This is a genomic window from Sphingopyxis sp. USTB-05 (assembly GCF_023822045.1).
Taxonomy (GTDB): Bacteria; Pseudomonadota; Alphaproteobacteria; order Sphingomonadales; family Sphingomonadaceae; genus Sphingopyxis.
Window position 1 is genome coordinate 1712377 of sequence record NZ_CP084712.1, and the last position, 54599, is coordinate 1766975.

At 63.4% G+C, this 54599-nt stretch carries 58 protein-coding genes and 1 tRNA gene (1 of these 59 running past the window's edge); 29 read left to right on the top strand and 30 right to left on the bottom strand.

Features of this window, described 5'->3' with window-relative positions; all coding sequences use genetic code 11:
• Positions 1–84: 84 nt before the first annotated feature.
• Complete coding sequence (locus tag KEC45_RS07665; RefSeq protein WP_252171858.1) at positions 85–1398, bottom strand: MFS transporter; 1314 nt, start codon at positions 1396–1398, stop codon at positions 85–87.
• Positions 1399–1525: 127 nt separating this feature from the next.
• Here KEC45_RS07665 and KEC45_RS07670 point away from each other — a divergent pair, with 127 nt between their 5' ends.
• Positions 1526–3247 carry a DUF885 domain-containing protein gene (locus KEC45_RS07670; protein WP_252171859.1) on the top strand — a complete coding sequence of 574 codons (1722 nt, stop codon included), beginning with the start codon at positions 1526–1528 and terminating at the stop codon, positions 3245–3247.
• Positions 3248–3308: 61 nt separating this feature from the next.
• Here the strand turns inward: KEC45_RS07670 and KEC45_RS07675 are convergent, their stop codons facing one another.
• A complete protein-coding gene (locus tag KEC45_RS07675) occupies positions 3309–4610 on the bottom strand; it encodes an RsmB/NOP family class I SAM-dependent RNA methyltransferase (RefSeq protein ID WP_252171860.1) in 1302 nt (433 codons plus the stop codon).
• Between KEC45_RS07675 and KEC45_RS07680 the strand changes: the two genes are divergently transcribed.
• A complete protein-coding gene (locus tag KEC45_RS07680; RefSeq protein ID WP_252171861.1) occupies positions 4519–4875 on the top strand; it encodes a DUF1674 domain-containing protein in 357 nt (118 codons plus the stop codon). The genes KEC45_RS07675 and KEC45_RS07680 overlap by 92 nt on opposite strands.
• 87 nt (positions 4876–4962) lie before the next feature.
• Here KEC45_RS07680 and KEC45_RS07685 read toward each other — a convergent pair whose 3' ends face one another.
• Together KEC45_RS07685 and KEC45_RS07690 are read right to left on the bottom strand one after the other, a co-directional pair.
• Positions 4963–5742 carry a SapC family protein gene (locus KEC45_RS07685; protein ID WP_062183946.1) on the bottom strand — a complete coding sequence of 260 codons (780 nt, stop codon included), beginning with the start codon at positions 5740–5742 and terminating at the stop codon, positions 4963–4965.
• A 126-nt stretch (positions 5743–5868) separates the two neighbouring features.
• Complete coding sequence (locus KEC45_RS07690; RefSeq protein WP_252171862.1) at positions 5869–7293, bottom strand: FAD-binding oxidoreductase; 1425 nt, start codon at positions 7291–7293, stop codon at positions 5869–5871.
• Between the two features lie 188 nt (positions 7294–7481).
• On the opposite strand from KEC45_RS07690, the gene KEC45_RS07695 reads away from it, so the two are divergent.
• Positions 7482–8006: a hypothetical protein gene (locus tag KEC45_RS07695; protein WP_252171863.1), complete on the top strand. Its 525-nt coding sequence runs from the start codon at positions 7482–7484 to the stop codon at positions 8004–8006.
• Positions 8007–8121: 115 nt separating this feature from the next.
• Positions 8122–9507, top strand: a complete 1386-nt coding sequence (locus KEC45_RS07700) for a DEAD/DEAH box helicase (RefSeq protein ID WP_252171864.1) — start codon at positions 8122–8124, stop codon at positions 9505–9507.
• A 24-nt stretch (positions 9508–9531) separates the two neighbouring features.
• Here KEC45_RS07700 and KEC45_RS07705 read toward each other — a convergent pair whose 3' ends face one another.
• Positions 9532–10548 (bottom strand): NADP-dependent oxidoreductase, encoded by a 1017-nt coding sequence (locus KEC45_RS07705; protein WP_252171865.1) that lies wholly within the window; start codon positions 10546–10548, stop codon positions 9532–9534.
• A 96-nt stretch (positions 10549–10644) separates the two neighbouring features.
• Here KEC45_RS07705 and KEC45_RS07710 point away from each other — a divergent pair.
• Positions 10645–10720, top strand: a tRNA-Ala gene (locus KEC45_RS07710).
• Between the two features lie 117 nt (positions 10721–10837).
• On the opposite strand, the gene KEC45_RS07715 is transcribed toward KEC45_RS07710, so the two are convergent.
• The 4 genes from KEC45_RS07715 to KEC45_RS07730 form a co-directional block, all read right to left on the bottom strand.
• Positions 10838–11887: an aspartyl/asparaginyl beta-hydroxylase domain-containing protein gene (locus KEC45_RS07715; RefSeq protein ID WP_252171866.1), complete on the bottom strand. Its 1050-nt coding sequence runs from the start codon at positions 11885–11887 to the stop codon at positions 10838–10840.
• A gap of 52 nt (positions 11888–11939) precedes the next feature.
• Positions 11940–12848, bottom strand: coding sequence for a DUF4349 domain-containing protein (locus KEC45_RS07720; RefSeq protein ID WP_252171867.1), 909 nt, complete (start codon positions 12846–12848; stop codon positions 11940–11942).
• A 75-nt stretch (positions 12849–12923) separates the two neighbouring features.
• Entirely contained in the window at positions 12924–15236 is a 2313-nt protein-coding gene (locus KEC45_RS07725; RefSeq protein ID WP_252171868.1) for an ATP-dependent helicase, read from the bottom strand.
• Positions 15237–15246: 10 nt separating this feature from the next.
• Positions 15247–16128, bottom strand: coding sequence for a Rossmann-like and DUF2520 domain-containing protein (locus KEC45_RS07730; protein WP_252171869.1), 882 nt, complete (start codon positions 16126–16128; stop codon positions 15247–15249).
• Positions 16129–16380: 252 nt separating this feature from the next.
• On the opposite strand from KEC45_RS07730, the gene KEC45_RS07735 reads away from it, so the two are divergent.
• From KEC45_RS07735 to KEC45_RS07745, 3 genes are all read left to right on the top strand, one after another.
• Positions 16381–16830 carry a hypothetical protein gene (locus tag KEC45_RS07735; RefSeq protein ID WP_252171870.1) on the top strand — a complete coding sequence of 150 codons (450 nt, stop codon included), beginning with the start codon at positions 16381–16383 and terminating at the stop codon, positions 16828–16830.
• A 363-nt stretch (positions 16831–17193) separates the two neighbouring features.
• Positions 17194–17760, top strand: a complete 567-nt coding sequence (locus KEC45_RS07740; RefSeq protein ID WP_252171871.1) for a septal ring lytic transglycosylase RlpA family protein — start codon at positions 17194–17196, stop codon at positions 17758–17760.
• A gap of 84 nt (positions 17761–17844) precedes the next feature.
• Positions 17845–19110: an MFS transporter gene (locus tag KEC45_RS07745; RefSeq protein ID WP_252172026.1), complete on the top strand. Its 1266-nt coding sequence runs from the start codon at positions 17845–17847 to the stop codon at positions 19108–19110.
• On the opposite strand, the gene rsmD is transcribed toward KEC45_RS07745, so the two are convergent.
• Together rsmD and KEC45_RS07755 are read right to left on the bottom strand one after the other, a co-directional pair.
• On the bottom strand, positions 19097–19639 hold the full coding sequence (gene rsmD, locus KEC45_RS07750) for a 16S rRNA (guanine(966)-N(2))-methyltransferase RsmD (RefSeq protein WP_062181114.1): 543 nt from the start codon (positions 19637–19639) through the stop codon (positions 19097–19099). The genes KEC45_RS07745 and rsmD overlap by 14 nt on opposite strands.
• The gene (locus tag KEC45_RS07755; protein ID WP_252171872.1) at positions 19639–20499 is read right to left on the bottom strand and encodes a pseudouridine synthase; all 861 of its coding nucleotides are present in this window, start codon (positions 20497–20499) and stop codon (positions 19639–19641) included. Before KEC45_RS07755 ends, rsmD begins: the two co-directional genes overlap by 1 nt.
• 131 nt (positions 20500–20630) lie before the next feature.
• Here KEC45_RS07755 and KEC45_RS07760 point away from each other — a divergent pair, with 131 nt between their 5' ends.
• Both KEC45_RS07760 and KEC45_RS07765 read left to right on the top strand, forming a co-directional pair.
• Positions 20631–21092, top strand: a complete 462-nt coding sequence (locus KEC45_RS07760; RefSeq protein WP_252171873.1) for a response regulator — start codon at positions 20631–20633, stop codon at positions 21090–21092.
• 101 nt (positions 21093–21193) lie between these two features.
• Positions 21194–22753: an MFS transporter gene (locus tag KEC45_RS07765; protein WP_252171874.1), complete on the top strand. Its 1560-nt coding sequence runs from the start codon at positions 21194–21196 to the stop codon at positions 22751–22753.
• A 40-nt stretch (positions 22754–22793) separates the two neighbouring features.
• Here the strand turns inward: KEC45_RS07765 and KEC45_RS07770 are convergent, their stop codons facing one another.
• The 9 genes from KEC45_RS07770 to purB form a co-directional block, all read right to left on the bottom strand.
• Positions 22794–24134: a folylpolyglutamate synthase/dihydrofolate synthase family protein gene (locus KEC45_RS07770; protein WP_252171875.1), complete on the bottom strand. Its 1341-nt coding sequence runs from the start codon at positions 24132–24134 to the stop codon at positions 22794–22796.
• Positions 24135–24265: 131 nt separating this feature from the next.
• Positions 24266–25117, bottom strand: a complete 852-nt coding sequence (accD, locus tag KEC45_RS07775; RefSeq protein WP_062181101.1) for an acetyl-CoA carboxylase, carboxyltransferase subunit beta — start codon at positions 25115–25117, stop codon at positions 24266–24268.
• Positions 25114–25905: a tryptophan synthase subunit alpha gene (trpA, locus tag KEC45_RS07780; RefSeq protein ID WP_252171876.1), complete on the bottom strand. Its 792-nt coding sequence runs from the start codon at positions 25903–25905 to the stop codon at positions 25114–25116. The genes accD and trpA overlap by 4 nt, the downstream gene beginning before the upstream one ends.
• Positions 25902–26099, bottom strand: coding sequence for a hypothetical protein (locus tag KEC45_RS07785; protein ID WP_062181095.1), 198 nt, complete (start codon positions 26097–26099; stop codon positions 25902–25904). Before KEC45_RS07785 ends, trpA begins: the two co-directional genes overlap by 4 nt.
• A complete protein-coding gene (gene trpB, locus KEC45_RS07790) occupies positions 26096–27307 on the bottom strand; it encodes a tryptophan synthase subunit beta (RefSeq protein ID WP_062181092.1) in 1212 nt (403 codons plus the stop codon). The genes KEC45_RS07785 and trpB overlap by 4 nt, the downstream gene beginning before the upstream one ends.
• On the bottom strand, positions 27304–27936 hold the full coding sequence (locus tag KEC45_RS07795; RefSeq protein ID WP_252172027.1) for a phosphoribosylanthranilate isomerase: 633 nt from the start codon (positions 27934–27936) through the stop codon (positions 27304–27306). The genes trpB and KEC45_RS07795 overlap by 4 nt, the downstream gene beginning before the upstream one ends.
• Before the next feature lie 106 nt (positions 27937–28042).
• Entirely contained in the window at positions 28043–28717 is a 675-nt protein-coding gene (gene pyrF, locus KEC45_RS07800) for an orotidine-5'-phosphate decarboxylase (protein ID WP_252171877.1), read from the bottom strand.
• Positions 28714–29055: a lipopolysaccharide assembly protein LapA domain-containing protein gene (locus tag KEC45_RS07805; RefSeq protein WP_252171878.1), complete on the bottom strand. Its 342-nt coding sequence runs from the start codon at positions 29053–29055 to the stop codon at positions 28714–28716. Before KEC45_RS07805 ends, pyrF begins: the two co-directional genes overlap by 4 nt.
• Before the next feature lie 199 nt (positions 29056–29254).
• Complete coding sequence (purB, locus tag KEC45_RS07810) at positions 29255–30565, bottom strand: adenylosuccinate lyase (protein WP_252171879.1); 1311 nt, start codon at positions 30563–30565, stop codon at positions 29255–29257.
• A gap of 199 nt (positions 30566–30764) precedes the next feature.
• Between purB and KEC45_RS07815 the strand changes: the two genes are divergently transcribed.
• Positions 30765–31055 (top strand): hypothetical protein, encoded by a 291-nt coding sequence (locus KEC45_RS07815; RefSeq protein WP_062181079.1) that lies wholly within the window; start codon positions 30765–30767, stop codon positions 31053–31055.
• A 27-nt stretch (positions 31056–31082) separates the two neighbouring features.
• Positions 31083–31565, top strand: a complete 483-nt coding sequence (locus KEC45_RS07820) for a calcium-binding protein (RefSeq protein WP_062181076.1) — start codon at positions 31083–31085, stop codon at positions 31563–31565.
• Between the two features lie 61 nt (positions 31566–31626).
• Here the strand turns inward: KEC45_RS07820 and rnk are convergent, their stop codons facing one another.
• Complete coding sequence (rnk, locus tag KEC45_RS07825; protein ID WP_252171880.1) at positions 31627–32034, bottom strand: nucleoside diphosphate kinase regulator; 408 nt, start codon at positions 32032–32034, stop codon at positions 31627–31629.
• A 205-nt stretch (positions 32035–32239) separates the two neighbouring features.
• Positions 32240–32917: a DNA repair protein RadC gene (gene radC, locus KEC45_RS07830; RefSeq protein ID WP_252171881.1), complete on the bottom strand. Its 678-nt coding sequence runs from the start codon at positions 32915–32917 to the stop codon at positions 32240–32242.
• Positions 32918–33086: 169 nt separating this feature from the next.
• Here radC and KEC45_RS07835 point away from each other — a divergent pair, with 169 nt between their 5' ends.
• The 8 genes from KEC45_RS07835 to KEC45_RS07870 all read left to right on the top strand — a co-directional run bounded on the left by KEC45_RS07835 (position 33087) and on the right by KEC45_RS07870 (position 39645).
• Positions 33087–36254 (top strand): YdbH domain-containing protein, encoded by a 3168-nt coding sequence (locus tag KEC45_RS07835; RefSeq protein WP_252171882.1) that lies wholly within the window; start codon positions 33087–33089, stop codon positions 36252–36254.
• Between the two features lie 53 nt (positions 36255–36307).
• Positions 36308–36466: a YnbE family lipoprotein gene (locus KEC45_RS07840; protein ID WP_252171883.1), complete on the top strand. Its 159-nt coding sequence runs from the start codon at positions 36308–36310 to the stop codon at positions 36464–36466.
• 14 nt (positions 36467–36480) lie between these two features.
• Entirely contained in the window at positions 36481–36882 is a 402-nt protein-coding gene (locus KEC45_RS07845; RefSeq protein WP_252171884.1) for a YdbL family protein, read from the top strand.
• Positions 36883–37117: 235 nt separating this feature from the next.
• On the top strand, positions 37118–37462 hold the full coding sequence (locus tag KEC45_RS07850; protein WP_252171885.1) for an AtpZ/AtpI family protein: 345 nt from the start codon (positions 37118–37120) through the stop codon (positions 37460–37462).
• A 50-nt stretch (positions 37463–37512) separates the two neighbouring features.
• On the top strand, positions 37513–38265 hold the full coding sequence (locus KEC45_RS07855) for a F0F1 ATP synthase subunit A (RefSeq protein WP_062181062.1): 753 nt from the start codon (positions 37513–37515) through the stop codon (positions 38263–38265).
• A 42-nt stretch (positions 38266–38307) separates the two neighbouring features.
• Positions 38308–38538: a F0F1 ATP synthase subunit C gene (locus KEC45_RS07860; RefSeq protein WP_037515205.1), complete on the top strand. Its 231-nt coding sequence runs from the start codon at positions 38308–38310 to the stop codon at positions 38536–38538.
• Between the two features lie 71 nt (positions 38539–38609).
• Complete coding sequence (locus KEC45_RS07865; protein WP_252171886.1) at positions 38610–39107, top strand: ATPase; 498 nt, start codon at positions 38610–38612, stop codon at positions 39105–39107.
• Positions 39100–39645 (top strand): ATP synthase subunit B, encoded by a 546-nt coding sequence (locus KEC45_RS07870; protein WP_062181056.1) that lies wholly within the window; start codon positions 39100–39102, stop codon positions 39643–39645. The genes KEC45_RS07865 and KEC45_RS07870 overlap by 8 nt, the downstream gene beginning before the upstream one ends.
• 62 nt (positions 39646–39707) lie before the next feature.
• Here KEC45_RS07870 and KEC45_RS07875 read toward each other — a convergent pair whose 3' ends face one another.
• Complete coding sequence (locus KEC45_RS07875) at positions 39708–40355, bottom strand: glutathione S-transferase family protein (RefSeq protein WP_252171887.1); 648 nt, start codon at positions 40353–40355, stop codon at positions 39708–39710.
• 11 nt (positions 40356–40366) lie between these two features.
• A complete protein-coding gene (locus KEC45_RS07880; protein WP_252171888.1) occupies positions 40367–41086 on the bottom strand; it encodes an SDR family oxidoreductase in 720 nt (239 codons plus the stop codon).
• Between the two features lie 68 nt (positions 41087–41154).
• On the opposite strand from KEC45_RS07880, the gene uvrC reads away from it, so the two are divergent.
• The 8 genes from uvrC to KEC45_RS07920 all read left to right on the top strand — a co-directional run bounded on the left by uvrC (position 41155) and on the right by KEC45_RS07920 (position 48263).
• Positions 41155–43089: an excinuclease ABC subunit UvrC gene (uvrC, locus tag KEC45_RS07885; protein ID WP_252171889.1), complete on the top strand. Its 1935-nt coding sequence runs from the start codon at positions 41155–41157 to the stop codon at positions 43087–43089.
• An 11-nt stretch (positions 43090–43100) separates the two neighbouring features.
• A complete protein-coding gene (locus tag KEC45_RS07890; protein ID WP_252171890.1) occupies positions 43101–43493 on the top strand; it encodes a PaaI family thioesterase in 393 nt (130 codons plus the stop codon).
• Entirely contained in the window at positions 43481–44218 is a 738-nt protein-coding gene (recO, locus tag KEC45_RS07895) for a DNA repair protein RecO (protein ID WP_252171891.1), read from the top strand. Before KEC45_RS07890 ends, recO begins: the two co-directional genes overlap by 13 nt.
• 93 nt (positions 44219–44311) lie before the next feature.
• Positions 44312–45313 (top strand): 3-isopropylmalate dehydrogenase, encoded by a 1002-nt coding sequence (gene leuB, locus KEC45_RS07900; protein ID WP_238586725.1) that lies wholly within the window; start codon positions 44312–44314, stop codon positions 45311–45313.
• 4 nt (positions 45314–45317) lie between these two features.
• Positions 45318–46526, top strand: coding sequence for a PLP-dependent aspartate aminotransferase family protein (locus tag KEC45_RS07905; RefSeq protein ID WP_062181033.1), 1209 nt, complete (start codon positions 45318–45320; stop codon positions 46524–46526).
• A 17-nt stretch (positions 46527–46543) separates the two neighbouring features.
• Complete coding sequence (apaG, locus tag KEC45_RS07910; protein ID WP_252172028.1) at positions 46544–46945, top strand: Co2+/Mg2+ efflux protein ApaG; 402 nt, start codon at positions 46544–46546, stop codon at positions 46943–46945.
• The gene (locus tag KEC45_RS07915; RefSeq protein WP_252171892.1) at positions 46942–47736 is read left to right on the top strand and encodes a LysR family transcriptional regulator; all 795 of its coding nucleotides are present in this window, start codon (positions 46942–46944) and stop codon (positions 47734–47736) included. The genes apaG and KEC45_RS07915 overlap by 4 nt, the downstream gene beginning before the upstream one ends.
• A gap of 56 nt (positions 47737–47792) precedes the next feature.
• The gene (locus KEC45_RS07920) at positions 47793–48263 is read left to right on the top strand and encodes a DUF417 family protein (RefSeq protein ID WP_252171893.1); all 471 of its coding nucleotides are present in this window, start codon (positions 47793–47795) and stop codon (positions 48261–48263) included.
• On the opposite strand, the gene KEC45_RS07925 is transcribed toward KEC45_RS07920, so the two are convergent.
• The 4 genes from KEC45_RS07925 to parE all read right to left on the bottom strand — a co-directional run bounded on the left by KEC45_RS07925 (position 48181) and on the right by parE (position 52722).
• Positions 48181–49551 (bottom strand): serine hydrolase, encoded by a 1371-nt coding sequence (locus KEC45_RS07925; protein ID WP_252171894.1) that lies wholly within the window; start codon positions 49549–49551, stop codon positions 48181–48183. The genes KEC45_RS07920 and KEC45_RS07925 overlap by 83 nt on opposite strands.
• A complete protein-coding gene (locus tag KEC45_RS07930; protein WP_252171895.1) occupies positions 49548–50138 on the bottom strand; it encodes a hypothetical protein in 591 nt (196 codons plus the stop codon). The genes KEC45_RS07925 and KEC45_RS07930 overlap by 4 nt, the downstream gene beginning before the upstream one ends.
• On the bottom strand, positions 50135–50659 hold the full coding sequence (locus KEC45_RS07935; RefSeq protein WP_252171896.1) for an RNA polymerase sigma factor: 525 nt from the start codon (positions 50657–50659) through the stop codon (positions 50135–50137). The genes KEC45_RS07930 and KEC45_RS07935 overlap by 4 nt, the downstream gene beginning before the upstream one ends.
• A gap of 83 nt (positions 50660–50742) precedes the next feature.
• Positions 50743–52722, bottom strand: coding sequence for a DNA topoisomerase IV subunit B (gene parE / locus KEC45_RS07940; protein ID WP_252171897.1), 1980 nt, complete (start codon positions 52720–52722; stop codon positions 50743–50745).
• A 171-nt stretch (positions 52723–52893) separates the two neighbouring features.
• Between parE and KEC45_RS07945 the strand changes: the two genes are divergently transcribed.
• Positions 52894–53724, top strand: coding sequence for an outer membrane protein (locus tag KEC45_RS07945; protein WP_252171898.1), 831 nt, complete (start codon positions 52894–52896; stop codon positions 53722–53724).
• A 50-nt stretch (positions 53725–53774) separates the two neighbouring features.
• On the opposite strand, the gene KEC45_RS07950 is transcribed toward KEC45_RS07945, so the two are convergent.
• Positions 53775–54179: a PaaI family thioesterase gene (locus KEC45_RS07950; RefSeq protein ID WP_252171899.1), complete on the bottom strand. Its 405-nt coding sequence runs from the start codon at positions 54177–54179 to the stop codon at positions 53775–53777.
• Positions 54180–54189: 10 nt separating this feature from the next.
• Positions 54190–54599 carry the 3' portion of a GcrA family cell cycle regulator gene (locus KEC45_RS07955; RefSeq protein ID WP_062181006.1) on the bottom strand. Its footprint extends 280 nt past the window's final position, so 410 of the gene's 690 nt are visible here — the last part of the coding sequence; its start codon lies beyond the right edge, outside the window — the gene reads right to left on this strand; the stop codon is at positions 54190–54192.

Sequence of the window (54599 nt, forward strand, 5' to 3'; positions counted from 1 at the left end):
GGTGACACCTAAATAACTCAACTAAATAAATTGACAATAGCCTTTGGGCAGAATGTTTGCTGGGCGCGGCAAATGGTTTCGGCGCTAGTCGGTGGTTTTCCTGAACTGCGGTTCGAAGGTTTTGGCCCACCGCAGTTCGGGGAAGATCCAGGCCCAGAGCGCGGTCACGCCGACCGCAGCAGCGCCGCCGACGACGACGGCGCTGACCGGGCCGAGCGCGGCCGCCATGGCACCGGCGCGCATCTCGCCAAGCTCGTTCGAGGCCGAAATCGCGAGCCCCGACGCGGCGCTGACGCGGCCGCGCATTTGATCGGGGGTGTTGAGTTGGATCAGCGTACCGCGCACGAAGACCGAGAACATGTCGGCCGCGCCCATGATCACGAGCACGCCGAGCGACAAGATCAGGTTGGTCGAGAGTCCGAACACGACCGTTCCGACCCCGAACGCCGCGACTGCCCACAGCATCTTCACACCGACGTTGCGCTCGATCGGTCGGATCGCCAGGCCGACGGCTACGCCGACCGACCCGAACGCGACCGCGGCACGCATCAATCCCGCGCCCTCTGGTCCGGCGTGCAATATGTCGCGGGCAAAGACAGGGAACATCGCGGTTGCGCCTGCGAGCAGGACCGCGAACAGATCGAGCGTGATCGTCCCCAGCAGGAATCGCTCGACCCACACGAAGCGCAAGCCGTCGACCATCTCTCGCAGCGGATGGCGGCGGACTTCGGCGGGCGGGGGCAGGACGGGCCGCACACGGCTGAGCGTGAAGGCCGACGCGGCGAGGAGAAGCGCGGAGAAAACATATACCGCGCCTGGATGCGCAGCATAGATGAGGCCGCCCGCAGCGGGACCGATCACCGATGCGGATTGCCACGCGATGCTGCTCATCGCGATGGCGCGCGGCAGGACGGCGGACGGAACAATATTGGGCGCGATCGCGCTCATTGCCGGGCCGGAAAAAACGCGAGCGACCCCGTGCAGCGCGGCGAGGCTGAAGAGCAGGGGCAGCGTGAGCCCGTCCACCCAGGTGAACCAGCCGAGCGTGGCGGCGATGAGGAGGTCGATCAGGTTTGAAAAGATTGCGACGCGCCGCCGTTCGAACCGGTCGGCGGCCCAACCCGCGACGGGTGTCAGGATGGCAAGCGGTACGAACTGAAAGAGCCCGAGCAGGCCGAGCTGGAAAGACGCTTCCTTGATCGACATGCCATAGTCGGTCCGGGCGGTGTCATAGAGCTGGTAACCGATCACCACGACCATCGCGATGGTCGCCATCACTGCAGTAAAGCGTGCTACCCAAAAATAGCGGAAGTCGGGAAAGCTGAGCGGTGAGGGGGCTTTTGGCGTCGCGTCCGGCATGACCGGTTCTTCGCCTTCGGGTGGTGGGATCGTTGCCATCGCCGTCCGCCCTATCGTCCTTTTCGTTGCTGTCCAGTCAACCTTACGTATGCCGTTCGTCGATTAGGGGATGCCATTGGTAGGACGCAGTGGCAGAAACGCGCCATCGATTGAGGGAGACTATCGAATGACAAGCAAATTTGCCCGCTTTGGCGGCGCGGCGATGGCCGCGACGCTGCTGGTCCTGACCGCTTGCAACGCGTCGGACAACAAGTCGGCGACCGCGTCGGGCGCGAAGAACTGGACCGAATTCCGCGACAATTTCCTGAAGGGCTATTTCCCCCTCAATCCGAATTTCGCGGTCTATCAGGGCAAGCATGAGTTCGACGGTCAGCTTCCCGACTGGTCGCCGGAGGGGCTCGAGAAGCAGGCCGCCTATCTGGAAAAAGCCATCGCGGATGCCAAGGCCTTTGATGGCGAGATGACCGACGCCGAAAAGTTCGAGCGCGACTATCTGGTCCATGTTGCGCAAGGCCAGCTCTTCTTCCTTCGCGATACCGATTTCGCGCAGAAGAACCCGGCCTTCTATACCGGCGCCCTGGACCCCAATGTCTATATCGCGCGGCCCTATGCCGATGCGACGACGCGGATGAAGGCGTTCATCGGCTATGCCGAAAAGGTCCCCGCCGCCGCGGCGCAGATCAAAGCCAATCTGAAGCTGCCGCTGCCTGCGACCTTCGTCAAATATGGCACCGCGGGCTTCGGTGGCTTTGCCGATTATTACAAGGGCGATGCCAAGGCAGCCTTCGCCTCGGTCAAGGATGAGGCGCTGCAGAAGCAGTTCGACGAAGCCGCTGCGAAGGCGGGTGCGGCAATGACCGACCTTGCCAAATATGTCGGATCGCAGCCGGGCACGCCCGACGGCTATGCGCTTGGGGCGGCGAAATTCTCGAAGATGATCCTGACCAACGAGGGCGTCGATACGTCGCTCGACGAACTGGAGCGGATCGGCCAGGCCGACCTCAAGCGCAACCAGGATGCGCTGAAAGCCGCCTGTGCGACTTACGCCGCCGGCATGACGATTGCCGACTGCATGAAGAAGATGAATTCGGACAAACCCGCCGACGGCCCGGTCGCAGAGGCGCGCCGCCAGTTGCCGACGCTCCGCGCGTTCCTGATCGAAAAGGACATTGTGACGATCCCGGGCACCGAACAGGCGCAGGTCGAGGAATCGCCGCCGTACAACCGGCAGAACAGCGCCTATATCGACATTCCGGGGCCGTATGAAAAAGGCCTGCCGTCGGTCTATTATATCTCACCGCCCGACCCGACTTGGGACAAGCAAACGCAAGCCGACTTCGTACCGGGGCGCAAGGATTTGCTCTTCACCTCGGTCCATGAAGTGTGGCCGGGCCACTTCCTGAACTTCCTCCACTCGAACCGTGCCGAAAGCATCTTTGGCAAGCTGTTCGTCGGCTATGCCTTTGCGGAGGGCTGGGCCCATTATACCGAGGAAATGATGTGGGATGCGGGACTGGGCGAGGGCGATCCCGAAACGCATATCGGCCAGTTGTCGAACGCCTTGCTGCGCGATTGCCGCTATCTTTCGGCCATCGGACTCCACACCAAAGGCATGACCGTTGCCGACAGCGAAAAGCTGTTCAAGGAGCAATGCTATCAGGACGAAGGCAATGCTCGGCAACAGGCTGCACGCGGTACCTATGATCCCGCCTATCTGAACTACACGATGGGCAAGCTGATGATCCGCAAGCTTCGCGAGGACTGGACGAAGGGCGACAAGACGAAGTGGAAGGCATTCCACGACGAGTTCCTGTCATATGGCGGTCCGCCGATCCCCATGGTCCGTGCGGCGATGATGAAGGAAGAGACAGCGAAAGCCGTCTTCTAAAGGCGCCGAGGGGCGGCTTGCCATCAATCGTGGCTGCCGCCCCGCGCTATTGGCGCGCCGTTCAGTCTGACGGTGCGCGGAGGCGTGCGACGAAAAATCCGTCAAGGCCGCCTGCTTCGCCGAGCATGTCAGGGAGCGTACGGACCAGGCCGTTACCGTCGGCGGCAATCGCCTCGGGAAGCTCTTCGGCGCGCGCGGGATCAACAGCCCATCCGGCGTGACGATCGAGGAAGGTCGACACCTGATCCTCGCCCTCTGCCTGCTCGAGCGAACAGGTCGCATAGACCAGCGTTCCGCCCGGTTTGACCCACCGCGCTGCGCGTGCGAGCAGTTCGGTTTGAAGCGCCGCCATTTCCTCTATCTGCCGGGGTTCGATGCGGTGGAGCACGTCGGGATGGCGGCGAAAGATGCCGGTGGCCGAGCAGGGGGCATCGAGCAGCACCGCATCGGCCTGACCCTCGGGCGCCCACGAACGGATATCGCCCTGGACGATTTCGGCGGACAGCCCCGTGCGTTCCATATTGGCGCGTAGCCGTTCGAGCCGCTTGGCGCTCGAATCGACGGCAACCACGTTCCAGCCGGCCGCGGCAAGCTGCATCGTCTTGCCGCCCGGCGCTGCGCAAAGGTCGAGCACGGTCCGCCCCTCGCCGACGCCGAGCAGGCGTGCGGGAATGCTTGCCGCCAGATCCTGCACCCACCAGCCGCCCTCGCCATAGCCGGGCATCGTTTCGACGGCCTGACCGCGGGGCAGGCGGCGATGGCGCGGTGCGAGCGAAATAGCGTCGGGCCATTCGTCGGGGCCGGGTTCGGCGGCGAAGCTGAGATCGATCGGCGGCGGTGCGCTCCACGCCGCTTCGGCCGCCTCGACCATTGCGAGATTCCATTGCTCGGCCCAGCGTTCGGCGGTGGGCAGGGGAAGCGTGGCGCGGCCAGGCAGTTCCCATTCTTCCTGCTGCGCGCGCGAGAGGATCGCGTGGACGAGCCGTCGCGGTCCACCATCGACGAGCGGCAGCGCCGTCGACACGACCGCATGACCAGGGGTCTTGAGGATCAGAAGCTGCGTCAGCGCAATCCGCAGGACCGCGCGCGATTTGACGTCGTCAGGGAGAATCTGCGCCGTCGCGCCGTCGATCAGCGCGTCGAGGTCGACCATCCAGCGCAGCGTTTCAGACACGATCGCCACGGCGAAGGCGCGGTCGGCACCGGTCAGCCCCTGGGTCGCGGCATGCATGGCGACATCCAGCGGGTCGCCCCGTCGCAGGATTGCGTCGATGAGCCGTAGCGCGGCGCGGCGCGTCGCTGTGCCAGCGGGATCGGCTCCGCCGGACGAACGCGCGCGCCGGGGCGGGCGGCGATCAGCCATGACGAGTGAAGGCGTGGTTGGCGTGACGCATGAAAAATCCTATAAGGCGGGTATCATGACCGACAGCAGCCAAAATGGGACCATCGGCGGAACGCCGCGCGCTGTAAAGCGCCCCGCGAATGTAAAAGCCCCCGAAGGCTGGGCGGACAGCCCTTTGCCGACGCCGGCGCCGATCCGGGAGGACAAGGCCGAGGACCAGCCGGGCGGGCGCAATCCGGTGCGCTACGGCGATTGGGAGTTGAAGGGCGTCGCGGTCGATTTCTGAGGGCCTCGCCCCCGCGCGAGCCGCTATATAGATATTGGCCCATTTGGCCGGCGCTGCGCGATGCAACGGCGGCCAAATTCATGCGATTCAGACGGTCGGAAGTTCGGTGTTGAGGGGCATCTTGCCGCTCTTCACCTGTTCGGCGAAGATTTCGCGCATCAACTGCAGCGAGAAGAGGTGCGCGAAGATCAGGCCGAGAATGCCGTTCTGCATCAGCTTGCGCAGCACGTCGCCGCGCAGTTCGCGCAGCTTGTTCTCGTCGACCATCTGGAAGCCGCGATAGACGTAAGGCTTGTCATTGCCTTCCTGCTGGATGGCGACTTCACCGTCCATAAGGAGGTCGGCCTTCTTCAGCTCTTCCATGAACATGCCGGTGCGCTGACCGGCTTCTTCGAAATTCTTGCAGAATTCGAGCACGGCCTGAACCTGTTCCGACGGCTGACCGTCGATAAAGAGGGCGTCGCCCTCGTCGAACTTGCCGAGCGCGCCCGACGTCGGGTCGAAGCACAGCGACAAATCTTCCGAATCGGGCTGAAGACGCGCGAGAAGGAAGGGGTAACGGCGGATATAGGCCGGGACATAAACCGGATTGTTGAGTTTGCCCGCGTCGTCGACGAAGGTGTTGACGCCCTCGTTCAGGCCCATCAGCGCGAGCGGAACCGGATTTTCACCCGCCGAGAAGACGATCGGAAAAAAGCGGCAGGCCGACACGAATTCGTCCGACGTCAGCGGGATGGCGTGCTGGCCCACGAGGAATTCGGCGCTTTCGAGAGGGCGGGCGTGGAAATCGGCATGCTCGACGCTCGAAAGCGGAACGAGGTCGTTGTAGAACAGCGGCAGATTGGCAGGTGCGGGCGCGGTGGCCATGTTTGAACTCCGGTAAAGGTCCCGAAGCTCGGGACGAAAAGGATAAAGCGCCTTATTGACCCGCGTCGCGCGGCGCAAGAGGGCGATGACAGGGGGCGATCTGCGGCCCGCCTTGCTGCGCGATGATCAGGCGACGAGTTTGCCGGGATTAAGGAGGCCCGCCGGATCAAGCCCGGCCTTTACCCCGCGCAGCGCGGACAGGCGCGCCGGGCTGTCCAGTTCGGCCAGGATATCGCGCTTCATCTGGCCAATGCCATGTTCGGCCGAGATCGAGCCCCCGAGTTCGAGGACGTGCGAATAGACCAGCCGGCTGACTGCGGCGCCATGTTCGGCAAGCCAGGTCGCGCCGTCGACGCCGATGGGCGGCTGGACATGATGATGGACATTGCCGTCGCCAAGATGCCCGAACGACAGGGCGCGCACGCCGGGAAAGGCCGCGGCCAGTCGTGCCGGATTGTCGGCGATGAAAGCTGGCATCAGGTCGACGGGCACGCTGATGTCATGCTGCAACGCCGGGCCTTCGGCGCGCTCGGCTTCGGAGATGGAATCGCGCAGACGCCAGAAATCCTCGCTCTCGCGATCGCTCTTGGCAATCACGACATCGCGGATCAGCCCGGTGTCGAGCGCCGCCGCGAGTTGCGCTTCAAGGGCTTCGCCCAAGGCCCGCTCGTCTTCCCCCGCGAGTTCGAGCAGGACATACCATGGCTGCGCGGCAGCAAGCGGCGCGCGCGTCTGGGGGATATGGCGCAGCACCGCGTCGAGACAGCTATGCGGGATCAGCTCAAACCCCTCCAGCTCGCGCCCGATCGCCGCATCGACGCGGCGCAGCAGCAGCAGCGCGCTTTCGGGCGAATCGATCCCGATCCACGCCGTCCGCCGCGCGGCAGCCGCGGGGACGAGGCGCAGCGACGCGGCAGTCACAATGCCCAGCGTTCCTTCGGCGCCGCAGAGCAGGTGCCGCAGGTCATAGCCGCGATTGTCCTTTTTGAGCGGGGCCAGGCCGTCGAAGATACTGCCGTCGGGCAGAACCGCTTCGACACCAAGCGTCAGCGCGCGCATCGATCCGTGACGCAGTACCTGCGTGCCGCCGGCGTTGGTCGACACCAGCCCGCCGATCGTCGCCGAGCCCTTTCCGCCAAGAGTGAGCGGGAAGCGGAGCCCGTGCGCCAGGACCGCGTTATGGAAGTTCTCCAGAATTACGCCCGCTTCGGCGATGGCGAGCTGCGCCGCTTCGTCGATGTGGCGTATCCGGTTCATGCGCCGCAGACTGAGCAGCAACTGGTCGCCGCTGGCGTCGGGGGTGGCGCCGCCGACCATACCGCTGTTGCCGCCCTGGGGAACCAGCGCGACCTTCGCCTCGGCGCACAGGCGCACGATGGCGGCGACTTCGCCAGTGGTGGCGGGCGAGAGCATTGCGGCGGCGCGGCCATGATATTTGCCGCGCCAGTCAGTCAGCCAGGGCGCCATCGCATCGGGGTCGACGCTATAGCCCTTTGGGCCGAGCAGCGTTGCGAAGGCGTCGAGCAGCGATGCAGATGGCGGGCGCGTCATGCCGGTCCACTCCGGAAATTCCCCGGTCCATAAGCTGACGCGGGTTGGCAACAGTTCATTTGATGTTCAATCATCCTTGTTAAAAGGGGCGATGGACGAATAGTGTCATTTCGTCCAGCGGGATGGACGCGGGAGCCACGGGTGAGCGAAATCTTCGGTCATGATGCCAAAGGAGCGGCGGCGGAGCTGTGCTGACGGCGGCATTCCTGTGGTTCGTGGCCGCTGCGCCCGCGGCAGACGCGGCAGTGCCTGCCGGCGCGCCGGAGCCTTTGGTCGCGATTTCCCCGCCGACCGCCGATCAGGCGTCTTCTTTTTGGCAGGTGGTGATCGAGCAGCAGCTTATCATTCGCGTCCCGGCCCAGCGTTCGCAGCTCAACAATTTCGCCGCGGGACCCTCGATGTCCAAGCGCGCGACCGAAATGCCGATCGTCTGGAAAGAGAAAAAAGCGCCCAAATGCGTTGCCATGCGTAACATATTGGGGATGCAGGCGGTGCAGCGCGACAGCATCGACATCATCACGCGGCAGAAGCAGCGGCTGCGAGCGCAGCTCAACCGTGGTTGCCGCGCACTCGACTTCTATGCCGGTTTCTACATGCAGGGCAGCAAGGACGGAAAGCTCTGCGAGGATCGCGATCAAATCCACGCGCGGACCGGCGCAAAGTGCGAGATCGACAAATTCCGCTTGATGGTTCCGGTCCGCGAAGACGATTAATTGGGTCTATAGCGGCCTTTCCTTGACTTTTCCTCGCCATTTGCCCAATGGCCGCGGCAACGTCCGCCTGCGTGGGAGGCAGGACGCCAATTCTTTTTCCGGACATGATGATCTTATGAAATTTGCCGACATCGGCCTTTCCGACGAACTTTTGCGCGCGATCGACGAGTCGGGCTATAATGAAGCGACCCCGATCCAGGCGGGAGTCATCCCGTCGGTGCTGATGATGCGCGACATCATCGGCATCGCCCAGACGGGCACCGGCAAGACCGCGTCGTTCGTGCTGCCGATGATCGACATCCTTGCCCACGGCCGCGCCCGTGCGCTGATGCCGCGATCGCTGATCCTCGCACCGACGCGTGAGCTTGCTGCGCAGGTCGCTGAAAACTTTGAAAAATACGGCAAATATCACAAGCTCTCGATGGCGCTGCTGATTGGTGGCGTCCAGATGGGCGATCAGGTGAAAGCGCTTGAAAAGGGTGTCGACGTGCTGATCGCGACGCCCGGCCGCCTGATGGACCTGTTCGAACGCGGCAAGATCCTGCTGACCGGTTGCAACCTGCTGGTGATCGACGAAGCCGACCGCATGCTCGACATGGGGTTCATTCCGGACATCGAGAATATCTGCACCAAGCTGCCGGCGACTCGGCAGACCTTGCTCTTCTCGGCAACGATGCCGCCGCCGATCAAGAAGCTGGCCGACAAATTCCTGTCGAACCCGAAGACGATCGAAGTCGCGCGCCCGGCGAGCCGGAACGAGAATATCGAGCAATTCCTGGTCAAGACATCGGAACGCAGCAAGCGCGACACGCTCCGCGATCTGCTCGAAGCCGAAGATATCGGGACCGCCATCATCTTCTGCAATCGCAAGACGACGGTGCGCGAGCTGGCGAAATCGCTGCAGCGTCATCGTTACAAGGCGGGGGAGATCCATGGCGACATGGACCAATCGAGCCGCATCGCCGAACTCGACCGGTTCAAGGCGGGCACGATCAACATATTGGTCGCATCGGACGTCGCGGCGCGCGGTCTCGACGTCAAGGGCGTCAGTCACGTCTTCAACTTCGATGCACCCTGGCATCCGGACGATTATGTCCACCGCATCGGCCGTACCGGCCGTGCGGGCGCCAAGGGACGGGCGTTCACGCTGGTCACGCCGTCGGATGACGAGGCGATCGACAATATCCAGAAGCTGACCGGCTACAAGATTCCGATCCATAGCGGCGGCGCGGCGGCTGATGTCGCCAAACCCGATCGCGAAGAGGAAGAAGCCGAACCGCGGCGCGCCCGTTCGGCGCGCGGTGGACGCGGCAAAGCTGCAGCGAAGCCCGAAAAGGCGCCCGCCCGTCCGGCTCCGGCCGCCGAAGCGCAGCCGCGCGAAGACCGGAAGCCGCGCAATGATCGCAAACCCGCACCGGCGCGGCAAGACGATCTGGACGGTCCCGACGACGGCTGGAACGGCCCGATGCCAGGATTTCTGTCCGTCGGTTTCGGTAACTGACGCCGAGCGGAAAGGACGTGCCGGTCAGAGTTTGACCAGCATCTTTCCCATATTGCCGCCAGAGAACAGGCCTAGGAAAGCGTCGGGTGCCGACGCCAACCCATCGTGCACCGTTTCGCGCATCGTCACCGCGCCGCTTGCAATGAGCCCGCCCATGTCGGCGTAGAATTCTTCCATGCATTCGATGAACTGGTCGGTGTAGATAAAGCCTTCCATCCGGATCCGGGCCGGAATCGAGCGGATGATATATTTCATCTCTTGCGGCTTCGCATCATTGTAGACGTCGATCATGCCGCAGATCGCAAAGCGCGCAAAATCATTCGCCGTCGCAAAAGCTGCGTCGAGATGCTCGCCGCCGACATTGTCGAAATAGACGTCGATGCCGGGTTTTCCGAGGCGTTCGAGCGTAGCGGCGAGTTGAGGGAGGACAGGCCCAGCCTTGTAATCGATCGCCGCATCGGCGCCGAGATCGAGGACCCACGCGCATTTGTCCGCGCCGCCAGCAGAGCCGATGACGGTCATTTCGCGCGCCTTGGCGATTTGCACTACCGCCGAACCGACCGCGCCCGCGGCGGCGGACACGAAGATCGTATCGCCGGGCTTGGCTGCGGCGACGCGGAGCAGACCGATCCATGCCGTCCCGCCGGTCAGCCCCATATTGTGCAGGAAGGTTTGCGGGGTCAGCCCGGCCGCGAGCATGTCGGCGGGCAGCTTGTTCGGCATCATGTCCAGACCGATGACGCCGCCGTCGCGCCAGCCGCCCATATGGAGGATCAGGTCGCCCGGCGCGAAGCCCTCCATCGCGCTTTCAACGACCTCGCCAATCGCACCGCCGGTCATTGGCTGATCGAGCTGGAAACTTGCGGCGTAGCTTTTGGCGTCGTTCATCCGCCCGCGCATATACGGGTCGACTGACAGCCAGAGATTGCGGATACGAAGCTGGTCCTTTTCGAGCGGCCCGTCGGGCGCCTCCCGCAACGCAAAATTGTCGATCGTCGGCAGCGTGTGCGGACGACTGGTCAAATGCCATGCCTTAGCCATCGGAAACCCCCATTCCCAATTTCGCCGGCGCGGGTGGCGGTCGTCAGAAAAGCCGTTGCCACCGCCAATCGGCGTCGTTAAGACCCTGCCGGTCGCGGGGCCGTAGCTCAGATGGGAGAGCGCTGCAATCGCACTGCAGAGGTCAGGGGTTCGATTCCCCTCGGCTCCACCAGCGACCCTTCCGACCAATCAGCCTGCAAAATCGCGAATTGACATAGATCGAGGCGCAAGCGTTCGCGCCGATAAAGCCGTCATGCGTGGCTATGACATTCAGTCCCGCTCCGATATTTCATTGCTCGGAATAATTATCGATCGCGGAGAAAATGCGGGTCAACTGCTCGCGTTCGGAGGAATCGATATCGGGACGCCAGATTTCAAAAAGCAGGATCGTGCGATCAGCGTTGCCGCGATTCCACGCTTCATGTTCGAAACTGTCGTCGAAAATCAATAGCTCGCCCTCACGCCAGTTGCGCGTTTCAGGTCCTACACGCAGCGCGCAGTCATCGGGCACGATTAGCGGCAGATGACATATCAGGCGGGTGTTGAGCATGCCATAATGTGGCTGGATGTGCGTCCCGGGGGTGAGGCGGGAAAATAGCGCGAGCGGCGCGCGGCCCGGGATTATCGGCTGCGGCGCCAGCGCGAGAGCCGCGAGCGTGCCGGGACAAAGCAGCTCCATTCCATCGGCAACCGCGCCGTCCTTCCACAGCCAAGCTGCCCCCCAGTCGGGCTTGTCGAGCAATGGATTGTTCGGCGGCGGGCGATCGGGGCTGGCCGTAACATAGGGCCCAAAGCGGTCCGATGCATTGTCGATCAGCGCCCGCAGCTCGTTCCTGATCGTATCTGTGGCTGCCTCCAAGGTGGGAACCCACTCGAAATCCGCCCGATCGAAAAACGGGCGCTGGGCCAGACCCGGAAAATAGAACATGCTGGGTTGCTGCAGATAGATCTGCTGATCGCCCGCAAGAATGCGGAGTGCCTCCGCTACCCGCGGCGTTGCCGTCCTGGCGTCGATTCCAGCGTCGCGCAATTGCCCGAAAAGATGGTCGGTGAAGGCACGTTCCGATGTCGTCAGGAATTGCTCGGCGCGATCGAGCCCCGCGCGAAGCGACATCGGGACGCTACCTGCATTGGCCGCGGTCCCCAACGCGAGACGGTAGAAGGTGGCGGCCGCGCGGTGATCCTGTAAACGGCGCTGAAGTTCCGCCATGGCAAGAATGGCTGCGATATTTCCGCGGTCGATGCGAATTGCGGTCGTCAGTGCGGCACCCTCGGCCGCTGTGTCGCCGCGGCGCTGTGCGTCGCGTAATTGTTCTAGCCATGTCGTCTGCTGCGTCATGGCTCAGCCATAACGCAGCATCGGACCTTTGCAAGCGACGCCCTTTTGTGCGTCAGCCGGCGGGAGGAGCGGCGGGGTCGACGGCGTCAGGCTTTTCGCGCATCTGCCGGCGGACGGCGACCATGAACCGGCTGCGCCAGAAAGCGGCGATCAGGGCGAGGATAAGCGCCCACGGGAGCAACGCGGCGGCGAGCGTTAGGACGAAGCTAAGCGCAGTGCTGCCGCTGCGCATCAGCGTTTCGCCGGCGCTGGCGAAGGGATTTTCATGGCCGATGCCGGGAAGGCCGCCGTCGCTCGCATAATTGAACGCGACGCTGGTCCATGCGATGCGCGCTTCGCCGCTGCGGCGGGCCTGGCGTTCGTTGCCGATCTCCCCGCGCAATTGGTTGATCTGTGCCAGCAATTCAGCGCGCTCCCGCTTTTCGAGGCCGCCCGCCTTAAGCCGTTCTTCCAGTCGAGCGATTTCGGCTTCGGATCCCGCGCTGCGCTGTTGCGAGGCGAGGATTTCGGTGCCGACATCTTCGCCCGCGACGCTGGCATCGGCGAGCACGCCCTCAGCCTTTTCGACGCTGGCGATCGCATTGGCGCCGAACTTGCGCGCGATGCCGGGATCGAGCTTGAACTGCGTCTGCGCCTCGACGAGCTTCTCGTCGGTTAGCTGATAGCGGACGTCGACGATACGGCAGCGCTGGATGCCCAGCGTTTCGCAGGCGGCGGCATGTTCTTCCTGAACTTTGGAAATGCGGTCGTCCGCGAGGCGAAAGGTATAGGCATAGTCGAACGCAACGCCGGGAGCGGTTTCGATGCCGATCCGGGGGGTGGCAGCGGCGTCCGCCGCTTCTTCGGCCAGGGCAGGGGACTCGCTATTGGTGGAGTTTGAAATGCTCGCATCTTCGGCCGATTTTTCCGAGCAGCCGATCAGGGCGAGCGCCATCGCGCCCGCTAAGAGCTTATTTCGCATGCAGATTCTCCCAAAACGCGACTCGTTGGCCGCATGGGATGGCATATCATAACTAAAGTGGTAGACAATAAGAAATCAGGCGAGCTTGACGAAGCTGTCGAGCACCCGCTTGCCGCCGGCCTGGTCGAATTCGACCTCCAGCTTGTTGCCGTCGATATCGATGATTTCGCCGTATCCGAATTTCTCATGGAAAACGCGCATTCCGATCGCGAGGTCCGATCGGGCCTTCGCGCCGACCGAGGCAGCAGGACCGCGCTCGGAAGGAGCTGGCGCGCGGGTTATCGTCGCCGATTGCGCCGTCGCGCGCTGCCATGCCGGGCCGCGCGTCATCGTGCGCGCGGGCTGGCGCTCTGCGACATGCGCGAAGGGATCGCCCTGCGCCGACCAGTTGGCGCGCCACAGGCTCTGACCGCCGCCGAAGCTGTTCTCGCTGTCGACATGTTCGGGCGGGATTTCGGCGATGAAGCGGCTGGGGATGCTGCTGACCCACTGGCCATAGATACGGCGGTTGGCGGCGTGATAGATGCTCGCGCGCTGCCGCGCCCGCGTGATCGCGACATAGGCGAGGCGGCGTTCCTCTTCGAGGCTCTGCGTCCCGCCTTCGTCCATCGAGCGTTGCGAGGGGAAGACGCCATCCTCCCATCCCGCGAGGAAGACATGATCGAACTCAAGGCCTTTTGCCGCGTGGATCGTCATGATGGTGACGGTCTCGCTGGTGTCATTATTGTCGCGATCCATGACCAGGCTGACATGCTCGAGGAAGGCTTCGAGCGATTCATATTCCTCCATCGCGCGGACGAGTTCGGAAAGGTTTTCCAGGCGGCCCGCGGCTTCGACGCTGCGGTCGGCCTGCAGCATCGCGGTGTAGCCCGATTCGTCGAGAATGAGCTGGGTCAGTTCGGGGTGCGACAGTTCATTGGCCTTGGCCTGCCAGCCCCGCATCTGTGCCACGAAATTTGCGAGTTGGCGGCGCGCCTGCGGTGTCAGTTCGTCAGTTTCGGTGATCCGCGACGCTGCATGAAGAAGCGGAGCGCGTTCGTGGCGGGCAAACTGGTGGATGCGCGCGAGCGCCTTGTCGCCAAGCCCGCGCTTGGGCGTGTTGATGATCCGTTCGAACGCAAGATCGTCGGCGCTCGATTGGACGAGACGAAGATAGGCGAGGGCGTCGCGAATCTCGGCGCGCTCGTAGAAGCGGAAGCCGCCGACGATCCGGTAGGGCATGCCGATCGCGATGAAGCGGTCTTCGAACTCGCGCGTCTGAAACTGCGCGCGGACGAGGATCGCGGCGCGGTCGAGGCTGACCTTGCGATGCTGGAGCGTTTCGAGCTCCTCGCCGATCCGCCGCGCCTCTTCGGGCCCGTCCCAAACGCCCACGACGCGGAGCTTGTCGCCCGGTTCCAGGTCGGTCCAAAGCGTCTTTCCAAGGCGGCCCGAATTCTGAGCGATCAGTGCGGAGGCGGCGGCAAGAATCTGCGGTGTCGAGCGATAATTCTGTTCGAGCCGGATGACGGTCGCGCCTGGGAAATCCTTTTCGAAGCGCAGGATGTTCGCCACCTCGGCACCGCGCCACGAATAGATCGACTGGTCATCATCGCCGACGCAGCAGATATTCTTGCGCGCCTGTGCGAGCAGGCGGAGCCAGAGATATTGGCTGGCGTTGGTGTCCTGATATTCGTCGACGAGGATATATTTGAAGCGCTCCTGATATTGTTCGAGCACGTCGCGGTGCGTCTTCAGGATCACGAGCATGTGGAGCAGCAAGTCGCCGAAATCGCAGGCGTTGAGCGTCTTCAGCCGCGCTTGATAGAGGGCGTAGAAATGCTGACCCTTGCCATCGGCGTAGGATTCCTTGTCGGCCGCGTCGAGATCGGCGGGAACGAGCCCGCGATTCTTCCACTTATCGATAAGGCCCGCGAGTTGGCGCGCGGGCCAGCGCTTCTCGTCGAGTCCCTCGGCCTGGATAAGCTGTTTGAGCACGCGAAGCTGGTCATCGGTGTCGAGGATGGTGAAATTGCTCTGCAGTCCGACGAGCTCGGCATGTCGGCGCAACATCTTGGCCGCAATGCTGTGGAAGGTGCCGAGCCAGGGCATGCCCTCGACCGCATCGCCGATCATGCGGCCGATGCGTTCGCGCATCTCGCGCGCCGCCTTGTTGGTGAAGGTGACCGCGAGGATTTCGGACGGCCAGGCGCGGCGCGTCGCCATGATGTGCGCGAGGCGCGCGGTCAGTGCCGCGGTCTTGCCCGTGCCGGCGCCCGCAAGCATCAGCACCGGCCCTTCGGTCGTCAGCACCGCCTGCCGCTGCGGACCGTTGAGGCCGTGCAGATAGGGCGGATCCGACGGGTCGGGACGGGTCAAGTCGGGCAGCGAGGCAGGGGTATCGTTCACGCGCGAACGATTAGGGAACAGCGAGCAGGCTGTCCAGTGCGGTGAGGCGGTCCGAGGGTAAGGTTCCGGCGCGTTTCAATTCGTCGAGTGTCGCGCGCGCCATCGCGTGATAGGCGGGCAGGAGAGCCGGGCTGTCCGCCTCGATCGTGGCGAGGTGATCGCCAACGGTCCGTGCGTCGCCGCGCAGTAACGGGCCGGACAATCCCGCAAAGCCGTGATCGAGACTGTTTTGAAGCGCGGCGCGAACGAGGGGCGCGAGCAACGCCGAAGGGTCTTCGACGCCGGCGTCGCGCAGCGTGTTCGCGGCGCCGGCGATCAGCGTAACCAGATGGTTCGACGCATGACAAAGCGCGGCGTGATAGAGCGACCGGCGCGCCTCTGCGATTTCGACCGTAACGCCGCCGAGCAGGGCAACGATCTGTCCAGCTTGCCGCGTGGCTTCGGGCGTTGAGCCCGTGATGGCAAAGCTTGCTCCGACCATCCGCTGGGCTTCGGCTTGCGGGTTCCCGGTGAAGGTCATGGCGGGATGAATTGCGGCGGTCGTCGCGCCCGCCGCGCGCAGCGGTTCGAGGATCGCTGCGCCGCTGCGTCCGCTGACATGAAAGACAAGCGGGGCGTGAATTGCCGGTCGTGCCGCGGCGATGCTGGCGACGACGTCGCTCAGCGCGTCATCGGAGACCGCGATCGCGACGACGTCGCATTCGGTCATCAACTGATCGATGGTCGCTGCGAGAGTGGCACCGACCTGTGTCGCCGCCGAACGGGCGTTGTCCGCGGTTCTGCCCCAGATGAGCGGCGGCGCGGACATGTGGGGAGCGAAAGCGCGTGCGAACGCCTGTGCGACGCGGCCCGTGCCGACGATGCCGGGCCGATGGAAGCGAAAATTGGTCATGGGTGCGCGATGTAGCGAGTGGGCCGCACTTTCGCCAATGGAACGTCGGCTTCCGACCAAAAGGAGACATTTACATTTGCGGACGTAATCTGCGGAATGTGAGATGGAGGCAAAGCTATGCACTTGGAACGACGACAGGCGCTTGCGCTAGCTGCTGGGATCGCGCTGTCGACGGGAATGAGTAACGATGCGTCCGCCTGCAGTCGGCGCCCGCCTCCAGCTTTCAGGCCAACCAAAATCGAGCAGGCCCGAATGATCGCACAGTTGGAACTGCTCCGCAGTTGCTGGAATGACGGGAAGCCTGATCGGTTCATTCAACAGCACTGTGTCCAGCCTGCTCAACTGAATTACATACTCGACGGCAAGGGCGGTAACTGGAACGATGCTGCAGCAGCAATTCGAATTTTTCATGGCCGGTTTCCGAGAATCTCCTCAGATTTCTCGGGCATCATATTTGATCCGCTGCTGCCCTACATGTACGCCTTCGCCGAGTTTGAAGGGTCGCCAAAAGCACCCTCAGAGAACGAAGAAGTTCAACTTTGCGGGCGTTCGGGGATGGTGCCTTCCTACGTTATACAAATGCGGTTTTTGGAAACATATGATCCGAACGTCGATCGTCTTTCCACTGACGCGGCTATCGTAGAACAACTCAGCTTTCGCGAGCACGGCTCATTGGCAAGCTGGTTCGAACGAAACGCCTGAACGGCGTCGGCATGATATCCGCTTTCCACCCCAAAACAGACATCGCCTCCAAAAAGGCCTTTCCTACATTATCCGGCCGTGCCAGCCTTCATCCGGCTCTTTCATTCGGTGAACAAGAAGCGGTCGCTGCCGGGCTTGCCGGTGCGACCATGATCGGACGTGCCGCGCACATCCAGCGCTCCGCGACTTGCAAATCAGGGCGCTCACAGGGCTGAACTTTCCTGAACTTTGGAATATCGCGCCCCCCTTGCGCCGATCCGATCCGGATCCAGTCGGGCGATATCCAAGAGGGAAACGACAGCTCCCCACCCCAAATCCGCCAATATACTTTATCTCGTCAATTCCGGCCTCTAGGGTCAGCCTATGCAAAGATATTCGACGATGAAGATGGTTGGCGCGACCTTGTCGGTCTTGGCTCTCTCGGCCTGTGCGGGAGGCAATTATCGTCCCGTCGCCGATACGCCGGTGCGGATCGGTCCTGCCTATAGCATCCGCGGGACGACCTATGTGCCCGCCGCCGCACCCGGTTATGAAACCGTCGGTTATGCGAGCTGGTACGGCAGCGAGTCGGGCAACCGCACTGCCAATGGCGAGCAGTTCCGCCCCGGTTGGATCACCGCGGCGCATACGACGCTGCCGCTGCCAACCTATGTCGAGGTGACGGCGCTTGATACCGGGCGGCGGATACTCGTGCGCGTCAACGATCGCGGACCGTTCGCGCTTGGCCGGGTCATCGACCTGTCGCGCGGTGCCGCGGAACAGCTTGGCATGAAGGCCCAGGGGCATGCCGCGGTCCGCGTGCGCCGCGTCGAACCGTCGGAGAAGGATCGCGAACGGCTTCGCAAGGGTAAGCCCGCGGCTTCGCTGGCGCCGGTGCCCGAACGCGAACTGCAACGATTGCGCGCGCAGTTGACGCCGCCTGCGCGCTGATCCTGCGCTTTCCGGCTTGCGCCAGGCAGGGAAAGGCGTCCAAAGCGGCGCCGACATCAAATGGGAGGGGCATCGCCCGTGGATCTGGCACCTTACCGGGCGCATCGGCGCATCCTGACCGCGAGCCTTGTCGGCACCGCAGTCGAATTTTACGACTTCTACATATACGGCACCGCGGCAGCGCTGGTGTTCGGGCCGCTCTTCTTTCCCGAGAGTTCGGACTCGGCGCAGCTGATGTACAGCTTCATGACTTTCGGTCTGGCCTTCTTCGCACGGCCCGTCGGAGCGATCGTGTTCGGACATTATGGCGACCGGATTGGGCGCAAGTCGACGCTCGTCGCGTCGCTTATGCTCATGGGAGCGTCGACTTTGCTCATAGCCTTCCTGCCGACCTATGCGATGGTCGGATGGGTTGCGCCTTTGCTGCTCTGCATCCTGCGTTTCGGGCAGGGCTTCGGGCTCGGCGGCGAGTGGGGCGGGGCGGCATTGCTTGCGGTCGAGAATGCGCCGCCGGGATGGAAGTCGCGCTTCGGCATGTTCCCGCAATTGGGCGCGCCCGTGGGGTTCATCGCGGCGAATGGCCTGTTCCTGCTGCTTGGCCTGGGGCTCGACGACGCCGATTTTGCCGCGTGGGGCTGGCGCATTCCGTTCCTGCTGTCGGCGATCCTTGTCGGCCTGGGGCTTTGGGTGCGGCTCAAGATCACCGAGACGCCGGATTTCGCGGAGGCGCTGGAGAAGGACGCGCCGGTAGCAGTGCCGATCGGCGACCTGGTCCGCCATCATCTGGTTCCGACGCTTGCGGGGACGTTCGCGGTCGTCGCCTGTTTCGCGATCTTCTATCTCGCGACCAGCTTTGCGCTTGGGCATGGCACGCAGGCACTCGGCTATCCGAAGGAGCAGTTCCTGCTGACCCAGCTCGGCGCGATCCTGTTCATGGCGGTCGGCATCATTTTCGCGGGTTATGCCAGCGATGCGTCGAGCGAACAGCGCGTGCTGACCTGGGGCTGCGGCGCGACCGTGCTCATTGGGTTCGTGTTCGGACCGTCGCTCGCATCGGGAAGCTGGCCGATCATCTTCGTGGGCCTTGCCACGGCGCTGTTCGTCATGGGGCTGGTCTATGGGCCGCTCGGTAGCTGGCTGACCGGCCTGTTCCCGGTGCATGTCCGATATACGGGTGCTTCGGTCGCATTCAATGCGGGCGGGATATTGGGCGGAGCCATGGCGCCGATCATCGCCCAAGCGCTCGCCGAATGGGGCGGGACGGGGACGGTGGGTTTCTATCTTGCGCTGGCAGGCGTGGTGAGCTGGCTGGGGCTGCTGATGGTCCGCCGGACCGTTACGCCAGCCTGAGCAAGGTCAGCTTGGCTTTGCCGACCTTTCGTGTCGCGTCGATTTCAAAGCCCGCGACCTCGACCGTTTCCTTCTCCGCGGTTTCGATCGAGATCAGGCTGTCGGGTCCGATCCAGCCGAGGCGATTGAGTTTGTCGAGCGCGACGCTGCCTGCGCCGGTGTCATAAGGCGCATCGAGCAACAGAAGATCATAGGTGCGCCGCGCCGGTCCCAGTGCGAGAACCGATCCGGCACGAATGTCGGCGCGCGGCGTTGCCCCGAATGTCGCCAAATTCTTGCGGAGTATGTCGAGCGCGTCGCGATCCTGCTCGGCGAACAGGCATTGCTCGGCCCCGCGCGACAGCGCCTCTATCCCGAGCGCGCCCGATCCGGCAAACAGGTCGGCGACCGCCAGCCCTTCGAAACTGCCGACGCGGCTCGTCAGCATCGAGAAGAGCGTCTCGCGCGTGCGGTCGGCGGTCGGACGCGTCGCGTCATTTTTGGGCGCGAGCAACTTGCGGCCACGCCATTCGCCAGCGATGACCCGCATCATCCCATCTGCCGCCGGAATTTGAACAATTCGTCGCGCGGCACGACGTCGACCGCGCCGAGCGGCATGCCGCCAAGTTCGAACGCGCCATAGCGCGTACGGATGAGGCGGCTGACCTGCAGCCCGAAATGTTCGAGCACCTTGCGGACTTCGCGGTTCTTGCCCTCGGTCAGTGTCATTTCGACCCACTGGTTGCGCCCGGTGCGGCGTTCGAGGTTGGCGTCGATCTTGCCATAGCGGACGCCGTCGATCTCGATCCCCATCGCCAGTTCCTCAAGCTGCGCCTGGCTGATGTCGCCGAACGCGCGGGCGCGATAGGTGCGCTCGACCCCGCTCGCGGGCAGTTCGAGCTGGCGCTTGAACTCGCCATCGTTGGTGAGGAGCAGCAGCCCCTCGGTATTATAGTCGAGGCGGCCGACGGGCATCAGGCGCGGAAGATCCTTGGGCAGCAGATCATAGATCGTCTTGCGGCCTTTCGGATCGCGTGCTGCAGTGATGCAGCCGGCGGGCTTGTGAAAGCGATAGAGCCGCGTCGAGACCGGCTTGGCCACGGGGGTGCCGTCGACCGTCAACCCCTCGAGCGACGACAAGAGCGGCGCCGGCTGGACGATCACCTGACCATTCAGCGCGATGCGGCCTTCCTCGATCATCCGCTCGACATCGCGCCGCGACCCGATGCCAGCGCGCGCGAGCAGCTTTGCGATGCGTTGCGGCCCATCCTCACGCTCGGCCTCGGCGGGTTTTGCCTTGAGTGCGGACGCGACACCGCGAGCGGCGCGGCGTCCCTTCGGCGCGTCGCGATCGCCGGCAGCTTTAGGCGCCGAGCGGGGGGCGGGGCGGGGTGGACGGCGTGTGTTCATGGGAACAGATGCGACTTTCTTGTCGTTATTGTCGGAAAATGTGTTGCGTTGTGATCACGCTCATAGCCGGAAAAGACTCGCTTCGTCGATGGCAAGCAGAAGCGATCTTGCAGGACGGCACGGAGCGAGTCATGGCGTTGTTTGAGGGAGTCATCATGCTCTTTGGCCACCGCCCGACCTGCATCAAACGATTGCTGATCATCGAGGATGATCCGCTGACCGCGTTCGACAATGAGCACACGCTGAAAATCAGCGGGTACGACATTGTCGCGACGGTCGATTCGGGCGAGGCCGCGGTGGCGATCATGGCCGCCGAGCCGGTGGATGCGGTTGTTCTCGATCTTGGCCTCGCGGGGCATATGACGGGGCGCGAAGTTGCCCGACTGGCGCGCGACCGCGGTATCGCCGTGCTGCTGGTGACGGGCCAATGTCCCGCCGACGCCGAAGAAATCGCCATCGCCTGCCTTGGCAAGCCGCACAGTGCATCGGCACTCGTATCGGCGCTGAAGGCCGTCGAGATGATGGCATGCAAAAATCAGGCGCCGCGCAAGGTAAGCGGGCTGACGACTTTCTGGCGCCCTGCTGCGGCGTGACCGCGGCCAATCGATAAATAGCCGCTTCCAATTTGAGGCCAAGGCTATAGGCCTTGGCCATAACAATGTGTCCGCCCGGCGGATGCGCGGGGAGCGTACGCATGTCGGTTGATCTGATTCGGTTTATCATTTTCGTGGCGATCCTTGGCGGACTGGCGATCGTCGCGCTGTCGATCCCGGCGTTCCGGCCGTATCTGCGCAAAAACCCGATGATCACGTTCCTGCTCGGCATCTCGAGCGGATTTCCACTAACGCTGCTGATCGCGACGATGACCTTCTGGCTGGCAAAGGTCGGGATCGATACGGCGACGATCGGCTTCGCGGTCGCCTTGGGCATCCCCTATACGCTCAAATTCCTGTGGGCGCCGCTTGTCGACAAGCTACCGTTGCCGTTCCTGACCCGGACTTTTGGGCAAAGACGCGGCTGGCTGTTCCTCATTCAGGCCCTGCTGTTCGTTTCGATCTGGCAGCTCGGCGCCAGCGACCCGAAACCCGGCGACATCGGCTTGTTCGCGGTCTGGGCGCTGATCACGGCCTTCCTGTCGGCGACGCAGGACATCGTTATCGACGCCTATCGTATCGAGATACTGGAAGAAGACGAGTTCGCGCACGGCACCGCGACCAATCAGTTCGGGTACCGAACCGGCAATCTGATTGCCGGAGCGGGTACGATCTATTTCGCGTCGAGCGAAGGGCTCGGGCTGGGCTGGGCGACCGCTTATGGTCTGACCGCCTTTTGCATTGTTCCCGCGATCCTCGGCGCGCTTTGGGCGGGGCCCGGCAAATTCGTCGACCGGTTCGAACATGCATCGGGAATGAAGGCCGGACAGTGGCTGACCGAGGCGGTCGTCAATCCCTTCCGCGAGTTCCTGACGCGCCACGGCGCGTTCCTCATCCTCGGATTCGTGCTCGTGTACAAAGTCGGTGACGCGATGGGGCAGACGATGCTCGGACCGATGATCGTTGATCTCGGCTTTCCCGACCTCGACTATATTTCGGCCAACAAGCTGTGGGGCTTTGGCGCGCTGATCGTCGGCTCGGCGCTCGGTGCGCCCTTCCTACTGTGGCTCGGCATGGGCCGCGCCCTGCTGATCTCTGGCTTCATGATGATGTTCTCGAACGTCATGTTCATGATCCTTGCCGCTACGGGCAACAATTACTGGATGCTCGTCGCGGCGATCGTCACTGAAAATCTGACGAGCGGCATTGGGCTTACCGTGTTCGCCACCTATCTCTCGGGCCTGTCGAGTATCGCTTATACCGCAACGCAATTCGCATTGCTGTCATCCTTTGCCGGCGTAGGGCGCACATTCATGGCGGGCCCTGCGGGCATCGTAGCGGAGAAGCTGGGCTGGGTGGGCTTCTGGGGTTTCACCGTCGCCGCAGCGATCCCGGGCATGATCCTGCTGTGGGTACTGTGGAGCAAGGGTTATGTCGTTGAGAGCATCCGCCAGACCGGCGCGATCGATGATCGGCAGCTCAAGCAGCCGGTCGGCGCATGGCGGATCGTTGGATTTGCCTTGATAGTAGCGGGATTGGTCGGGGTTCTCCTCTATCAGCAGCTCGAACTCGGCGCACATATTCTCGCCGCGTCGCTCGTCGCGTTCGTTGTCGGCATATTGCTGGCGTGGAAAGGCAAGCGGAAGGTCGCGACTGCTTGAGCATGCCGGGGCTGGCGAAATATCAATAGCCGACGTCGCGTTAGGTCGGCCACTCGTTGTTGAGGTCGAGAACGACGCCGGCAAGATAGAGCGAGCCGCAGATCAGTACGTCGGCCCCGGCGCGGTTGTCGGCGATATAATGCAGCGCCGCGGCGACATCGTCGCAGGGCTGCGCATCTACGATGCCCAGATCGGCCTGGACCCAGCGGCATAGATCCTTGGGATCATGATGTTCGTGCCCCGGGATCGGAACTGCCTGAAACGATGCGATGCGGTCGGCGAACGGGCGAAGAAAGCCCATTGCGTCCTTATTCTTCAGAAGACCGCAGACGATGTGAAGCGGCGCCCGATCGCGAAGTGTTTTTGCGAGCGCGGCGCCCGCATCGGGATTGTGACCGCCGTCGAGCCAGGTTCCGGCGCCGCCCGGCAGGAGCTTCGTAAGCGGCCCAGCGCCGAGGCGCTGCATCCGCGCAGGCCAGAAGGCATCGGCAATACCTTGCGCGATCTGGGCGTCGGTCGGCTGGGGATTGGGCGCGAGGCGTAGCATGGCGATGGCAAGCCCGGCGTTGCGCATCTGATGTGCACCGGCCATGCGCGGACGCAGCGGCGGCTCGATCGAGCCCAGTTTCGAGGTCCAATGGAAAGCATCGCCGTCGGTCTCGATCGTCCAGCCGTCGCCTTCGGGGAAAAATGTTGCGCCGACGTCGGCGACCTTCGCGGCGATGGTATCGCGGATATGGGGCGGATAGGCGAGGGTGGCGACGGGCGTATCGGCTTTGATGATGCCCGCCTTTTCCCACGCAATGCGCATGGCGGGATCGTCCGGTGTCCCGGCTTCGGGGGCGAGGAGGAAGGCTTCATGGTCGATGCCGAGCGACGCGATGCCGGCGACCGCGGGCGGCGGGATGATGTTGGTCGCGTCGAGGCGACCGCCCAGGCCGACCTCGATGATACAGTCGTCGGCGGGGATGCGCGCGAAGGCAAGGAAGGCAGCGGCCGTGGTGACTTCGAAGAAGCTTGCCTGAAGATCGGCGGCCTCGTCGAGCACTTCTTCGAGCAGCGATGCAAGCAGCGCGTCGTCGATCAGCGTTCCGGCAAGGCGGATGCGTTCATTGAAATGTACTAGGTGCGGGCTGGTGTAAGAATGGACGCGGCGGCCTTGCGCTTCGAGGATCGCACGGAGAAACGCACAGGTCGATCCCTTGCCGTTGGTACCCGCGACATGGAAGGTTCGAGGAAGTTGATTCTGCGGATTGCCGAGGCGCGCGCAAAGCTCTGCAATGCGTTCGAGGCCGAGGATGTCGCGGCCCGGCGAGAGAGCGGCGAGGCGGTCGAGTTGAGCCTGCACTGCGGAGTCGGAGCTTTGGGCGTGGTCGGGCATCGTTAGACGGAGCCTATCAATAGTTCGTCATTGCGGGCGCAGCGAAGCAATCCAGGGCGGTTTGCGAGCTCGCTGGATTGCCGCGTCCCCCGGCTTTCGCCGGGGTCCTCGCAATGACGACGCGGGAAAGGTTAAGCCGCCTTTTCGGGTGCGAGGTAGCCGATCAGGCGGCCCAGCGTTTCGGGCAAGTCCTTGCGATGCACGACCATGTCGATCATCCCGTGATCGAGAAGATATTCGGCGCGCTGGAATCCTTCGGGCAGTTTCTCGCGGATCGTATTTTCGATCACGCGTTGACCCGCGAAGCCGATCAGCGCCTTGGGTTCGCTGATCTGGATGTCGCCGAGCATCGCATAGCTGGCGGTGACGCCGCCTGTGGTCGGATCGGTGAGCAGCACGATATAGGGGAGGCCGGCGCGGCGCAGGCGCGCTAGCGCGACCGTGGCTCGTGGCATCTGCATCAACGACAGCGTGCCTTCCTGCATCCGCGCACCGCCAGCAGCAGTGATCGCGACATAGGGAACCCCGCGCCTGATCGCGTCCTCGACACCGGCGACAAAGGCTTCGCCGACGGCGACGCCCATCGATCCGCCCATGAAGGCGAAATCCTGAACGCCGATTACCGCGCCTTTGCCCGAGATGCGGCCGAACGCATTCTGATAGGCGTCGCGGTCGCCGGTCTGCGCGCGCGCCGCCTTGATGCGGTCGACATATTTCTTGGTGTCGCGGAATTTCAGCGGATCTTCGGGTGCCGCGGGTGCGCTGATCAATTCATGCAGGCCACCGTCGAATAGCTGCGCGAAGCGCTCGGTCGCGCCGATCCGGTCGTGATGGTCGCAGCGCGGGCAGACGTTGAGATTGTCTTCCCATTCCTTGACGAACACCATCTGCTGGCACTGGCGGCACTTGTGCCAGAGGTTGTCGGCGGTGTCGCGTTTCGCCCCGAAGGGCAGCGCGTTGCGAACGCGGTCGAGCCAGCTCATGCGGCGATCTCCTTTGCGCCGTGGATAGCATCGGCAAGGGTGCGGGTGAAAGCCTCGACATGCGGCGCTGCGGCGTCGCCATGTTCGGCAATGATATCGATGAAGGCCGATCCGACGACCACGCCGTCGGCGACGCGCGCGATGGCAGCGGCCTGTTCGGGGGTGCGGACGCCGAAACCGACGGCGACGGGCAGGTCGGTGGCAGCCTTCAGGCGTGCGACAGCTTCGTCGATACTGGCTTGCGCCGCCTGTTGCTGGCCGGTGATGCCCGCGACCGAGACATAATAGAGAAAGCCGCCCGCGCCGTTCAGGACATCGGGTAAGCGTGCGGCGTCGGTGGTCGGGGTGGCGAGCCGGATCAGGTCGACCCCCGCAGCGCGAAGTGCGGGGCCGAGTTCAGGGTCCTCTTCCGACGGAATATCGACGCAGATGATGCCGTCGACGCCTGCCTTCGCGCATTCGGCAGCAAACCATTCGGGACCACGGATCGTCATCGGGTTGGCGTAACCCATCAGAACAAGCGGCGTGTCGGGGTGGCGGTTGCGGAACGCCGAGGCAATCGCGAACAGGTCGGCGGTGGTCGTGCCTTTTGCGAGGCTGCGCAGGTTCGCCGCCTGGATCGCGGGGCCATCGGCCATCGGATCGGTGAAGGGCATCCCGAGCTCGATCACATCGGCGCCCCCCGCGACGAGCGCGTCGAGGTTGGCGGCGGTGTCGCCGTCGCCGCCGGTGATGAAGGCTACCAGCGCGGGACGGGGTTTGGCGAAGGCGGTTGCGAAGCGGGTCATTCGGCAGGCTTCTTCTGATTGGCAGCTTTGTCGAGCCACACGAACATGAGCGAGACAAGCACGACAACCACCCAGGACGGCGATTGGAAGCGGTCACCCAAGCCGAAAATCTTGCTGATCAGCGGAAAGCCGAGCGCTTGAACGGCTGCCGCGATCAAAAAGACGATGATCGCACGACGTTGACCGGGGTTCACAATACAACTCCCAACGCATCGGCCACCGTAAAGATATCCTTGTCCCCGCGGCCTGAGCAATTGACGATGATGATCTTGTCCTTGCCCAAGGTCGGCGCGATGCGTTCGGCGGCGGCGATCGCGTGCGCGCTCTCGAGCGCGGGGATGATGCCTTCCAGTTTGGTCAGCTTCTGGAAGCTTGCCAGTGCTTCGGCATCGGTCACGGGCTCATAACGGACGCGGCCGATTTCGTGGAGCCAGCTGTGCTCCGGGCCGATGCCCGGATAGTCGAGGCCTGCCGAAATGCTGTGCGCCTCGGTGATCTGACCATCATCGTCCTGCAGCAGATAGGTCTTGTTGCCGTGAAGGATGCCGGGGCGGCCGCCCGCAAGGCTTGCGGCGTGTTTGCCGTCGAGGCCTTCGCCCGCGGCTTCGACGCCGACGATCTCTACGCTGTCGTCGTCGAGGAATGGGTGAAACAGGCCGATTGCGTTGGATCCGCCGCCGACAGGTGCGATCAGCATGTCGGGCAGCCGTCCCTCGGCGTCGAGGATTTGCTCGCGAGCTTCGTCGCCGATCACCGACTGGAAGTCGCGGACGAGTTCGGGATAGGGATGCGGGCCTGCAACGGTGCCGATGATGTAGAACGTGTCGTGGACGTTTGCGACCCAGTGGCGCAGCGCCTCGTTCATCGCATCCTTCAGCGTCTTTGCGCCGCTTTCGACCGCGACAACTTCGGCCCCGAGCAATTTCATGCGAAACACATTAGGTTGCTGCCGCGCGACGTCGACCGCGCCCATGAAGATGGTGCAGGGCAGGCCGAACAGCGCAGCGACGGTCGCGGTTGCGACGCCGTGCTGGCCCGCACCGGTTTCCGCGATGATCTTCGTTTTGCCCATGCGTTTCGCGAGCAGAATCTGGCCGATGCAATTGTTGATCTTGTGCGCGCCGGTGTGGTTGAGGTCCTCGCGCTTCAGGTAGATCTTTGCCCCGCCGAGTTCCGTGGTCAGGCGTTCGGCGAACCATAGTGGGCTTGGGCGCCCAACATAATGTTTCAGCAGATAATCGAACTCGGCCTTGAACGCGGGGTCGGCTTGCGCCGCGCGATAGTGGCGCTCGAGGTCGAGGATCAGCGGCATCAGCGTTTCGGCGACATAGCGGCCGCCGAACTGACCGAAATGGCCTCGTTCGTCGGGGCCGGTGCGAAGACTGTTAGGAAGCTGGGTCATCGACCGGCGGCTTTAAGGAAAGCGGCGATCTTGTCTATATCCTTTACCCCCGGTGCGCTCTCGACGCCCGACGAGACATCGACGAGGGGGGCGCCGGTTTCGGCGATCGCCTGCGCGACATTGTCGGGGGTCAGCCCACCCGCAATGCCCCAATCCATCGTGTGGCGATGATTTTGGAGCAGCGACCAGTCGAAGCGCGTGCCGGTGCCGCCGGGCATGGCGGCAGCGGGAGCGTCGAACAGGATACGGTCGGCGACGCCGTGATATTTTTGCATTCGCACCAGCGTGTCGGCGTCCTTCAACCCAACGGCTTTCCAGACTTCCGCCGGGGTCAGCCGCTTCACGACGCCCAGCCATTCGGGGGTTTCGTTGCCGTGGAACTGGACAATGTCGGGGCGCACCATGCCGAGCGCGTCGCCGGTGACTTGCTGCGATGCATTGACGAGCAGCAACGCGACCTTGACGTTCCCCGCGCCGGCACGTTTGCGCAGCTCGGCCGCAGTCTTGAGATCGACATAGCGCGGGCTCGGCTCATAGTGATTGAGGCCAATATGCGTCGCGCCGTGACGGATGGCGGCATCGACCTCTTCGATCGTCTTGAGGCCGCAGATTTTGACGAGTGGGGGCATTGTCATCTTTATCCTGTCGTCATCCCGGCAAAGGCCGGGATCCCCACGGTGCAGCACTAGGGCCACGGCGAGACCCCGGCCTTTGCCGGGATGACGGATGTGTCGGTTAGAGCGTGGCTTCGATCTCGCGCGCGGCGAGATCCGGGTCGGCCGACTGGCTGATCGGGCGGCCCACGACAAGGATCGACGCGCCGTCGGCCATAGCCTGCGCCGGCGTGACGACGCGCTTCTGGTCGCCGACCTTGCCGTTGGCGGGGCGGACGCCCGGGACGACGAAATAGCCGCTAGGCCAAGCCTTTCGTGCCGCTTTCACCTCCTGTCCCGAACAGACGATGCCGTCGAGCCCGGATTCGCGCGCGAGCGCGGCGAGGCGCACGACTTGATCGTGCGGTGTGCCGCCGACGCCTATGTCTTCAAGATCGGGGACGTCGAGGCTGGTGAGCACGGTAACGGCGACGACTTTTGTATTCAGCCCGGCCGCGGCCTTTGCCTCTTCGAGCATCGCCCGCCCGCCCGCAGCGTGGACGGTGAGCACGGCGGGTTCGAGAGTGCGGAGCGCCTGGATCGCCTTGGCAACGGTATTGGGAATATCGTGAAGCTTGAGGTCGAGGAAGATCGGCAGGCCGAGTTTCGCCATTTCGTGGACGCCGTGATGACCGTTGGCGCAGAAAAATTCGAGGCCCAGCTTGAGCCCGCCGACGTGGCGCCGAACCTTTTGCGCGAGCGTCAGAGCCGCGTCGAGGTGCGTGGTGTCGATGGCGAGGTAAAGCGGGGATGTCATGGTTTGTCCGTAGAAAATAGGTCGGTGGGGGCCGGGGGAACATCGTTTACCGGCGCGGAGGGCGTAACTTCCACGGGGCGGTTCGCGAGCGCGCGGAGGTCGGCAGCCTGTCGCTCGCTCGCGTCAAGGCGGCGCTTCATCGACCAGCGCGTCGTGCGCAGCGCGATCCACATCGGCACGCTGCCGATCAGGAAGGCTGCAAGGATCAGCACCGGCAATTTGGTATCGAGAACCTGGCCCGGCCAGATCGTGACTGTCACCGGAATCCAGTTCGCCATCGCAAAAATGACCAGCACGGCGGTCAACAGGACCCAGATGATCGTTCGCAGGATACCCACTCGTCTTGCTCCTCTGCCGGTCTGCCGCCGACCCTATGACAGAATGCCGTGCGATTCCAGTTTTTGATCCTCCCTATGCCGCAGGCAGGGGGAGGGGACCCGTCCGCGGAGCGGATGGTGGAGGGGCCGCGCAATAGCTCCTCCGTCAGCGCCGAGCGATGCGACCTCCCCATGCCTGCGGCACAGGGAGGCTATTTGTCTATCCGAACACCCGGTCAAAGATCGTGTCGACATGCTTCATATGGTAGCCGAGGTCGAAGAGCGCGGTCAGTTCGTCGGCCGACAACTTCGCGGTCACATCGGCATCGCCCTTGAGTAGTTCGAGCAACGAGAGCTGGCCGTCCGATTCCCACACCTTCATCGCGTTCCGTTGAACGAGGACATAGCTTTCCTCGCGGCTCGCGCCCGCTTGCGTCAGCGCGAGCAGGACGCGCTGCGAATGGACGAGGCCGCCCATGCGGTCGAGATTCTTCTGCATCCGCTCGGGATAGACGAGCAGCTTGTCGACGACGCCGGTCAGGCGCGCGAGCGCGAAATCGAGCGTGATCGTCGCGTCGGGACCGATGAAGCGTTCGACCGACGAGTGGCTGATATCGCGTTCGTGCCACAGCGCGACATTCTCCATCGCGGGGATCGCGGCGCTGCGGACCATGCGCGCAAGGCCAGTGAGATTCTCGGTGAGTACGGGGTTGCGCTTGTGCGGCATCGCCGACGAGCCCTTCTGGCCGGGCGAGAAATATTCCTCGGCCTCAAGCACCTCGGTGCGCTGGAGGTGGCGGACCTCGACCGACAGGCGTTCGATAGAAGAGGCGATAACGCCGAGCACGGCGAAGAACATGGCGTGGCGATCGCGCGGGATGACCTGCGTCGAGACTGGCTCGATCGCGAGGCCTAGCTTGGCGGCGACATGCTCTTCGACCCGGGGGTCGATATTGGCGAAGGTGCCGACCGCGCCCGAGATAGCGCAGGTTGCGATCTCGGCGCGTGCGGCTTGCAGGCGGAGCTTGCAGCGCGAGAATTCGGCATAGGCCTCGGCGAGCTTGAGCCCGAAGGTTACGGGTTCGGCGTGAATGCCGTGGCTGCGGCCGATTGTGGGGGTCAGCTTATGCTCATAGGCGCGGCGCTTGATCGCTTCTAGCAGCGCATCGAGGTCGGCTAGCAATATATCGGCCGCCTGACTGAGCTGCACCGCAAGGCAGGTGTCCAGCACGTCGCTCGACGTCATGCCTTGGTGCATGAAGCGTGCTTCGTCGCCGACATTCTCCGCAACCCAGGTCAGGAAAGCGATGACGTCGTGCTTGGTAACGGCTTCGATCGCGTCGATCGCGGCGACGTCGATGACGGGGTTCGTGGCCCACCAATCCCAAAGCGCTTTGGCGGCAGATTTGGGCACCGTGCCGAGTTCGGCAAGGGCGTCGGTCGCGTGCGCTTCGATCTCGAACCAGATGCGAAACCGATTCTCGGCTGACCAGATCGCGGTCATTTCCGGTCGTGCGTAACGCGGAACCATTGAATTTCCTTCCTTTTCGGGCGCCTTGTCGCGGAATCCCTGCGGAACCACGACGGGCCGCCCCGTAGCAGGGACGGGGCGTTTCGCCAAACCCGGACGCTGCGCAACTTTGCGGAAAGACGACGGGTTGCTCTCATGCCCCATCAGAAAGGCGACAGGTCGCACCGACCATCGAAGTCGCCGTTACAGGAGAATAAACGTGTTGAAACAAGTGCTTTTGATCGGCGCGGCGGCTATCAGTTTCCCCGCCCTGGCTCAGACGACCGCTCCGGCTGAAGAACCTGCCCCGAGCACCCAGTCGCAGCCGGCGCCGACCGATACGACGACCCCCGATCCCGACAAGAAGCCGACGGACGAGACGAAGCCGACCGATCAGGCCCCCACCGAGGACGCTACCCCGAGCGACACGCCCCCCGCGGCCGAGCCGACCCCTCCGGCTGACCAGCCTGCTCCGGACTCCGAAGAAGAACCCAAGCCGGATCCGCAGTAAAATCTTTCCAGAAACAGGAGATAGACCATGTTGAAACAGATGCTTTTGATCGGCGCTGCCGCGATCAGCTTCCCGGCTCTTGCGCAATCGACCCCGCCCGCCGACCCGGCTTCGCCGCCGACGGCGACCGAACCGGCCCCGGGCCCGGAATCGACCACGCCGGCCCCTGCTGAACCGGCGACCGCTCCGGCGCCTGCGCCCGATGCATCGACGCCGCCCGCGTCGGCCAGCGAGCCGGCGCCGTCGGGAGCAGCGGCAACGCCCACGCAAATCGCCCAGATCGTCGAACAGGAATTCCCGACTTATGACGGGGACAAGAATGGCGATCTGAACGAAGCCGAGTTCGGCGCGTGGATGAAGAAGCTGCGTGCCGCGACCGATCCCAGCGCCGATGTCGAATCGGCCGAGGTAAAGACCTGGATCGGTCAGGCGTTCGCTTCGGCCGACGGCGACAAGTCGGGCGCGGTGAACAAGACCGAATTGACCGGTTTCCTGTCGCGCGGCGCCTAAACGGCGTCCCGCGGGGTGGTGCAGCCGTCGGAGCGATCCGGCGGCTGCATCGCCGTGCAGACTATGCGGGCTGCTGGACCGCGACGATCGTCAGCCGGTGCTCGGCACCCCCGCGATCGGGCCAATTGATCGACTGGCCGACACTGAGGCCGATCAGGCCGGCGCCGACGGGCGTCAGGATAGACATTCGCCCCGCCGATATGTCGGCTTCGGCCGGATAGACCAGCCGGATCGTTCGTTCTGCGCCGCTTTTCTCATCTGTGAAGGTCACACTGGAGCCCATTGTGACGACGTCGGACGGGATGTCGGCGCGTCCGCAGATGGCGGCACGGTCGATCTCTTCAAGCAGCAGTTCGTAGAAGCGAACTGAATCGCGCTGCTGCTGCAGCGTCAGTTCGGTCAGGGCGTCGGCTTCACTGTCGATCATGCGGATATGGGGCATGGTTGCCCCGCTTTTCTTCTTGGTCATGGCGCGGACTTTCCGGCTGGCGCGTGACGTTTTGGCCACGCGCGGCAATATTTTTGACGGAAGGTGCCCCGGGCTCGGGGCGGTTGCGCCGGAACCCGGGGCTAGATGCCCGCGAGAAGCTGTCCCCCTTGATGGCGGAAATGAAGAAGGCTGAGCCGAATCTGCATGACGGCGATGATGTCCCGCCCAGCGAGGGAAGTCAAAGCTAGATCAGTCCCATCGCTCGGAAGCTGCGATAATCGGACCCGCCGATAATGATGTGATCGTGAAGCGCTATGCCGAGATTTGCGGCGGCGGTCGCAATCTCCCTGGTGATCGCGATATCCTGCCGGCTTGGTTCAGGGCTGCCGCTAGGATGGTTGTGAACAAGAATGATCGCAGAAGCACCGAGCTCTAGCGCACGCTTGATCACCTCGCGGACGTAGATCGCCGACTGGTCGATCGATCCCTCGCTCGCAAGCTCGTCGCGGATCAGCATGTTGCGCGAATTCAGATAGAGGATGCGGACGCGCTCGACGTCGATCGGTCCCATATCGGCGCGCAGCCAGTCGAGCAGCGCGTCCCAACTGGATAGCAGGGGCTTGTCCCGAAACTCGCCCTTCAGGAGGCGCAGCCCCGTCGCTTGGACGATTTTAAGCGCCGCGATTCCGCTATCGCCAAGCCCGTCGACACGCCGCAGTGATTCGGGATCGGCGCTGACCAACTGCGCAAGCGAACCGAATTCACGCAATAAAGCCTTCGCAAGCGGCTTGGTATCGCGGCGGGGAATGGCGAGCGCGAGCAGATATTCGACGAGCTCGTAATCGGCGAGGCCTTCCGCATCGTCGAGCAGGCGCGCGCGCAGCCGCGACCGGTGACCGACATGATCCGGTGTGTCCCCCATCGGACGGCAATAACCGCCTTGTGACGCGCACTCAACGGGCATAGGGAAAGGAAGATGGCGAACCGGATCAATTTCCTGCATCGAAACGGGATTTCCGGCGTTTCTGCCCTAAATGGGAATGGGTCCGGAGGACGAAATTTATCCGCCATGACGTCATCGGCCGCCTTCCATGAGTGACGCGGAAGCGGACACCCGGCGGCGGCTCAAATATCGGACGCTGCTGTTCAAAAAGCGCTGGCTGACCGCCGGCGCGGTCACGATTCTGATTGCAGGAGCGTGGCTCGCGCGCGAGCCGATCGCCGACGAATTCATCCGCGACCAGCTCGACAGCCGCGGTGTTCCGGCGCGCTACACGATCGACCGCATCGGCTTTCGCAGCGAGATATTGTCGAACATCGTCATCGGTGACCCAAAGCATCCCGACCTGATCGCGCGCAAGGTCGAAGTCCTGCTCGGCTATGGCTGGCAGGGGCCATATGTCTCGGGGATCAATGCCGACGGCGTGCGACTTTACGGGCGTTTTGTCGACGGGCGCCTGTCGTTCGGCTCGCTAGACAAGTTTCGCGACCCGGAAAGCAAGGATCCCTTCGCCTTGCCCGACCTGTCGGTGGCCTTGCGCGACGCGCGGGCACGGGTCGAAACGCCATGGGGCAATATCGGCGCGGCGCTCAATGGCGGCGGCAATTTGCGCCGCGATTTCACCGGCAAGCTCGCGCTGGTCGCGCCGACGATTGTGGCGGCGGGATGCAGGGCGGACGACGTCAGCTTTTATGGTGCGGTGCTGGTTCGCAATGTTCGGCTGCAGCTTGTCGGCCCCTTGCGCGGGCGGTCTCTGACCTGTGCGGATAGTGGCGTCTCTGCGGCGTCGCCGCAGGTCGCGCTTGACCTCTCGCTCTCGGAGGACCTGCAAAGCTGGAAAGGCAAGGCAGACGCGAGCATCACTCGATTAGTCGCGGGGCCGGTCGCGGCCGATCGGATGGGGCTGCTCGCCCGTTTTGACGGCACAGCGTTGCAGACGAAACTCGACGTCGATGCTGCGATGGCACGGCTACGGGGCGCCGATTTCGCGGCCGATACCGTGAAACTTGAAGCCCGGGGCAGTGTCGGCAGCGCTGCACCGAAGCTCGACGGGCGAATCAGCTTCGCACGCGCAAGCGGCAGCACCGATTTGCGCCGTTCGCTCAACGAAAGCGCGCGCGGACTGGCCGGTACGCCGGTCGGCCCGTTAGCGGCGAAGGCAATGGCGGCATTCAGCCGTGTGCTCGCCGACGCGAGCGGCAGCGCAGGCTTCGCGATCGCGGGGGAGGGGCCGACGGCGCGCGTCGACCTGATCGCGCCCGAATTGACGAGCGCGAGCGGCGCGCGCTTCACCGGCAGCGCGGACAGCCGCATCGGCTATCTTTACGGCGCAGAAGAGCCTGCAGTGATCGCAACGGGAAGCTGGAGTATCGCGGGGGGCGACTTGCCATCGGGAACGCTGCGCCTTGATCGCAGCGCCGAGGGCAGGGTGACCGGGCTCGCCAGTCTCGATCCTTATAGCGCCGATGGAGCGCGGCTATCCTTGACGCCGGTGCGTTTTTCGGGCGGCGCGGGCGGATTGCTGCGTTTTGCGACGACAGCCGCGCTGTCGGGCCCGCTCGCAGGAGGGCGTGTCGAGCGGCTGACTGTGCCGCTGAACGGATTTTTGGCGCCGACGGGCGCACTCGCGTTCGACGGCGGGTGCAGCCGTGTCGCAGCCGACCGGATCGAGGTTAGCGGCTTCCGGCTTGGACGAGGCTCCGTCGACCTGTGCAGCCGTCCCGGTGCGTCGCTGCTCAGCGCGGGCCCCGACGGGCTGCGCGGCGATATCCGCATTCCCCGGATTGATTTGCGCGGGACAAGCGGTAGCTCGCCGTTCAGCCTGACGAGTGGTCCGGCAAGCATCGATCTGGCCGCGATGCGCTGGTCGCTTGCGCGCGCCGATGTGCGGTTGGGTGAGGGGGAGAGCGTAACGCACTTTGCCACCGCAAGCCTGAATGGACGCGCGACGCCGAAAGGGATGGCTGGGGATCTGCGCGGCGCAAGCGGCAAGATCGGCGCGGTGCCCCTCAACATGAGCGAGATCGGAGGGCAATGGCGTTTTGAGAAGGGTGCTTTGACGCTCGACGGCGGGCTGTTGCTCACCGACGCAGCGCCCGAGCCGCGCTTCTTCCCGCTTGTCAGCAACGATGCGAATTTACGGTTCGCGAACGGGATCATCGAGGCGAAGGCGGGCTTCAACGAGCGGAAGACTGGGACGAAAATTCTCGACACGCTTATTCGTCACCGGCTTTCCGACAGTAGTGGTTCGGCGGACCTGACGGTAAAGGAATTGCGCTTCAGCGAAGCATTCCAGCCCGATCAGCTCACCAGTCTCGCGCTCGGCGTCGTTGCCAACGTCCGGGGATCGGTGGTCGGCGACGGGCGGATCGAGTGGACGGCCGATGGCGTCACGAGCCGCGGCACGTTCGCTACCGCCGATACCAGCCTCGCGGCGGCGTTCGGCCCGGTGACCGGGCTGACGACGACCATCAGCTTTGATGATCTGATCGGCCTCAAAACCGCACCAGGCCAGATTGCGAAGGTCAAGGAAATCAATCCCGGCATCCCGGTGCTCGACGGCGAGATCGAATATCGGCTGCTCGGCGACAATCGTGTACGGGTCGAGGGTGGAAGCTGGCCCTTCGGCGGTGGCAAGCTGCTGCTCCATCCGACGACGCTTGATTTCAGCGCGGCGAATGCACGGCGGCTGTCGTTCGACATCGTCGGGGTCGATGCTGCCGTGTTCCTCCAAAGCTTTGGTTTTGACAATATCAATGCGACGGGGGTGTTCGACGGAACCTTGCCGGTCGAATTCGACGGCCTCGGCGGACGAATCGTCAATGGCCGTATCGATTCGCGCGGCGGCGGCGGTACGCTCGCCTATGTCGGTGAATTGTCGAACCGCAATCTCGGGACGATCGCCAATTTTGCCTTTGGCGCGCTGCGCAGCCTCAAATATGACGATCTCACGATCATCTTGAACGGGGATCTCGACGGCGAAATGGTGACCGATATCCGCTTTGGCGGCGTGGGGCAGGGCGAGGGCGCCACGCGCAACTTCCTGATCAACCAGGTCGCTAAACTGCCGCTGATCTTCAACGTGAAGATCCGCGCGCCCTTCCGCCAGTTGCTGACGTCGGCGAAGGGCTTTTATGATCCGTCGCTGCTCATCGAACAGAATTTGCCCGCGCTGATGCGCGCGCAGGAAGAAGCCGAAGCCGCCGCCAAGGCAGCATCCAACCCCGTTCAGCCACCAGAAAGCGAGCCCGTGCGATGAAGATACCCGAGACTGGAGCAAGGAGGCCCGCCATATACGGTCGGACGGTTGCGATGATCATGGGTGCAACGGCGCTTGCCGGCTGCGTTCAGATCGACACGCCCGACAAGCCGATCGAGATCAATCTGAACATCAACATCCGGCAGGAAGTGGTGTACAGGCTGGATGGCGATGCCAAGAAGCTCATCGAGCAGAATAGCGAGATATTCTGATGGGGAAGAATGTGATGCGTATGACGAAGTGGAAACCGACCGGACTCGCCCTTGCCGCAGTTGCGGCGACAGCGGCGGTCGCTTTTGCCGTACCGTCGGCGATGGCGCAGCGCGATCCGGCTTATGCTGCCGCGCGCGCCGCTGGTCAGGTAGGCGAGCAACCCGACGGCTATCTGGGCTTTGCGACGGCGCCGACCCCGGCGATCCGTGCGCTGGTGCAGGACCTCAATATCAAGCGCAAGGCGGCCTATACCGCGAGTGCGCAGTCAACCGGCAGCACGGTCGAACAGTTCGCCTTTACCAGCGGCTGCAACCTGATCGCGCAGACCAAGCCCGGCGAAAAATATCAGACGCCGAGTGGCGCGTGGAAAACCCGCGATGGCAGTCCGCCCGAACGCGACGCACGCTGCCCGTAAGAAAATAGCCAGCATACCGGGGCCCCAGGGTCCTCAGATGCCGCCGCGCCCCTAAACGCGGCGGCATTTTTGTGCATCGCTGCGCGCCCATTTTTGTGCATCTGCGCACAAGCATTGACTTAATCGGGCGTCGTTCCTAAACGGACCGCGCCTTAGGGGTACCCCGAATTTTCGGGCCTTTTTTTGTAGGCGGAATCGGGCGCTTCCCGTTCTGTTTCAGGAGGATGGCGAGGAAATGACGGGGAATGGCAGCGATCCGGAACTTGGCTCTGAGGATTCGCGCCTGGTCTCGCTCGAAGAGCGATTGGACCGGGCCGAAGCCGCAGAAGCGAAGCGGACCGCAGTGAACGCCGGACCGGAGACCGACGCCAATTACAAGCTCGGTAATCGCGTTCTGGCCGAACTGTTGGGCGGAATCGGTGGCGGCGCACTGGTCGGTTGGACAATCGACCATTTCGCCGACACGGCTCCCTGGGGCCTGTTGGTGGTGCTGTTCCTCGGAATAGTAGTCGCCTTCAGGAATATATTTCGGATTGCGAACGTTCGGCCCGTCAAACTCGACGAAGCTGGGCCGGACTGATGTTAATTTAGGCGAGGTATCGCGTGGCGGATCAAGGCAAAGTGGACCCGATGCACCAGTTCGAGGTGCAGAAGATGTTCGACATGTTCCATGTCGGCAATCATGAGGTCGCCTTTACCACCAGTGCGCTCTGGATGGTGATCGCCGGCCTCCTGCTGTGGGTCTTCATGATCGGCGGGATGAAGCGTCAGCTCGTTCCCGGTCGCTGGCAGGTCGCCGTCGAAGGCTTCACCGGCTTCATCTCGGGCATGATGAACGCCAACATCGGCCCCGAAGGCCGCAAATATACGCCTTATGTCTTTTCGCTCTTCATGTTCATCCTGATGTTGAACGTGCTCGGGCTGATGCCGCTTGGCCTGTTCGGCGTGCATCCCTTTACCGTGACGAGCCATTTTGCGATCACCGGTGTTCTCGCGATCCTCAGCTTCGCGATCGTCCTGATCGTCGGCTTCTGGCGCCACGGCCTGCATTTCTTCTCGCTTTTCGTGCCGCACGGCACGCCGATTTGGCTGATGTGGTTGATCCCGGTAATCGAACTGGTGTCGTTCCTCGTCCGTCCGTTCAGCCTTGCGCTGCGACTGTTCGTCGCGATGACCGCCGGCCACGTGCTGATGAAGGTCTTCGCCTCGTTTATCATCGATGGCCTCGCGGCGAGCCCTGCGATCGGTATCGGTGTGGGTATTCCCAGCCTCGCGCTGATGGTCGGGATCAGCGGTCTTGAGCTGCTGGTGGCCGGTATCCAAGCCTATGTGTTCGCGCTGCTCACTTCGCTCTATCTGAACGACGCGATCAATCTGCACTGATTTTTCAACTGTATAATCTACGTTTTTCCCAAGGAGTATAAAATGGACGTTCAAGCTGCTTCGCTCATCGGCGCCGGTCTGGCCGCCATCGGTGCCGGTATGGCTGCCATCGGTGTGGGCAACGTGTTCGGTAGCTTCCTCGAAAGCGCGCTGCGCAATCCCGCGGCTGCCGACGGCCAGCAGGGCCGCCTGTTCATCGGCTTCGCGGCTGCCGAACTTCTCGGTCTGCTGTCGTTCCTTATCGCGATCCTGCTGTACCTGAAGGCAGCCTGATCCCGTTTGCGGGGCCGGCTCGCTAAAGGCGGGCCCCGCGACTGCTTTTCTTTTGTCGGTCGAGTAAATCCATGCCTCAAATCAGCCAATTCGCTGAAAGCTGGTACGCCGCATCGCAGATTTTCTGGGTGCTGCTGACCTTCGGCTTCGTCTTTTTCGTCATCGGCCGCGGCATGCTGCCGAAGATCGAGGCGACGGTGGACGCGCGCGACCGCAAGGTTGCCGACGATCTGGCCGCGGCGAAAGCCGCACATGCTGCCGCCGACAATCTTGAAGAAAGCTACCGCCAGCAGAGCGACGCAAGCCGCGCCGCTGCGCAAAAGGCGGTAACCGACGCCAAAGACAAAGCCGCGAAGGACGCAGAAAAGCGTTTGGCAAAGATCGACGCCGAACTGTCCGACAAACTGTCGGCGGCAGAAGCCGATATCTCGTCGGCACGCTCGTCGGCGATGGCGGAAATTGAATCGGTCGCGGCCGAAGCAGCGGGCGACCTCGTCGCCAAGCTGTCGGGCGTGAAGGTCGCTGCGGCGGATGCTAAGGCGGCGGTGAAGGCGGTACTCCATGGCTAATGTTCTGACGATCCTGTCCGAAGCGGCGGGTGAAGTGCACGTCGAGCCGGCGTCGTTCGGCTTCATCGACGCAACCGTCTGGGTGTCGATCGCGATGGCGATCTTCATTGCGATCCTGTTGTGGAAGAAAGTGCCGGCGATGGTCGCGGGCATGCTCGACAACAAGATTGCCGAGATTTCGAAGCAACTCAACGAAGCTGAGCAGCTGCGGCTCGACGCCGAATCGCTGAAGGCCGAATATGAGGCAAAGCTTGCCGACGCTGCGAAGGAAGCCGATGAGATGCGCGCCCGCGCCGACGCCGAAGCCGAAGCGCTCGTCGCCAAGGCCAAGGCCGATGCGACAGCGCTGATCGCGCGCCGCAAGCAGATGGCAGAGGATCGCATCGCAGCGGCCGAAGCTGGCGCACTCGCCGAAGTCCGCACCGCGGCCGCCAAGGCTGCGACCGAAGCGGCGGCGAAGCTCATCGCCGACAAGCATGACGCCAAGGCCGACAAGGCGCTGGTCGATCAGGCGATAGCCGGCGTCGCCAAGGGCTGAACCCTTTCGACATATCGGAAAACAGAGCGCCCGCGGATTTCCGCGGGCGTTTTGCTTTGGGGCTAGTTCGCTGTGGCCAGCCCGGCGACCCACGCCTTGGTGGCCGGAAAATTGTCCATCGCACGTTGATATCCCTCGCGCGCCGTGGTCCGCGCGATGTAGTTCAGCTCCGCTGGGCCAAAAGCGAAGCCAATTGTACGCTGGGCAAATTGCAGTGCATAGGTCACCGAAATGTCGGCCGCAGTGAAGCGATCGCCTGCGATATAGGGCGTCTTCGCCAATTGGCGGCTCACGAGGCCAAGTCGGCTTTTGAAGGTGTCGAGCGCCCAGCCCGTCGTCCAGTTCGTCTGTTCGTTTTCAGGGGCGAGGATGATCGTCGCGACGATGGCATTGACCGGTCCGGCAAGCCCCGCCTCGCCCATATGGAGAAACTGCAGATAGGTAGCGAAGGCGGGATTATCGGGTTCCGGCGCCAGCGGCCCCGGGCCATAGCGTGCGAGCAGATATTCCATGATCGCGATCGACTCGACCATGATCGTTTCGCCGTCGACGATTGCGGGAATGAAGCCCGCTGGATTGATCGCGAGGAACTCGCTGTCATTCTCGAGCCCGCGCAGAAGGTCGACCGGCCGCATGTGATAAGGAAGCCCAAGCTCTTCGAGTAGCCAGGCCACGCGAAATCCTCGGCCTTCGCCGTACAGGGTGATCATGGAGGCTTTCCTCAATATTGGATCATGATGCGTCGCGCGAGCGCGGGGGAAATGCTATGAACGAGCCGCAGTAGCTTGGTCTGGCCTACCGCGACCTCGGCGCTGTTGGCCTTGATCCCACGGACGATCTCCGCCGCGCAGTCCGATGCCGTCATCATTTTGCCGCCGCGTCCCGAGGTCATATTTGTCGCGACGAGCGGCGGCAGTGCTTCCATCACCTTCACGCTGCTGGCCCGTAGCTGATAGCGGATCGCCTGCGTATAGCTGCGGAGCGCCGCCTTCGTCGCGCAATAGATTGGACCACCCGCGCGCGGCGCGAGCGCGAGGCCCGAGGTGATGTTGACGATCATCGCATCGCCCTGTGCCTTTAACTGTGGCAACAGGTGGGTAATCACTGCGATCGGGGCATAGAGGTTCGTGTCGATACATTGTGCCGCGCTGGCGAGCGACGGGATGTCGTCGAGTTCATAGTCGCTGCCGACGCCCGCATTGTTGACGAGCAGCGCGAGCGGCTTGCCGGCAACGCCCTCGACGATCGCATCGATGCCGGACTGTTGCGACAGGTCGCCGGCAATCGTGCTGAAGCCCAGTGCCGCCATCGCCTGCAGCTTTCCGGCCGATCGTCCCGTGACGATTACCTCGGCGCCGAGCCCCTGAAGCTGAAGCGCGATTTCGCGACCGATACCGTCGCTTCCGCCCGTGACGAGCGCGAGCTTTCCGCGAAGTTCCATAAGACCCCTCCTATGTTTTACCTCGCGCACTATGGCGGGTCGCATCGCCATCGCCTACATGCAAAATCATGGCCCGCCCCAATGCTCCCGACCGATTCAACGAAGAAAAAGCGACCTATGTGATCCGCGGCGGCGACGCCGAGGGCGACCAACCCGACCTCGAGCGCGGCGCCGAGGCGATCCGCAGCGTAGTGCGCAAATTGCCGACGCGTCCCGGGGTGTATCGGATGCTCGATGCCCGCGGCGACGTGCTTTATGTCGGCAAGGCTCGGGCGCTCAAGAACCGGGTAACGAACTACACGCAGGTCGCGCGCCTGCCGCAGCGGCTGCAGCGGATGGTGTCGCAAACGCGCGCGATGGAGATCGTGACGACGACGAGCGAGGCTGAGGCATTGCTGCTCGAAGCCCAGCTCATCAAAAGATACCGCCCGCCGTACAATGTGCTGCTGCGCGACGACAAAAGCTTTCCCTTCATCTTGCTGCGCACAGACCATGATTTCCCGCGGGTGCAGAAGCATCGCGGCGCCCGACGCGCCAAGGGACGCTATTACGGCCCGTTCGCGAGCGCCGGTTCGGTGGGTCAGACGCTCAATGCGCTGCAGAAGACTTTTCTACTGCGCAGTTGCACCGACAGCTTCTTCGCCAACCGCTCGCGGCCGTGCCTGCTCTATCAGATCAAACGCTGCAGCGCGCCGTGCGTCGATCGCATCTCGAAGGAAGATTATGCCGGCCTGGTGAATGACGCGCAGGACTTTCTTGAGGGGCGCTCGACCGCGGTGCAGAAGCGGCTGGGCGACGCGATGACCAAGGCCGCCGACGCGATGGATTATGAGCAGGCGGCGGTGATCCGTGACCGGCTTAAATCGCTGACCTTCATCCAGGGCAGCCAGTCGGTCCATGCCGACGGACTGGGCGACGCCGACGTCTTTGCGCTCGCGGCGAAGGGCGGGCAGCTCTGCATCGCAGGCTTTTTCATCCGTGGCGGGCAGAATTGGGGTCATCGCAGCTTCTTTCCCGCGCATGTGTCGGGCGTGCCCGAAAGCGAGGTGATGGCGAGCTTTCTGATGCAATTCTATGAAGGCGTACCGCCGCCGAAGCTCATCCTCGTCGACCGCGAGCCCGACGAATGCGCGCTGCTGGCCGAGGCATTGGGCGAGAGCGGCAGTCGCAAGGTCGAGATCAGCGTGCCGCAGCGGGGCAATCGTCGGCGTTTGCTCGAACAGGCGGTGCGCAATGCCGGCGAGGAACTCGACAGGCGGCTCGCCGAGAGCAGCAGTCAGGCCAAACTCGGGCGCGAACTCGCCGATCTGTTCGACCTCGAAAACCCGCCGCAGCGCATCGAAATCTATGACAACAGCCATATCCAAGGCACAAATGCGCTCGGTGCGATGGTTGTTGCCGGCCCCGAAGGCTGGATCAAGGGCGCCTACCGCAAGTTCAACATCAAGCGTGCCGAGACACAGCCCGGCGACGATTTCGCGATGATGCGAGAGGTATTCGAGCGTCGCTTCGCGCGGGCGATCGAGGAAGATCCCGAACGGACGAAGGGCGAGTGGCCCGACCTCGTGCTGATTGACGGCGGCAAGGGACAGGTGTCGGCGGCGGGGGCTGTGCTCGCCGAACTCGGCATCGACGACCTGACCTATGTCGGGGTGGCCAAGGGGCCCGATCGGAATGCCGGGCGCGAGACTTTCTATCATCCCGATGGGCGCGAATTCACGCTGCCGCCGAACAATGCCGTGCTTTTCTATATCCAGCGGCTCCGCGACGAGGCACATCGCTTTGCGATCGGCGCGCACCGGGCCAAGCGCGCGAAAGCGATGGGGTCGTCGCCGCTCGACGAAGTGCCGGGCATCGGCCCGTCGCGTAAGAAAGCGCTGCTGATGCATTTCGGCACCGCGCGCGCGGTGCGCGGCGCGAGCCTCGAGGATCTGCAGAAGGCCCCAGGCGTCAGCGCCGCGGTCGCGCAGGCGGTGCATGATTTCTATCATTCGGGACGATGAGGGGGACGATAATGGATTTTGCAGCAGCTATGCCGCTTGCGGGGACGCTCGGGGTCACGATCCACGAAGGCAGCAAAGACAGGGTGGCCGGCAAGCTGCCCGTGCGTGCGGAAATCTGCACGGCAGGCGGGATCGTCCATGGCGGGGCGATCATGGCCTTTGCTGATTGTCTCGGCGCCGTCGGGGCGTTTCTGACGTTGCCTGAAGGGGCGAACGGCACGACGACGATCGAGAGCAAGACCAACTTTCTCGGCGCTGGGCCGGTTGGATATGTGCTCGTCGGCGAAGCGACGCCCGTGAAGATCGGCAAGCGGTTGTCGGTGTGGCAGACGCGAATCCGCACCGAAGACGGCGCCGAGGTCGCGCTGGTGACGCAGACGCAGATGGTGCTTTGGCCAGCCTGACCGCCGATGCCATCGTCTGCGCGGTACGCGCGCATGGCGAGCATGGCGCGATTGTCCGCGCATTGACGCATGACGCGGGGCTGGTCGCCGGCTACGTGCGCGGTGGGCGTTCGACGCGACTGCGGCCGATCCTGATCCCTGGCAATCTCGTCGCACTCGAATTGCGTGCGCGGACCGAAGAGCAGCTTGCCGGCGCGACCGCCGAGCTACTGGAAAGCCGCGCGCCCCTACTAGCGGAGCCGCTGGCGGCGGCGGCGATCGACTGGGCGACAAGCCTGACGGCATCGACGCTGCCCGAAAGTCAGCCTTATCCGGCACTTTATTCGGCCCTTTCGGCCGTACTGGACGCGATCGGTGCGGCCTCTTCGGCGCGGCAATGGGCGGCCGCATTGGCACGCTACGAACTGCTGCTGCTCGCTGAACTCGGCTTTGGCCTGAATCTCGAGGAATGCGTCGTAACGGGAACATCCGCCGATCTGGCGTTCGTCAGCCCCAAGTCCGGAGGGGCGGTGAGCGTGGGCGCGGCGGCGGGTTATGAAGAGCGCCTGTTCCGCCTGCCGCCCTTTCTGCGGGGGCAGGATGCCAGTCCGCCGATGGACGATGTGCTCGCCGGTCTGATTATCACAGGTCACTTTCTCGACCGTGATGTCCTCGACGGACGCAACCGCGACTTGCTCACAGTGAGGGAAAGATTGGTCTCGCGGTTGGGCAGGGCGGTTGCGTGATCCGCTGCCGCTGTCTAAGCGGCTGGCGAGATACGAAAGGGCGACATAGTGCAAATCCTGCTGCTGGCTGGCGATGGTATCGGTCCGGAGATCATGGCGGAGGCCGAAAAGGTCATTGGCGCGCTGGCGCTTCCCGTGACGCTAGACCGCGCGCTGGTTGGTGGCGCCGCATATGAAGCCACCGGTCATCCGCTGCCGCCCGAGACGCTGGCGAAGGCGAAGGCCGCCGACGCGATCCTGTTCGGCGCGGTCGGCGATCCGCGGTTCGATAATGTCGAGCGCCATTTGCGCCCTGAGCAGGCTATCCTCGGCTTGCGTAGCGAACTCGGCCTGTTCGCCAATCTGCGTCCCGCCAAGCTGTTTGCCGGGCTGGAGGACAGCTCGGCTCTACGTCCCGAGGTCGCTGCGGCGATCGACCTGTTGATCGTCCGCGAGCTCAACGGCGACGTCTATTTCGGCGAAAAGGGAATGCGCACGACCGCGACGGGCGAGCGTGAAGGCTATGACATCATGTCATATAGCGAGAGCGAAGTACGCCGCATCGCGCATGTCGCATTCCGAGCGGCACAGGGGCGGCAGAAACGTCTATGCTCGGTTGACAAGGCCAATGTCCTCGAAACCTCGCAGTTGTGGCGCGATGTCGTGATCGAAGTCGCTGCTGACTATCCCGACGTGACGCTCAGCCATATGTATGTCGACAATGCCGCGATGCAGCTTGTGCGCAATCCGGGCCAGTTCGACGTGGTCGTTACCGGCAATTTGTTCGGCGACATCCTGTCCGATCAGGCATCGATGTGCGTCGGATCGATCGGGCTGCTCGCTTCGGCGTCGCTGAGCGAAAGCACGCAGGGACTATACGAACCGATCCATGGCAGCGCGCCCGATATCGCGGGTAAAGGCGTTGCCAATCCGCTTGCGATGATCCTGTCGCTCGCGATGCTGCTGCGGCACTCCGGTGGCGACGAGACGAGCGCGGCGCGGATTGAGGCTGCGGTGGCGACGGTGCTCGCCGACGGGTGCCGCGGCGCCGATCTGGGGGGCAATATGGGGACGACGGCATTGGGCGATGCGGTTGTTTCGGCTTTGAACGGATAAGAAGATGAAGAAAGATACGGGTCTCGATCGCAGCAAGACGAGGAACTGGCACCCCGCAACGCAGGCCGTGCGTGGTGGCACGTGGCGCAGCGAGCATGGCGAGACGTCGGAAGCGCTCTTCCTCTCGTCGGGCTATACCTATGACAGCGCCGAGGAAGTGGCGGCGCGCTTTGCCGGCGAAGAACAGGGCATGACCTATTCTCGTCTGCAAAACCCGACCGTGGCGATGCTTGAGGAGCGGATCGCGCTTATGGAAGGCGCCGAGGCATGTCGCGCACAGGCAACCGGCATGGCGGCGATGACGACGGCCTTGCTCTGTCAACTGTCGGCGGGCGACCATATCGTCGCCGCCAAGGCGGCTTTCGGCTCGTGCCGCTGGCTCGTCGATCATCTCTGTCCGCGCTTCGGGATCGAGACGACCGTCGTCGATGGTCGCGACAACGACGCCTGGGAAAAGGCGATCAAGCCGAACACGAAGGTGTTCTTCTTCGAAACCCCGGCGAATCCGACGATGGATATCGTCGACATGAAACATGTATGCGCGCTTGCGAAAGCGCACGGCATCACGAGCGTTGTCGACAATGCCTTTGCAACATCGGTGCTCCAGCGCCCGATGGATTTCGGCGCCGATGTGGTCGCCTATTCCGCAACAAAGCTGATGGACGGGCAGGGGCGCGTGCTCGCTGGGGCGGTCTGCGGAACCGAAAAGTTCATCAATGACGTGCTACTGCCGTTTCAGCGCAACACGGGGCCTAACCTGTCGCCGTTCAATGCTTGGGTCGTGCTCAAGGGACTGGAAACGCTAGACCTCCGTGCACGCCGCCAGTCGGAAAATTCGCTGGCGGTCGGCAAGGCGATCGAGAGCCGCGTGGCGCGCATGCTCCATCCGGGGCTCGCGAGCCACCCGCAGCACAATCTGGCGATGAGCCAGATGGAGGCATGCGGACCGATCTTCTCCTTCATCCTCGATGGCGGGCGTGAACAGGCGATGGCGCTGCTCAACGCGCTCGAACTCGTCGATATCTCGAACAATATTGGCGATTCGCGCAGCCTCTGCTGCCATCCCGCATCGACCACTCATTACGGCGTCAGCGCCGAAGCGCGCGCCGATATGGGCGTCGTAGAGGGCATGCTGCGCATCAATATCGGCCTTGAAGATCCACGTGATCTGATCGCGGATCTGGACCAGGCATTGACCAGGGTCGGGCTTTAGGTGAATTTGGCATGGAGATGATCGACTCCTTCTTCCCCTTTGCGGCGACCACCGGGTCGATCACCGTGCGCGTTGCGGTCAGCTATCTGCCCGAACAGTCGCACCCGGCGCTCGGTCGCTGGTTCTGGGCCTATCATGTCCGCGTCGAAAATCACGGCGAGGATGCGGTGCAGTTGATCAGCCGTCACTGGCGGATCAGCGACGGGCGCGGCCAGGTCAGCGAAGTCGAAGGCGAGGGGGTTGTCGGTGAACAGCCGCTAATCATTCCCGGCGGCGCCTATGACTATGTATCGGGCTGCCCGCTGCCGACCCCCGAAGGTTCGATGGTTGGGAGTTATGCGATGGAACTCGGTGACGGATCGCAAATCCTCGTCGCGATCCCGCATTTCCCGCTCGTGGCGCCTGCGACCGCGTCATGAAGCGTACCCATCTGCCCCTGAACGCGTTGCGCGTTTTCGATGCCGCTGCCCGGCATTTGAGCTTTACGCGTGCCGCCGACGAACTCGCGGTCACCCCTGCGGCGGTCGGTCAACAGATCCGCGCGCTAGAGGATATGCTGGGCGTCGTGCTGTTCCGCCGTACGCCCAAGGGGCTCGAACTAACCGGAGAAGCCGATGCGGGGCTCGACGCGCTGCGGCAGGGTTTCCTGCAGTTCGAAGAATCGGTGCGCGCGATGCAGGCCGGCCAGTCGTCGCAGTCGCTGACGATCGCCGCACCGCGCGACCTCACCGCCAAATGGCTCGCGCCGCGGCTCGCGCGCTACAGCCAGCAGGCGCCTGATGTGCGCTTTACGCTCGTCTCCGCCGACACTGGGATCGATTTCACTGAGGCAAACCTGGACCTCGCGATCTTCTGGACCGACGGCGCGGGCGAGCATGAAGGCGTCGCGCTCGCCGACGCGCTGATGGTCACCGTCGCAGGGCCCGGCAGCAACAGCGACACGCGCATTGCCTGGCCCGGCTGTCCGGCAAGCGATGGCGAACCGGCACTGCGCCTTGGCGACGCGGGCCTCGCAATCGATGCCGCGGCAAATGGTTTGGGCCAGGCGAATGTGCCAGCGATGCTTGCGGAGGCCGATATCGCCTCGGGGCGTGTCCGGCAGGTTGGCGACAGCGTCGCGGTGAAGCGCGGCTATTGGCTCGTCGCGCCGACCCCGCAATGGCGGCAGGCGAAGGTCAAAGCGCTGGTTGCGGCGTTAACCGCCGCCTGATGTAACCGGGCCGCGTCGACGCCCGAATAACCCCGAAACCATAATCGGGGATATTCATGCTTAAAATTCTGGACAAACTGCCGCCTCAGACATTTGCGATCGGCGCGCTCCGCTGGTCGCTGCTGTTCATTTTCGCCCTTTTTGGCGTGGCGAAATTTGCGGCCTATGAAGCCCAAGGTGTGGCGGGCATCGCGATGCATTATCCGCTCTTTTCGTGGATGTACCCGCTGATTGGCGTGCAGGGGACCAGCAATGTCATCGGGACGATAGAACTGGCGACCGGCGTGCTGATCGCACTCGGGGCATGGTCGCATCGTGCAGGGCTGATCGGCGGCCTGATGGGCATGGCTACCTTCGTGATTACGCTCAGCTTCAGCTTCGGCGTGCCGCTATGGCAGGAAGGCTACGGCTTTCCCTTCATGGGTTCGACCGCACAATTTCTGTTCAAGGACGCGGTGCTGCTGGCGGGATGTCTGGCGCTGGCGCTGCATGCCGGTCATGCGCTGCGAGCGCGAGGAGGCGCGTGACCAGTCCGACGAACGGCGCAGTCTCGACATTGGCGTCGGGATTGTTCCAACTGGCGGTCACGACGAGCCATCCGCCGTCGCTCTTGCGTTGCCCGAGCAGGCTCATCGACAGCACGCCATTTTCCGACCCGCCCTTGTAGCCGAGATATTTCCAGTCGGCTGCGGCGACGGGGCCGACGCCATTGTTTATCGCCATCGCCTCGAGCAAGGTCTTCGACTGGCGCGCGCGCAAATCGATCATCAGCCGCGCTATGTCGTTCGGGCTTGCGAACCATTCGAGGCTTTCGATGTAGCGCGGCCCCGCCGTGAAACTGACCCCGTCGACGTTGGCGAGCGTCAGCTTTTCGCGATTATCCTCGATCAGCTTGCGCTGCGCCGCGTCATTGCCTTTGATAAAATCTGTGCGCAAATCATTGAAATTATTTCCCTTGAGCGCGAACCCCTCGACCGTCGTGAGCAATGGGATGTTGCGTGACGGGTCGCTGTGCCCGGCGCTCTTCATCCGCGCCTCGATCGGCTCGCGGCCGAGCAGGTGGATCAGCGTGTCGGTCGCGCCATTGTCGCTCACCGAAATCATCCAGTTGGCCAGGGTTTGCAGCGTTACCGGCGTATTCGTGGGCCAGTTCGCAGTGCCCGCGGAAGAAAAGCTGAAATGCGACAGCGGCACGACATCGGCCCAGCGGCGCTTGCCTGCCGCGACCTGCGCCGCAAGCTCATCGAGAATATAGAGTTTGAAGGTCGAGCCCGTCGCGAATTGCCGGTCGGCGTTGGCGAAGGCGAGGGGACGAATGGCGGTGCCATCGAGTTCGGCGACGAGAAAACCAGCATGACCGGGCAGTTTTGCAATCTCGGCCGCCACTTTGTCGAAGCTGTCGTTCGCGACCGTCACACCCGTCACCCGAAGTCCGGTCACGCGTTCGTCGGCCGCGACGCCAACATCGAGCAGAACGGTCGCAACACCCCGCTCGAAGCGCAACAGGACGGTTCCCGAACGCTCGCCCGTCGGCGCTACTCGGTCGATCGCGACCGGTTCGCCATATTGCTCCACGAGTCCGGCGCTGAAGGCGTCGAACTGTGCTTCGGGGACCGCCGCTTGGAAGTGCGGATCGAAATAGGCCGAATAGGCAATCCTGCCCGCAAACAGGTCGACCAGTTGCGCCGCGCGTTTGTCCAACGCGGCCTGAGCGGTCGGCGTTGTCGTTTCGGTAGGCTGTATTGCGACCGCCGGGGATGGCGTGCCCAGCGAGATGGACGCTGCGGTCATCGCTATTGGCAGAAAACGGATCATTCCCTCTCTCCTTCAACGCCTGCCGTTGCCGCGTCGAGCCGTTCGATCTGTTTGCGAAGCATGGCTGCCGCGTGGCGGTTGAGCAACCAGATGCCAAGAAGGATCAGTGCCGGGATCGCGGCAAAACCGACGAAACCGAAGATGCTATCGAAACCGTTCGCCGCAGCGAGTCCAGCCATGAAGACGACGAGGCCCGGGACGAGGGGTCCGATATACCAAAGGCCGACACTCGCCAGCATCCGCTCCTCGGTCGCGAGGCGGGTCCGGTAATGGATGCGCACATTGGCCGCTTCCGCGTCGGAATCGGGCTTCGACGTGCGGCACGAAAGTTGCCAAGCCATTATGAACCCGCCGGCGATCACAAGAAGGCTACCCACCTTGAGCAATATTCCGGGCAGGACCAGTGCATAGAGGCCGAAGATCAGAGTAACAAAGGCGGTAGCGATATATTCGCGGCGATTGCGCCTGCCGATCGCGCGGCTGAGCATGGCGGCCCGCGATTTGACTTCGGCGAGCGACAGCGGCTCGACTGCCGCGCCGCTATCCAGCCACAGGCTATGCAGGCTGTCGTCATCAAGGCGGGTCATGATATATCTCCGGGCTGCGCATAGCGGTGCGTCAACATCGCCTTGAACCGATAGATTTTCGTCGCGACGGAATCGGAAGAGACCCCTGTGATTTCGCCGATCTCAGCCGCGGCGATGCCTTCAAGATAGAGCAGCAATATCTGCCGGTCGGGCGGATCGAGCCGGTCGATGATCGACAGGATTTGCGCCATTGCCTGTTCGCTCGTCGCCCGCTCGAACGGGGTCGGGTCGTCAGACGGCAAGTCGATATCTTCAAGATGAGTCCAGCGCTGACGGCTGTGGCGGCGCCGCGTGATGACGTGCGACGTCGCGCGGTTATGCGCGACGCGCCAGACCCAGGTGCTCAGCGAGCAACGACCGTCGAAGCGAGCGAAGCTTTGCCAGAGCGCGACCTGGATATCCTGTTCGAGATCGCGGCGAAGCTCGGCATCGGCTTCATAGCCGCGCGCCATGCGGGCAATCGCGCCGCCGAAGCGCGCGATGGCGTCGGTAAATAGCTGATCCTGCTCGGCTTCGGTCACCCGAAATCTCCAGTCCCTATCCTCGTCTAGCTATTTAGTCGGCCGTCGCGAGACTTTCTGACAGGGGCGGGGATTCTTTTTCTTCAGGCGTCGATTGCGGCCCCGTCGAGGCTTGCGGCATTCGCCTGGATGAACTGGAAGCGATGCTCGGGATGCTTCCCCATCAGCCGGTCGACCAAATCCTTGACCTGATGCCGCTCTTCATATTCCTGCGGCAGCGTGACGCGGAGCATGGAGCGCGTCGTCGGGTCCATGGTGGTTTCCTTGAGCTGGCCCGGGTTCATTTCGCCCAAGCCCTTGAAGCGCCCGACCTCGACCTTCTTGCCCTTGAACATCGTCGCCTCAAGTTCGGCACGGTGCGCGTCGTCGCGGGCATAGGCCGACACGCTCCCAGCCGTCAGGCGATAGAGCGGCGGCTGCGCGAGATAGACATGCCCGTTTCGCACGATGTCGGGCATTTCCTGGAAAAAGAAGGTCATCAGCAGCGTCGCGATATGGGCACCGTCGACGTCGGCATCCGTCATGATTACGATCTTTTCGTAACGGAGGCGATCGGAGTCGCAATCCTTGCGCATTCCGCAACCGAGCGCGAGCCCGAGATCGGCGATTTCCTGATTGGCGCGAATCTTGTCGGCGCTGGCGCTTGCGACGTTCAGTATCTTGCCACGGATCGGCAGGATCGCCTGCGTTTTGCGGTCGCGCGCTTGCTTGGCGCTGCCGCCCGCGCTGTCGCCTTCGACGATAAACAATTCCGTGCCTTCGGGGCCATCGTTCGCACAATCGGTGAGCTTGCCGGGCAGGCGGAGCTTACGCCCGCTCGTTGCAGTCTTGCGCTTGACCTCGCGTTCGGCCTTGCGCTTCAATCGCTCATCCATCCGGTCGAGGACAAGGCCGAGCAACGCGCGGCCGCGGTCCATGTTGTCCGACAGGAAATGGTCGAAATGATCGCGCACGGCATTCTCGGTGAAGCGCGCGGCCTCGGGGCTCGAAAGCCGGTCCTTCGTCTGGCTCTGGAACTGCGGGTCGCGGATGAATACCGACAGCATCATCTCACCGCCGTTGAACACATCCTCGGCGGTGATCTGAGCCGCTTTCTTCTGACCGATCAACTCGCCGAATGCGCGCAAACCCTTGGTGAGCGCGGCGCGCAGGCCCGCTTCGTGCGTGCCGCCGGCGGGTGTCGGAATGGTGTTGCAATACCAGCTATACGACCCGTCGGACCACAAAGGCCAGGCGATCGCCCATTCGGCGCGGCCCTGTTCGCCCGGAAATTCCTGACGCCCTACGAATGGCTCGGCGGTGGCGCATTCGCGCGTGCCGATCTGTTCCTTGAGGTGGTCGGCAAGGCCGCCTGGAAACTGGAACACCGCCTCGGCGGGCGTGTCGTCGCCTATAAGTTCGGGCGCGCATTTCCAGCGGATTTCAACGCCTGCGAACAGATATGCCTTCGAGCGCGCCATGCGATAGAGGCGCTGCGGCTTGAAACGGCCATGCTCGCCGAAGATTTCGGGATCGGGAATGAAGGATACGCTTGTCCCGCGCCGGTTCGGCGTCGGGCCCAGCTCCTCAAGCCCGCCGAGCGGCGTGCCGCGCGAAAAACGTTGGCGATAGAGCTGCTTGCTGCGCGCAACCTCGATCTCGGTCTCGACCGACAGTGCGTTGACGACGCTCACCCCGACGCCGTGGAGGCCGCCCGACGTCGCATAGGCCTTCCCCTCGAACTTACCGCCCGAGTGGAGCATGGTCATGATGACTTCGAGTGCCGATTTACCAGGAAATTTCGGGTGCGGGTCGACGGGCATGCCGCGGCCATTGTCGACGACGGTAAGGCGGTTTCCAACGTCGAGGGTGACTTCGATGCGCGTCGCATGTCCTGCGACCGCTTCGTCCATACTGTTGTCGATCACCTCGGCGGCAAGGTGATGCAGCGCGCGCTCGTCGGTCCCGCCGATATACATGCCGGGGCGGCGGCGGACGGGTTCGAGCCCTTCGAGCACCTCGATCTGCGAGGCGTTGTAGCTGTCGGTCGCGGGCTGGTTGCTGTCGAACAAATCGTGACTCATGCTGTGGCTATACGGGGCCGGGAAGGGCGCTGGCAAGCGGGGTTTTCAGCCTAAGTCCCGCACCCCGGTGCGGGCTCGGCTCATCGCATTTCGGCCACATGAAGGAACTTTGGCGGACGCCCCCGGGTTGGGGTCGGGACCTAAAGGTCACTAAAAAGTGGAGTAATAACAATGAAATTCGCAGCTCTCCTAGCCGTTTCGGCGGCGCCTTTGCTCGCCGTTCCGGCCTTCGCACAGGACCGCGATCCAGCACAGGATTTCAACGGTCCCTATATCTCGATCGGCGGCGGCGCGTCGCTTCAGGGAAATGACCGTGGTGAGACCCTGACCTTCGACACCAACCGCGACGGTACCTATGGCGATCCGGTCAACACCGCGGGCGGTACCGACGCTTTCGCACCCGGCTTCTGTAACGGCGCCGCGACGGGCACGGCCAACAGCGGCTGCCGTAACGACAGGGACGGCGCCGAATTCTTCGGGCGCCTCGGCTATGATCGCCGCATGGGCAATTTCGTGCTCGGCGCAGTCGTCGAGGGCGGTCACAGCGTTGCACGCGACAGCGTCAGCGGCTTTTCGACCACCCCTGCCAGCTACACGATGAGCCGCGAGGCCGATTATCAGGCGAATGCGCGCCTGCGTGCCGGTTACACCCCGGGCGGCGGCGCGCTCTTCTATGTGACGGGCGGCGGCGCCTATGCACGGCTCGACAACAAGTTTGCGACGTCGAACACTGTAAACAGCTTTGCTGATAACGGTAAAACCAACGCATGGGGCTATGCCGTCGGCGGCGGCGCCGAGGTGATGGTCACGAACAATATCGGGCTGGGCCTCGAATATCTGTACACCGATGTGAAGGATAAGGATTATGTCGTGAACGTCGGTGCGGGGACAGCCCCGGCGACCAACCCGTTCCTACTGAACGGCGGCGGGACAGATATCCGCCGTAGCGACCCAAATTTCCGGACGCACAGCGTGCGCGGGACGTTGAGTTACCGCTTCTGACCTCTTGGGAGCGGAAAGGGAGGCGCCGGGTCCATGATCCGGCGCCTTACCTATGCCTGGCGCGCATGCGGCGCGGCGAAAATCGCGAAATTGCCGTTCGCGCTGCTGACGAGGCGGCCGTCCTGATAGAGGCGCGCGTCGATGTTCGCGACTCGCTTGCCGCGGTGGAGCACTTCGGCCTCGCAGGTCAGCCGGCCTTCGCCGACGCGGACATGATAGTTGAACTTGATTTCAAGCGTCGCACACCACTGATCGTCGGCAAGCACGCTGGTCAGCGCGCCGCCCATCGCGGTATCGGCGAGCGAATAGGCGACGCCGCCATGCGCAGCGCCCTGCGGGCTGAAATGACGCGCAGGTTCGATATCGATCGCCATCGAACAGCGCCCGTCGCCGCGCTCGACCATTTGCAGGCCGAGCGCGCGGGCGAATTCGAAATCCTGCCCGAAAGGCCTCACCGGACGCGTCTTAACGAACTCGGGGACCACCGAACGGCGGGGGCGGGGGCGGGCGGCGCGTTCCGCGGGGGAGCTGTGCCTGATAGGCGCGGCCGCAATGCTCGACGCAATAGGGGAAGCCGGGGTTCACGGCCTCTCCGCAGAAATGGAAGTCGGGCTCGCCCGGATGCCCCATCGGCCAGCGGCAGATACGGTCGTTGAGATCGAGCAGGCTCGTCTTGTCGGCAATCTCCGGGCTCGGCTTAGCGGGCACCAGCCGACGCGGCGGCGCCGGCGGGATCGGCGCCTGCTGGTCGCCGGGACCCTGACGGATGAAGCCGCCGGGGCCGATCGAAACGATGCGCGGAGCATCGGGCTTCGGCGCGGCTTCAACGCCATCCTCATCGGCTGCCTCGACGGGCGGTTTGGGTTCGGGCCTCG

Excerpts from the sequence above, each read along its gene's own strand:
- KEC45_RS07920 (WP_252171893.1), top strand. The coding sequence starts at position 47,793 with ATGCTTAAAATTCTGGACAAACTGCCGCCTCAGACATTTGCGATCGGC.
- KEC45_RS07680 (WP_252171861.1), top strand. The coding sequence starts at position 4,519 with ATGAGCCGTAGCGCGGCGCGGCGCGTCGCTGTGCCAGCGGGATCGGCT.
- KEC45_RS07685 (WP_062183946.1), bottom strand. The coding sequence starts at position 5,742 with ATGGCCACCGCGCCCGCACCTGCCAATCTGCCGCTGTTCTACAACGAC.
- KEC45_RS07730 (WP_252171869.1), bottom strand. The coding sequence starts at position 16,128 with ATGACCAATTTTCGCTTCCATCGGCCCGGCATCGTCGGCACGGGCCGC.
- KEC45_RS07665 (WP_252171858.1), bottom strand. The coding sequence starts at position 1,398 with ATGGCAACGATCCCACCACCCGAAGGCGAAGAACCGGTCATGCCGGAC.
- KEC45_RS07945 (WP_252171898.1), top strand. The coding sequence starts at position 52,894 with ATGAAATTCGCAGCTCTCCTAGCCGTTTCGGCGGCGCCTTTGCTCGCC.
- KEC45_RS07675 (WP_252171860.1), bottom strand. The coding sequence starts at position 4,610 with ATGGCTGATCGCCGCCCGCCCCGGCGCGCGCGTTCGTCCGGCGGAGCC.
- KEC45_RS07760 (WP_252171873.1), top strand. The coding sequence starts at position 20,631 with ATGGCGTTGTTTGAGGGAGTCATCATGCTCTTTGGCCACCGCCCGACC.
- KEC45_RS07930 (WP_252171895.1), bottom strand. The coding sequence starts at position 50,138 with ATGACCCGCCTTGATGACGACAGCCTGCATAGCCTGTGGCTGGATAGC.
- KEC45_RS07860 (WP_037515205.1), top strand. The coding sequence starts at position 38,308 with ATGGACGTTCAAGCTGCTTCGCTCATCGGCGCCGGTCTGGCCGCCATC.
- purB (WP_252171879.1), bottom strand. The coding sequence starts at position 30,565 with ATGGTTCCGCGTTACGCACGACCGGAAATGACCGCGATCTGGTCAGCC.
- KEC45_RS07770 (WP_252171875.1), bottom strand. The coding sequence starts at position 24,134 with ATGCCCGACCACGCCCAAAGCTCCGACTCCGCAGTGCAGGCTCAACTC.
- KEC45_RS07865 (WP_252171886.1), top strand. The coding sequence starts at position 38,610 with ATGCCTCAAATCAGCCAATTCGCTGAAAGCTGGTACGCCGCATCGCAG.
- KEC45_RS07755 (WP_252171872.1), bottom strand. The coding sequence starts at position 20,499 with ATGAACACACGCCGTCCACCCCGCCCCGCCCCCCGCTCGGCGCCTAAA.
- trpB (WP_062181092.1), bottom strand. The coding sequence starts at position 27,307 with ATGACCCAGCTTCCTAACAGTCTTCGCACCGGCCCCGACGAACGAGGC.
- KEC45_RS07840 (WP_252171883.1), top strand. The coding sequence starts at position 36,308 with ATGATCATGGGTGCAACGGCGCTTGCCGGCTGCGTTCAGATCGACACG.
- KEC45_RS07915 (WP_252171892.1), top strand. The coding sequence starts at position 46,942 with ATGAAGCGTACCCATCTGCCCCTGAACGCGTTGCGCGTTTTCGATGCC.
- KEC45_RS07880 (WP_252171888.1), bottom strand. The coding sequence starts at position 41,086 with ATGGAACTTCGCGGAAAGCTCGCGCTCGTCACGGGCGGAAGCGACGGT.
- KEC45_RS07870 (WP_062181056.1), top strand. The coding sequence starts at position 39,100 with ATGGCTAATGTTCTGACGATCCTGTCCGAAGCGGCGGGTGAAGTGCAC.
- leuB (WP_238586725.1), top strand. The coding sequence starts at position 44,312 with ATGGCGGAGGCCGAAAAGGTCATTGGCGCGCTGGCGCTTCCCGTGACG.
- radC (WP_252171881.1), bottom strand. The coding sequence starts at position 32,917 with ATGGGGGACACACCGGATCATGTCGGTCACCGGTCGCGGCTGCGCGCG.
- KEC45_RS07740 (WP_252171871.1), top strand. The coding sequence starts at position 17,194 with ATGCAAAGATATTCGACGATGAAGATGGTTGGCGCGACCTTGTCGGTC.
- pyrF (WP_252171877.1), bottom strand. The coding sequence starts at position 28,717 with ATGACATCCCCGCTTTACCTCGCCATCGACACCACGCACCTCGACGCG.
- KEC45_RS07890 (WP_252171890.1), top strand. The coding sequence starts at position 43,101 with ATGGATTTTGCAGCAGCTATGCCGCTTGCGGGGACGCTCGGGGTCACG.
- apaG (WP_252172028.1), top strand. The coding sequence starts at position 46,544 with ATGATCGACTCCTTCTTCCCCTTTGCGGCGACCACCGGGTCGATCACC.
- KEC45_RS07845 (WP_252171884.1), top strand. The coding sequence starts at position 36,481 with ATGCGTATGACGAAGTGGAAACCGACCGGACTCGCCCTTGCCGCAGTT.
- KEC45_RS07705 (WP_252171865.1), bottom strand. The coding sequence starts at position 10,548 with ATGGCTAAGGCATGGCATTTGACCAGTCGTCCGCACACGCTGCCGACG.
- KEC45_RS07795 (WP_252172027.1), bottom strand. The coding sequence starts at position 27,936 with ATGCCCCCACTCGTCAAAATCTGCGGCCTCAAGACGATCGAAGAGGTC.
- KEC45_RS07670 (WP_252171859.1), top strand. The coding sequence starts at position 1,526 with ATGACAAGCAAATTTGCCCGCTTTGGCGGCGCGGCGATGGCCGCGACG.
- KEC45_RS07765 (WP_252171874.1), top strand. The coding sequence starts at position 21,194 with ATGTCGGTTGATCTGATTCGGTTTATCATTTTCGTGGCGATCCTTGGC.
- KEC45_RS07850 (WP_252171885.1), top strand. The coding sequence starts at position 37,118 with ATGACGGGGAATGGCAGCGATCCGGAACTTGGCTCTGAGGATTCGCGC.
- parE (WP_252171897.1), bottom strand. The coding sequence starts at position 52,722 with ATGAGTCACGATTTGTTCGACAGCAACCAGCCCGCGACCGACAGCTAC.
- KEC45_RS07715 (WP_252171866.1), bottom strand. The coding sequence starts at position 11,887 with ATGACGCAGCAGACGACATGGCTAGAACAATTACGCGACGCACAGCGC.
- uvrC (WP_252171889.1), top strand. The coding sequence starts at position 41,155 with ATGGCCCGCCCCAATGCTCCCGACCGATTCAACGAAGAAAAAGCGACC.
- KEC45_RS07905 (WP_062181033.1), top strand. The coding sequence starts at position 45,318 with ATGAAGAAAGATACGGGTCTCGATCGCAGCAAGACGAGGAACTGGCAC.
- KEC45_RS07820 (WP_062181076.1), top strand. The coding sequence starts at position 31,083 with ATGTTGAAACAGATGCTTTTGATCGGCGCTGCCGCGATCAGCTTCCCG.
- trpA (WP_252171876.1), bottom strand. The coding sequence starts at position 25,905 with ATGACCCGCTTCGCAACCGCCTTCGCCAAACCCCGTCCCGCGCTGGTA.
- KEC45_RS07855 (WP_062181062.1), top strand. The coding sequence starts at position 37,513 with ATGCACCAGTTCGAGGTGCAGAAGATGTTCGACATGTTCCATGTCGGC.
- rnk (WP_252171880.1), bottom strand. The coding sequence starts at position 32,034 with ATGACCAAGAAGAAAAGCGGGGCAACCATGCCCCATATCCGCATGATC.
- KEC45_RS07700 (WP_252171864.1), top strand. The coding sequence starts at position 8,122 with ATGAAATTTGCCGACATCGGCCTTTCCGACGAACTTTTGCGCGCGATC.
- KEC45_RS07720 (WP_252171867.1), bottom strand. The coding sequence starts at position 12,848 with ATGCGAAATAAGCTCTTAGCGGGCGCGATGGCGCTCGCCCTGATCGGC.
- KEC45_RS07875 (WP_252171887.1), bottom strand. The coding sequence starts at position 40,355 with ATGATCACCCTGTACGGCGAAGGCCGAGGATTTCGCGTGGCCTGGCTA.
- KEC45_RS07925 (WP_252171894.1), bottom strand. The coding sequence starts at position 49,551 with ATGATCCGTTTTCTGCCAATAGCGATGACCGCAGCGTCCATCTCGCTG.
- KEC45_RS07735 (WP_252171870.1), top strand. The coding sequence starts at position 16,381 with ATGATCGCACAGTTGGAACTGCTCCGCAGTTGCTGGAATGACGGGAAG.
- KEC45_RS07690 (WP_252171862.1), bottom strand. The coding sequence starts at position 7,293 with ATGACGCGCCCGCCATCTGCATCGCTGCTCGACGCCTTCGCAACGCTG.
- rsmD (WP_062181114.1), bottom strand. The coding sequence starts at position 19,639 with ATGCGGGTCATCGCTGGCGAATGGCGTGGCCGCAAGTTGCTCGCGCCC.
- KEC45_RS07835 (WP_252171882.1), top strand. The coding sequence starts at position 33,087 with ATGAGTGACGCGGAAGCGGACACCCGGCGGCGGCTCAAATATCGGACG.
- accD (WP_062181101.1), bottom strand. The coding sequence starts at position 25,117 with ATGAGCTGGCTCGACCGCGTTCGCAACGCGCTGCCCTTCGGGGCGAAA.